Origin of the sequence: Bartonella sp. CL162QHHD, from assembly GCF_042195435.1 — a bacterium.
In the GTDB taxonomy this organism is placed as follows: Bacteria; Pseudomonadota; Alphaproteobacteria; order Rhizobiales; family Rhizobiaceae; genus Bartonella.
Genome location: NZ_JBHIOG010000046.1, coordinates 57,672 through 102,211 on the forward strand (window position 1 = coordinate 57,672; position 44,540 = coordinate 102,211).

Sequence of the window (44,540 nt, forward strand, 5' to 3'; positions counted from 1 at the left end):
ATTGTCCAACCAGATAAGGCTTTTTTTGGGGAAAAGGATTTTCAACAAATTTTAATTATTCGGCGTATGGTTGAAGATTTGGCTTTTCCTATTGAAATCGTTGGAGTTCCTATTCTACGGGAGTCAGATGGTGTAGCTTGTTCTTCACGCAATCAGCTTTTAACATTAGAAGATCGTAAAGCTGCCAAAATTATTCCTGAAAGTGGAAAAGCTGCTGAAAAGCTTTATCATGAAGGTGAACGGTCGGTTGATAAATTATGCAAAACTGTTCGTGATATTTTACAACAAGAAACGCGTGCAATCATTGAAGCGATAGATTTACGGGATATGGAAACTTTATGCGTGGTTAAAGGAACATTGAATAAACCGGCGGTTTTACTCCTTACTGTCCGCTTTGGTGAGGTAAGGCTGATTGATCAATATATATTGCAAGAGAAGAGTGGAAAATGAGTGTACATAAAACCGTAAAGCGTATAACATCTTCCGAAATACGTGCAAGAAAGGGACAACAGCCAATTGTTTCTTTAACAGCTTATCAAGCTTATACTGCGCGGATTGCTGATCCATATTGCGATATCCTTTTGGTTGGTGATAGCGTTGGGATGGTTGTGTATGGGTTTGAGACAACGCTTCCTGTTAATTTAGATATGATGATTTCACACGGGAAAGCCGTGGTGCGTGGATCTCAAAAAGCTCTTGTTGTTATTGATATGCCTTTTGGTTCTTATGAGGAAAGTCCAGAGCAAGCTTTTTTAAATGCATCGCGCATTCTTGCACAAACGGGGTGTGGTGCAGTTAAGCTTGAAGGGGGCGTTTATATAGCCGAAACAATAGATTTTTTGTGTAAACGTGGCATTCCAGTGATGGGGCATATCGGTCTTACACCCCAAGCAATGAATCGTTTTGGTGGTTTTAAAACACAAGGACGCAAGGAGAATGATTGGCAAAGAATTGAAGCAGATGGAGCAGCGATTGAAGAGGCAGGTGCTTTTGCTGTTGTTTTAGAAGCAATGGTCGAACCTTTAGCGGTGAAACTGACAGATAAGCTTTCTATCCCTACGATCGGTATAGGGGCGTCCAATCAATGTGATGGGCAAGTATTGGTTATGGAAGATATGTTGGGCTATGGTTCTCATGTGCCAAAATTTGTACGCCGTTATGGAGACCTTGAACAAGCCATGGAAACTGCAATAAAGAATTATGCAGAGGATGTCACATCTCGTTCTTTCCCAGCGGATAATGAAGTTTATAAACTAAAATAAACTTCAGTTTAAGATGAAAGGTTTGACAAGAGAACATTTGTTATTTTGATAATGAATGTGCATTTTTAATATATTTTGTATGCAATTTGAACTGTGATTTTTTCCATTTCTTTAATGAAGTCACGCCTCTCATGCAAAACAGAACGCCATTGGGTCGCTAATTCACGTGCTTTTTTAAAGAAAGCTTTCTTAAGGTACCCAATCCTATTTCGCGACGGCGTTCGTGAATAGTATAGTGGTAAGTCCCTTATGAAGTGTATAAAATTTATAGAGCACTCCCGTCTTTACGCTTCATAAGAGAGCAAGCCGGCATCATCACGCACTTTGCCAATTTTCAATGTTGCGACAGCGCTTAGCACTTGAGATGGTTCATAAGAAGCATTTTAATTCTTTCTTTAAAAAGTTTTATCTACACGCCAGCCCCACTTGTGGTGTGCAAGAGAATGATTTTGATTGATTCAATATAAACAGATTTGAAATGAGTGAAGCTTACGATATTAGGAGCTCTCATTCAAAATGAAAAAACAATGAATTATTATTATAAGTCAGTGTGATGATTCTGTAATGACAAGGAATCAACAATGCGAAGAGTCTATAATCTTTGGGCATCCAAGTCATTAAAGCGCGTTAAAAATGCGTTTTCAATGTGTTGTGTAGAATAGGGGGATAAATTAAGATCATCGGGTAGAATATTATTGGGAGAGCCAAAATAGCGAAGGGCTTCTTCTGTATTAAATCCAGCAAGCGTAATCGCTTCATAATAGGCAGCAATACGGTCGGCTTGTTTAATTTTTTTTAAAAGTTTTTGAGAAAGATCAACGGGAAGAGAAAAGCGCATGTGGATAGCATCTTGGATGCGTTTTTCAACGCGTTCATATTGTTTTCCTATGACAGCTTTAAAAGGGGAAATCATATCGCCGATGACATATTCTGGAGCATCATGAAGAAGGGCATAAAGACATTCGTTGCTTCCCGATTGTGGAAAAAGTTTTTGAAATATTTGTTCAACCAAAAGTGAATGTTGTGCAACAGAATAGGCATGCTCTCCTCGTGTTTGACCGTTCCAACGTGCCACGCGAGAAAGTCCATGGGCAATATCTTCAATTTCAACATCAAAAGGAGAAGGGTTGAGAAGATCAAGTCGCCTTCCAGAGAGCATTCTTTGCCAAGCGCGGGCTTCTCCATTTTTTAATAATTCAGCTTTAGCCATGAGTGTTTTCTATAGTATTTTCAGGAAAGGTAAAATTCATATTTTCAGCAATGCTTATAGTGACAGGAATGTTTTTTACAGTAAAGGGGATGTTATGATCCATAGCATCTTTGACGTGGTCAATACGCATTAAAGCAAGAGCCTCATTTTCTACACATGTTCCCAAGTAGCCAATTACTTTTGTTTCTGCTTCAATGCTAGATTGAGGGGTTAATTCACACTGGCCTTTTACAATAAAAATACGGCGACGTGCTGCACGGCGGTGGTGCATTCGTGAAACAATTTCTTGTCCAATATAACATCCTTTATTGAATGCAAGTCCATTGATTTGATCGTAATTAATATCATGAGGAAAGACTTTGCCAACTTCATAGTCTTGACCACTTTCCGCAATTGCATAACGGATACGCAATTGATTCCATGTGTCATGATATTCTGAAGTTAAAAAAGGTTTTTTGCTATAGATTCGTATTATTTTTTCTTGTTGTGGGAAGCGTTTATCAACAAAACTTGAATCAAAATTTAAAGAATCTGATTCATTATTCAAAGAAACTGTAACAAGCTCTTGGAATGGTTGTGTAATTTCTACTTTTTTGCGCAGCTTATAGAGCAACAGACGCTTATGGAGCGTATCAGCTAAAGGCATCCTGATATCAATCAGGTAACCATCTTCTTTTTTTCCGATAAGAAAATCAGCAAGAACCTTTCCTTGTGGGGATAAAAGGGCTCCAGGGAAAAGTTCCTGTGGACTGATTTTTTTTACATCTGTCGTGATCAGGGATTGTAGAAAATCTGTTGCTTCTTCGCCTGTAATTTGAATAAGCCCGCGGTTTTTTAAGCAAATGGCATTTTGTTTTTTAATCATGGTTCTTGCCTTTCTGCTCAAAGTTACATAATCGATAAGTGAGCAATATGTAAGGAGCGTGGTTATGTTTAAAACATTTGATACAATTTTTAAAGGTGCAACACTTGTGAATCATGATGGAAGAAGCAAGCGTGATATTGGTATTACAAATGGTCGTATTGCTGAAATAGGCGATCTTACATGTGCATCGGCTAGTGAGGTCATTGATTGTACGGGGCTTCATATTTTACCAGGAATTATTGATAGCCAAGTGCATTTTCGTGAACCAGGAAATGAATATAAGGAGGATTTGGAAAGTGGCTCGTATTCTGCTGTGTTAGGGGGGGTTACGGCAGTTTTTGAAATGCCTAATACCAGTCCATTGACAACATCAGAAGAAACATTAAGCGATAAGGTTCAACGCGCATTTCATCGAATGCATTGTGATTTTGCATTTTGGGTTGGAGGAACGCGTGAAAATGCTCATGAATTGTCTGAATTAGAAAGACTTCCTGGTGCGGCTGGAATTAAAGTCTTTATGGGGTCCTCTACCGGTGATCTTTTGGTTGATGATGATGAAAGTGTACGCCTTATTTTGAAGAATACACGCCGTCGTGCGGCTTTTCATTCTGAAGATGAGGCGAGGCTCAAAGAGCGTAAAATATTGCGTATTGAAGGTGATGCATCGTCACATCCGATTTGGCGTGATGAAGTTGCGGCATTAAAATGTACGCAGCGTTTGGTAAAAATTGCTCATGAGACGAAGGCTCGCATTCATGTGTTACATCTTTCGACAGAAGAAGAAATTGATTTTCTAAAAAAACATAAGGATGTTGCAACAATTGAAGTGACACAACATCATTTGACACTCACGGCTGATGATTATAAGAAGTTTGGTACATTAATTCAGATGAATCCGCCTATTCGTGAATTGCGCCACCGTGAAGCTCTTTGGTACGGTGTTCAACAAGGAATAATTGATGTCTTAGGCTCAGATCATGCGCCTCATACTCTTGAAGAAAAACTTCAACCTTATCCCTCTTCACCTTCAGGTATGACAGGCGTGCAAACAACAGCAGCAATTATGTTGACACATGTGAATGCAGGAAAAATATCTCTTGAACGTTTTGTTGATCTCACTTCACATGGCCCTAGTCGTATTTTTGGTATAAGCTGTAAAGGGCGCATTGCTGTTGGGTTTGATGCTGATTTAACCATTGTTGATCTTAAGAGAGAAGAAATTATTACGAATAGCTTAATTGGTTCTCGCGCCGGTTGGACACCTTATGATGGTCAAAAAGTTAAAGGTTGGCCTGTTGGGACTATTATCCGTGGTATGCGCGTTATGTGGGAAGGTGAAATTGTCACACCTTCACAAGGAGAGCCTGTTAAATTTATGGAAACTTTGGTGTAAACAGATTAAAATTATAAGTATGCCGTAAAATACCATCCTTTAGAGTGGTGATATAGGGTATGTCAGCCTCTTTGATACATAAGTGTTTTTTTAATGCGTGGTGAATATTCTTAGGCTTGTTTGTAGAAACTATGCAGCAAATTACATGCGTTAGAAGCCAAGAGGAACCTTGTTCAACAAGAACCTAGATTATTTACAGAGCAAATTTAGTTAAAAATCTTCGTCCTTTGAGGTGTGGGGAGGAAGCCAAAGAGCGATTTTGTATGGGGAAAAAGGCGCTCATACGAATAAAAGCGTATCGAGACATTATTCTTTAAACGTCTCTCTATTTTCAGAGCTGGTTTATTGCTCCCCGCATTTGTGAAAGGAGTATCATTGATACTGCTAAAATTGAGAGAGATACTTTTTGTATAGATTAATTATTTATAATGCATGAGGAGGTTTTCAGATAAAATTCTTCCTTCCTCAATGTATCTTTGATTGGCTTCAATGGCTTCTTGTGTACAATGATGATAATTTTCTGAGAAAGCACGATACGCTTCATTAAACGCTTCATAAAAATAAGCACGTCTTTGTGGAATGGGGTGTTCTGCTTCAATCAGTGCATTCATATAGTCATACCATTGGTTTGTTGGAGGCTCGCAAAGATTTTGGAGAGAATGCAATGATCCCAAAATTTCTGCTAGTCGGAGTAATTTTTTTTCATAAGGTGGAGATTGTTGTGCAAAGGTTGGCATTGAAATGACAAGAAATATTAAAATAATGATGTTCATCAATCTATTACGCATTATTTTTATTGCTTTCTTTGAATAAAACTCTGTAAGATAAAGTAATTTTGTCATGAGAACGGTGTAAAAAATAGAGTTAATTGCTACATTATTCTCAATTATTTATTATAAAATATAGGGCGTAAGAGGCAGTAAGGAACCCATTGTGGAATATTGAAAATACTGATGAAGCTTTGTGTAGTTTAAAATTTAAGATTTTCTTTCTGCAAACTATCTATTTTTCACATAGATTTATATTGTATTACCTATAGAATTTTTTCTAAGCTCGTTTTCTTTAAGGAGGGAAAGCATTTCTAATGATAGAACGCTTTTGTCCAATCAAATAAAATAGATTATTTTTATGATAAATGATGGATACAGCCGTGAATATAATGGGAAAATGGTAAGAAGAATTTACTATAAGATAAAAGTTTTTAGCCTAAACAGCGTAATACAATAATTTGAGATAAGATACATCTAAAAGGATCGGTGCATAATATCGTCCATGGAGTCAATAAATGAAAGAGTTGCGATTTTATAATACGCTGACACGTAAAAAAGAAAATTTTACACCAATAGATGCGACAAGAGTACGTCTTTATGTTTGTGGTCCGACAGTTTATGATTATGCGCATATAGGAAATGCACGCCCTGTCATTGTTTTTGATATTTTATTTCGTTTATTGCGTCATGTTTATGGTAATGAGCATGTTCTATATGCACGTAATATTACAGATGTTGATGATAAAATTAATGCACGCGCAGCTTGCGAATATCCAAACTTGTCATTGAATGATGCTATTCGTCAATTAACAGAACGTACATATTCTCAGTTTCAGCAAGATACAATAGCACTTGGTTGTCTTTTGCCAACCAGCCAGCCGCGCGCAACCGAGCATTTAGAGGAAATGCGCTCTTTAATTGAAAGATTGCTTGAAAAGGGGCACGCTTATAAAGCGGAAAACCATATATTGTTTTCTGTAAGTAGCATAAAAAATCCTCCCCATTATGGGGCATTTGCAAATCGTTCTTTAGATGAAATGAGGGCGGGGGCGCGTATCGATGTTGCTGCTTATAAAAGGGAAGAGATGGATTTTGTTTTATGGAAGCCTTCTGTGGAAGGAGAACCAGGTTGGGAATCACCGGGCGGAATTCCTGTTTTAGGTCGTCCAGGTTGGCATATTGAATGTTCTGCAATGTCAATGGCAAAGTTATTAGCGCCCTATGGCGGTGGTTTAACCTGTGATGATCCGACCGCCAATGTTTTTGATATCCATGGTGGTGGAATTGATTTAATTTTTCCTCATCATGAAAATGAGATTGCACAAAGTTGTTCAGCTTTTGGGACGGAGCGAATGGCTAATTTTTGGCTGCATAATGGTTTTTTACAAGTTGAAGGCAAAAAGATGTCGAAAAGCTTTGGCAATTTCATAACTATTCGTTCTGTTTTAGAGAATAATTTTTTGGAGTTTAATGGTATTTTAACCGATGAAATGAAGCAAAATTGGGCTGGTTTGTCTGCGCGTTTTTCGATGTTGCAAACGCATTATCGTGAACCACTAAATTGGACAGCGCAGCGTTTAATACAATCGAGCAGCGAACTGTATCGTTGGTATGAATGGCTTCGCAGCAAAAAGAGTGAGATGAAAAACAATGAAGCAATTGATGATACTTTGATAGATGCACTTAGTGATGATCTTAATACTCCAAAAGCACTGACTCTTTTGCGAAAATTTTATAAGGAAGGAAATGCTTTGGCTCTTGTAAATGGAATGAATTTATTAGGACTGTTAAGACAAGAATGGATTAAAGAAATAGATTGCCCATTATTTATAAGAAAAACTTTCCTTGATACAAAATTTATTGATCAGCGCATTGCCGAAAGACTAAGACTTATCCATAATAAAGAGTGGGAAGCTGCGGATACAATTCGTGATGAGCTTGCAGCCGAGGGGGTTCTTTTAAAAGACAGTAAGGATCCGCAGAGTGGTGAGCGCATAACTGTGTGGGAAATAAAGCGACACTAATGTCTCTATTCCAGCAGCTCCATAAAAAAGGAGAATATGATGGAATTTTTATATCATTATGGATATATCGCGCTTAAGCTGGCTGTAGGTCTTGTTGCCTTCTTATTTATTTTAAGAACGACGGGGCGGGGGAGTCTTAGTCAAATGACACCAGTTGATTTGGTCAGTAATTTTGTTATGGGAGGTATTATTGGAGGCGTTATTTATAATCAGAATATTAGTAGCATTCAATTATTGCTTGTTTTACTCATCTGGCAAACCCTGATTACATCTTTTAATTTTATTGCACGTTATTCAGTTTTTTTTCGTCGTCTTATTGCAGGGCGGAATGTCACATTAGTTTTAGATGGAGTTTTCCAAATGGATAAGATTAAGAACTTGGGGATCAATATTAATGATCTCATTACGATGTTACGTCTTAAAGGGTGTCACTTACATGAAGCTGCTTTTGTTCGTTTGGAAACCAATGGTGATTGCACTGTCATTAAAAAGGAAGAGGGAAAGAAATCGACGATTTTAATAGAAAATGGTGAAGTTATTGATGATGGACTTAAAGAGATTGGTAAAACACAAAAGTGGCTTCAGGCAGAATTGAAAAAAAACATGTAAAAGTTGAAAGTTTATTCGCAGCAGAGTGGTATGAAAATACAGATCAAAATAATAAATTGTATAGTGGATTATTTCTTGTTCCTTTTTCAAAAACAGTCTAACTTCAAAAAACGGGTAGGTATAGCTTATTGGAAGTATAATAAAGAGATAAATCTATAAATAACCACAGAGGGTATTTTGCCTGTTTGTGCGGATGATAGAGAAGTAAGGACTTTATGAAACGCAATGAAATGACAAAAACTGTATCATCAGATACAGGGAAGACTCTGCACACACTTTACAATTTATGGCCCTATATGTGGCCGGTAGGTCGGCGTGATCTAAAAATGCGTGTGCTATGGGCAATATTTTATCTTGTTTTGGCTAAGCTCGTTCTCATATCTGTACCGTATTTATTTAAATATTCTACGAATGTGCTTGATTCAAGCTTTCAGCTACCTGAATGGTTCCCATCCAGTTGGATTATTCCCATCATGCTCGTTTTGGCATACAATGTCGCGCGTATTATGCAGGCTGGATTAAATCAATTACGCGACTCCCTGTTTGCCACTGTTGGTCAATACGCTGTTCGTCAATTAGCTTATAAAACCTTTGTACATATGCATGAGTTATCCTTGCGATTTCATTTGGAACGCCGAACAGGTGGGCTTTCTCGTGTGATTGAGCGTGGAACAAAAGGAATTGAAGCGATTGTAAGATTTTCAATTCTTAGTACAGTACCGACAGTTTTAGAATTTATATTAACGGCACTGGTATTTTACATAAGTTATGGGTGGCATTATCTTCTCATCGTTGTTGCAACGGTTGGATTATATATCTTATTTACCATTAAGGCGAGTGATTGGCGTATTCGCATTCGACAAAAAATGAATACAGCGGATACTGAGGCGAATACTCGCGCTGTTGATTCTCTTTTGAATTTTGAAACGGTCAAATATTTTGGTAATGAAACTCTAGAAGCCGATCGATTTGATGCTTCTATGGTAGGTTATGAAAAAGCCGCAACGAAGATTTGGACATCGTTAAGCTGGCTTAATTTTGGTCAGACTCTTATCTTTGGTATTGGAATGACGATCATGATGCTGATGTCAGCTTATGAAGTTTTTTATAAGACACAAACTTTAGGAGATTTTGTTTTTATTAATGCGCTTTTAATGCAACTTTCTATTCCACTAAATTTTATTGGGTCAATGTATCGTGATATTCGACAAGGTTTAACGGATATTGAAGCAATGTTTGATCTTTTAGATGTTCAGAAGGAGATCGTTGATAAATCGGATGCTAAACCGTTAGAGATAAGTGATGGGACCATTTGTTTTCATCAGGTAAAGTTTTCCTACGATTCGAGACGTCAGATTCTCAGAGATATTGATTTTAAAGTTCCGGGAGGAAAAACAGTCGCCATTGTTGGTCCATCTGGTGCCGGTAAATCCACTATTTCTCGGTTGCTTTTTCGGTTTTATGATGTTGATGCGGGCTCTATCACAATTGACGGGCAGGATATTCGTGACGTAACACAAAAGAGTTTGCGTGAAGCGATTGGCATGGTCCCACAAGATACGGTGTTATTTAATGATACAATTGCCTATAATATTTGCTATGGGCGTCCAAGTGCTACAGATGAAGAGATGCGCAAAGCTGCTGAAATGGCACAAATATCAAAATTTATTGAAATTTTACCGGAAGGTTTTCAGTCTATGGTAGGAGAGCGAGGTCTCAAATTATCAGGTGGTGAAAAACAACGCGTGGCTATTGCCCGGACACTTTTAAAAGCTCCCCCACTTCTTATTCTAGATGAAGCAACGGCGGCTCTTGATACGGCGACGGAACAGGAAATTCAACAAGCATTAGATATTGTAAGCCGTGGACGTACAACATTGATTATTGCTCACCGTCTTTCTACTGTTATCAATGCTGATGAAATTTTAGTTCTTAAAAGTGGTCGTATTATTGAAAATGGGACGCATACAGAGCTTTTACGCAAGAAAGGTCTCTATGCTTCAATGTGGAATAAGCAGCTTGAAGCAACGAAAGCTGAAGAAAAGTTACGTAAAATGCGTGAAGAAGATGAGATGAGTGTTGTTAATCGTAAAAAATAAATAGAGCAAAATGTAATCTATATCTTTATATGGAGTGATTGATTAAATACATAAAAAGACACAAGAGGAACAAAAAGATTTGTTGCTTGTTTAAGTTTACGATGAATAGGAAATTATATGAGTATTCTGCAATCTTTCCATAATAGCTTTGTATCGGTTCATAAAGAAGGCTATCCTTTTATTGTAGCGTTTTTTGTTATTTCGCTCATTCTTGGTTGGATATGGAGTCCGTTGTTTTGGTTTGGTCTCATTCTCACGGTGTGGTGTGTATACTTTTTCCGTGATCCAGATCGTGTGATCCCTTTGAATTCAAATTGGGTTATGTCGCCTGCAGATGGGCGTATTTCATTTGTGGAATCATGTGTTCCACCTGAAGAATTAGGATTAGGGAAAGATGAAATGATCCGTATTTCCATTTTTATGGATGTTTTTTCATGCCATATTAATCGTATTCCTATCAGTGGTACAGTAGAGTCTATCGTTTATCAGCCAGGTCGATTTACTAATGCTGACTTTGATAAAGCTAGTCAGTTTAATGAGCGTAATGGGATGGTAATTGATAGCAAACATGGTAAAATCGGTATCGTACAAATAGCGGGAATGGTTGCACGCCGGATTGTTTGCTGGTCAAAAGAAAATGATGCCGTTATGACTGGTGAGCGATTTGGATTGATTCGTTTTGGTTCTCGCCTTGATATTTATATACCAACTGAAATGAAAGTGCGTGTTGCAGTTGGACAGACAGCAATTGCTGGAGAAACAGTTTTGGGTTCTTTTGATGATAAGAGTGCCACAACGGATTTCAGATACGATTAGGACTCACAATGAAAAATTTTTCGCCATTTTCTTCATTCAATCCTGAGGGGCAGCATGATGAAGGTGCAAATCGGCGGCGTTCACCTACATCGATGCGGTATGTCATTCCCAATATCATTACTATTTTAGCAATTTGTGCAGGGATGAGCAGTATTCGTTTGGCTTTTGAACATCGCTATGAAGCTGCTATTTTAATGGTGCTTTTGGCCGCAGTTTTAGATGGTGCTGATGGTCGCATTGCCCGTTTAATAGATGGTAGTTCATCTTTTGGGGCACAGATGGATTCTCTTGCTGATGTTATAAATTTTGGTGTTACCCCTGCACTCATTGTTTATTCTTTTATCTTGAATCAAGCAAATCACATTGGTTGGGTTGCTGCTCTTGTTTATTGTGTTGCTTGTTGTTTGCGATTAGCACGTTTTAATGTGATGTTAGATAACCCCAATATACCTAAGTGGCAGAAAAGTTATTTTGTTGGTGTTCCAGCACCAGCAGGAGCATTATTACTTTTATTGCCTACCTATTTAGGCACTCTTGGTTTGGTTCCCAATTGGGGGTGGGCATTATTTTTTAGTCTTTATACTGTAATTATTGCTTTTCTTTTGATTAGTCGTTTACCGGTATGGAATGCAAAAACAATTGATCAAAATTTAAGGCGCGATATCGTTATACCGTGCATGTTGGTCATTGTTATTTATGTCGGTTTTCTTGCGACTTACACATGGGAAACTTTATTGATTACAGCTGTTAGCTATATTATTTTTCTCCCCTGTAGTTTTATCGCTTATAATAAACGTGCTACTTTAGAAGAGAAAAAGGCTGATGCTAAAGCTATCCAAGAATCATAAAGTGCTTCATGCTTCTGTCGAAGAGCACAGAAAAAAGAGAGAGTCAAACGATTTACTTCTCATATGATGATCAATCAGGTATGTGATAATTTACAAACCGATTTTTATGGACATTAAAGAGTTTTCCAGTTTCCTTTAAATCAGGTGATAACAAATGTACGATCTTTTTTGCGACCTCTTGTGGTGAAGGCAGAGTTTGTGGATCTTCACCAGGCATAGCTTCAGCGCGCATGGCAGTGCGTGTGGCACCAGGGTTGACACAATTAATCTTAATAGGGGTTTGTTTGAGTTCTTCTGCCCAACAACGGGCAATCACCTCTAAAGCCGCTTTAGAGGCTGCATAAGCTCCCCAGAAAGGGCGCGCAGCATGCGCAACGCTTGAGGATAACAGGATGGCTCGTCCAGCATCAGATTCACGTAATAAAGGCTCAACGGCTTTCATTAAGCGCCATTGGCTGAAAAGATTTATTTGAAAAACATCTTCAAATACCGTGTTTTCTATATGCGCTATTGGTGAGAGTGTTCCAAGAATTCCTGCGTTTGCAACGATAATATCAAGTTTTTTCCAGCGTTTGGCAATTGAGATAGCAAGAGTATCGATGTTTTCCATATGATGCAAGTCAAGGGGAACAAGGGTTGCATGAGCTCCTTTTTCTCGGATTTGATTATCTAATTCAGTAAGTCCACTGACTGTTCGTGCAAGAGCAATAATATGAGCCCCGCGTGCAGCAAGCTCGAGTGCCAAATAATAGCCAATCCCTCTTGATGCGCCAGTAACAAGTGCCACACGCCCATGGAGACTAAAATCACATTTTGCCATCATTAATCTCTTGTTTTAAGAACAGATGATTGATGAATTTTGGAGAGATTTTCTTGATCAACCAGATGCGTAGGATAATATCCAGTAAAATAATGGTCAGTAAATTGTGGATCGGCGTTATTCCGTTTTTCCCCTGCTACAGCAAGATATAATCCATCCGTTGAAAGAAATTCTAATGAATCCGCTCCAATAAAATCACACATAGATTTTAAATCTGGATATTGATTTGCTAAAAGATTTTCAGCTTTAGGTGTATCAATACCATAAAAGTCAGGATAAAAAATCATAGGGCTAGAAATGCGCATATGAACTTCTTTTGCTCCTGCATCGCGAAGCATTCGTACAATTTTAAGGGATGTTGTTCCACGTACAATAGAGTCATCAACCAGAATAACACGTTTTCCTTCAATCACAGGACGGTTTGCCGAATGTTTTAACTTGACGCCAAAAGCACGAATTTGTTGTGTTGGTTCGATAAAAGTGCGGCCAACATAGTGATTACGAATAATACCAAGCTCGAAGGGAATTCCAATTTCTTGTGCATAGCCAATTGCGGCAGGCGTTCCTCCATCAGGAACAGGAACCACAACATCACCCTCACAAGGGGCTTCCTGTGCTAAATGGATTCCCATATTTTTGCGTGTTGTATAAACACTACGTCCTCCAACGATTGAGTCTGGGCGGGCAAAATAAACATATTCAAACAAGCAAAGTTTTTCTGGTTTTGTATTTTCTGGTTTTATAATTTTTTTCGTAATTTCCCCATTTTTTTGTATTTCACATATGATGATTTCTCCATTTTTAACATCACGGACATATTTTGCTCCAATAATATCAAGAGCACAAGTTTCAGAACAAAAGATAGGCTTACCATCAAGTTCCCCCATCACGAGAGGTCTAATTCCTGTTGGATCGCGTGCCGCAATAAGCTTTGTACGTGTGAGCGCTAACATAGCATACCCACCTTCTACTTGCCGAATCGCATCAACAAAACGATCAGAGGACGATTCATAACGTGAGCGGGCAATAAGATGGAGAAAAACTTCTGAATCTGACGTTGATTGACAGATAGCACCAGAAGCGATGAGTTCACGGCGTAATGTGAGACCATTGGTAAGATTACCATTATGTGCAATAGCAATACCTCCAACTTTCAATTCAGCAAAAAGGGGTTGAACATTGCGTAATGCCACTTCTCCAGTTGTTGAATAACGGGTATGTCCAATAGCACGATTTCCTGGTAAGCGCGCAAGTGTTGCAGGGTTTGTATAGTGATCACCAACAAGACCTAAATGCTTTTCTTGATGAAATATTTTATTGTGGTAAGAAACAATCCCAGCTGCTTCTTGCCCACGATGCTGAAGTGCGTGGAGTCCAAGAGCTGTTAATGTTGCGGCATCTTCATGCCCAAGAATACCAAAAACTCCACATTCTTCATGAAGGGTATCATCATCTAATGAAAATTCTTGACAGAAAACATCGCTTTTTATCATCATATTCTTTCAGTTGTGATATGGAGGAATCATTAATATCACATTTTACATCATTTAGTTCTCTTTCCTCATGAAAAACTATTCTCTATTTTTTAAAATTATCTTTTCATGAGAGTGTTGCTCATACGTATGTTTATTGCTGTCTTTAAACAAATTTTCAGCCTTTTCGAGAACAGATCCAATATCTTTTGGGAGTATTTCCCAAACTTTTTGTCCCAATGAATCTAAAATGGGTCTTGTTTTTGCATTTTTTAACCAATTCGCTTGAAGCTCGGGTTTAATCAGTGCATTAATCAGCAACATACCGATGACCATGATAAGTAAACCACGAAGTGCTCCAAAAATAAAACCAATAGCACGGTCAAGGATACCAATTCGACTATCAATAATAAAATCAGAGATCTTCATTGTAATAATTGAAGTAATAATGAGAACAATAATAAAAATTGTGACCAATGTTGTGATCAATGCAATCATTTTATTAGAGAGATATTGTTCAAAGAAAGGTAAGACAGGTTTGAATAAAAACAGTGTCGTAACAGCTGCAACTGCCCAAGAAATCAACGATAACACTTCACGTGAAAATCCTCGAAGCATAGCAAGAAAAGCGGACAACAGGATGATTACTACGACAATTCCATCAAGGATTGTTATGATCATTTGTTTGTTCCTTATACATAAAGTTGCGTTCTTTTAAGTCTGTGTGCAAATATATTTTTTGTTATGCCATTTTTTGTTCTTATAGCAAGGATCTTTTGTATGTTATAGAGTTTTTTCTATATTATCATATCTGTGGTGCAGATCATTTTTTACTTACGGTAAGAGTAGCAACGAGTTCGGGAAGGTCGGAGAAAGTTTTTTGTTTAAAGTTGAGCGACTTCATCATTTCGGTTGTTGTTGTGGGATGAAAGGCTCCTTGAAAGCCGAGTTTTTTGGCTTCATTTATGCGCTGTGCTGAATGTGCAACAGCGCGGGTAGCTCCTGAAAGACTGACTTCACCAAAATAGACATAATCCGTTGGCAATGCGATATTGGCAAGAGAAGATACCAAAGCAGCGGCTACAGCTAAATCAGCAGCGGGTTCTGATATGCGATAGCCACCTGCCACGTTCAGATAGACATCATGCTGTCCAAAACGAATGCCACAATGGGCTTCTAAAACGGCAAGAATCATAGAAAGACGATTTCCATCCCATCCGACAACCGCACGTCTTGGTGTCCCAAGGGAAGAAGGAGCAACAAGCGCTTGAATTTCTACGAGTATCGGGCGTGTTCCTTCCATACCGGCGAAAACAGCAGCGCCTGGGGCTTTTTCATTACGTTCTCCTAAAAACAATTCGGATGGATTTATCACTTCGCGTAATCCTTTATCAGACATTTCAAAGACACCAATTTCATCTGTTGGTCCGAAGCGATTTTTTACAGTTCTAAGAATGCGATAATGATGTCCTCCTTCACCCTCAAAATAGAGAACGCCATCAACCATATGTTCAACGACCCGAGGACCAGCAATTTGTCCATCTTTTGTAACATGCCCAACAAGAACAACGGCGGCTCCTGTTTTCTTGGCAAAGCGGATCATTGCCTGAGCACCGATACGTACTTGTGTGACAGTGCCAGGTGCTGAATCTGCTGTATCTGACCATAGGGTTTGAATCGAATCGATAATCACCATATCAAGGTTTTTATGTTCGCTTAAGGTTGCCAGAATATCTTCAACATTGGTTTCAGCAGCAAGTTTCACCTCTGTATTGTTAGCTTCAAGCCTTTGTGCGCGCAGACAAATTTGCGCAATAGCCTCTTCACCTGAAACATAGATGACATTATATCCTTTACGTGATAAAGCAGCAGCTGTTTGTGTCAGCAATGTTGATTTACCAATACCCGGATCACCTCCAACAAGGAGTGCCGATCCACGGACAAAGCCCCCACCGGTAACACGATCAAGTTCCGCAATACCAGAATAAATACGTGGAGCATCTTGGATATCTCCAGAAAGAGATGTAAGGGCAACGATGCGTCCTTTACGCGTATTCTGCTTAGGACCACTTCCTATGCCGCCATTTATATTTTCTTCGATAAGGGAATTCCATTCTCCACAAGCACTACATTTTCCTGCCCAACGAGAATGGACAGTTCCACAATTTTGACAGATAAATTGAATACGATTACGCACCATGTTGATTTAACCAATTTGCTCTGGAAGATAATCAATATCTTCTAGGTCACTGAATCGTGTGAAAGAAGACTGAAAGGCAAGGGGCACGATTCCTGTCGGTCCATGACGTTGTTTTGCAACAATAACATCAGCTTTTCCAAAAGCTTTGTCCATTATTTCTTGCCATTTTGTATGTTCCAAGCTACCTAATTTTGGTTCTTCATTTTTGAGGTAATATTCTTCACGATAGACAAATAAAACGATGTCGGCATCTTGCTCAATAGAACCAAATCCACCTAAATCTAAAAGTTTTGGGCGTTTATCTGTTCTGTTTTCAACTTGATGTGAAAGTTGTGAAAGAGCAATAATAGGGATATTTAATTCTTTAGCTAAGGCTTTTAATTCTGCAGTGATTTCTTGAATACGATATTCAGATGTGTATTTTAAATCACTTGTCATGAGTTGGATATAATCAATAATTAAGACGTCCAAACCATGTTTTTGCTTGAGACGCCGAGCACGGGCAGCCAGTTGTGAAACTGATATTCCTCCAGTTTGATCAATATAAAGGGGTGCCTTTTGGAGCTGATTTACCGTACGAATAATTTTTGAAAATTGTTCATCTGAAATATGACCACGTCGAATATCAGAAGAAGAGACTTCCGTTTGTTCAGAAATAATACGTGTTGCAAGCTGCTCTGAGGACATTTCAAGTGAGAAGAATCCTACAACACCGCCTTCATTTTCTTGGATATTACCATTATGATTATAAGCATTGGCAATATTAAAGGCAATATTGGTAGCAAGTGAAGTTTTACCCATACCAGGGCGCCCCGCAAGGATAATTAAGTCGGATGGTTGTAATCCTCCCATTTTTTCATCAAGTGTTTGAATATGAGTCGCTATCCCTGATATTTGCGAAGAGCGCTTTTTTGCAGCACTTGCTATATCAACAACTCTTTTGATAGCTTCATCAAGACTGTCAAATCTACTATCGCAGTCTTCTTTTTTTTCTAGCATAATTATACACTTTCCTTTTGTTAGATATCAGTTTTTATGCAATTTTATATCAAGAATATTTTGCATGTTGTAGAATTTTCTCTGTGCTGTAGTATTTAAAACACTGCTTGTTTTTTATATTGCAGTGATTAGGGTAATTTTTCAGATAGATTAGAAAATATTTTTGTTAAAAGGTTAGAAATTGTCCAATAAAGAGGAAATTTTCTGATATTCTACATAATAGTCGGCCTTGCACAACAGCAGCAATTACTTTTGGATTTAAAAACAAGAAAATGAGTATCTTGTGAGAAGGAGTTTTTTTAAAGAAGGAACAATATAGAAAGATTTAGATTAGCTATAGATTTTGGATATATGTATCCTACTTGCAACACTAAAAGATGTATTATCTTCTCATATTATTAAGATTAATATTGTTCAAGAGCTTTTTAGATAGCAAATAATGACGGCCAAAATCATCGAAAAATAACTTTTATAAAAAAATTCCATTCTTCACAGGCGCTACATTTCCCAGCCCAACGAGAATGGACAGTTCCACAATTTTTACAGATAAATTGAATACGATTACGCACCATATTGATTTAACCAATTTGCTCTGGAAGATAATTGCTATCAGCAAGATCACTGAATCGTGTGAAATCAGATTGAAAGGCAAGGGGCACGATTCCTGTCGGCCCATGGCGCTGTTTTGCAATAATAACATCAGCTTTTCCAAAAGCTTTGTCCATTATTTCTTGCCATTTTGTATGTTCCAAGCTACCTAACTTTGGTTCTTCATTTTTGAGATAATATTCTTCGCGATAGACAAAAAGAACGATGTCGGCATCTTGCTCAATTGAACCAGATTCACGTAAATCTGAGAGCTGTGGACGTTTATCTGTTCTATTTTCTACTTGACGTGAAAGTTGAGAGAGAGCGATAATAGGAATATTCAATTCTTTCGCTAATGCTTTTAATCCTGTGGTAATTTCTGTGATCTCTTGGACACGATTTTCTGATGAACGCTTTGAACTGCTTGTCATGAGTTGGATATAGTCAATAAACAAGATATCTAAACCATGTTGCCGCTTGAGACGCCGCGCACGAGCAGCTAATTGCGTAATTGATATTCCCCCAGTTTGATCAATATAAAGTGGTGCCTTTTGTAGTTGGTTCACCGCACGAATAATTTTTGAAAATTGTTCATCTGAAATATTACCACGCCGAATATCAGAAGAAGAGACTTCTGTTTGTTCAGAAATAATACGGGTTGCAAGCTGTTCGGATGACATCTCAAGTGAGAAGAATCCCACAATGCCGCCTTCATTTTCTTGGATATTGGCATTACGATTATAAGCATTAGCAATATTAAAGGCAATATTGGTAGCCAGTGAGGTTTTACCCATACCAGGGCGCCCCGCAAGGATAATTAAGTCAGATGCTTGTAATCCTCCCATTTTTTCATCAAGTGTTTTAATATGGGTGGCTATCCCTGATAATTGTGAAGAGCGCTTTTTCGCAGCACTTGCCATATCGATAGCTTTTTTAATAGCCTCATTAAAATTTTCAAATCCACCTCCATATTTCCCTTTTTCTGCTAGCTCAAATAACTGATTTTCAACAGTTTCAATTTGTTGGGTAGGCGTGAGTTCTACAGGAGCATCAAAGGCTGTATTGACAACTTGAGTTCCAAGGTTAATCAAAGACCGTCGGATAAAAAGATCGTAAATGACGCGTCCATAATCTTCAGCGTTAATAATAGTGACTGCCTCTGTGGCTAAGCGAACAACATATTGGTATACAGTAATATCTCCAATTTTTTCTTCCATTTGGATATAGGGCTTGATTGTAACTGGATCTACACGTTTTCCTGTTTTAATAAGGTGAGATAAAACATGATAAATTTTTTGATGCAATGGTTCAAAAAAATGTTCTGGTTTTAGAAAATCTGAAACGCGGTCAAGAGAATCATTGTTGATAAAGATGGCACCAAGCAATGCCTGTTCAGCTTCAATATTATGCGGAAGTTGCCGAAAAGAAGGAGAATCCTCTTTCTTTGAAGAGCTGACATTAACAACGTTAGTTTCTTCCATAATATTTTTCCACTAAAATTCTAAGTCTAGCTACTTTAGGCGATAAATTGAAAATCGTATAATTAAAAGAATAGAGCGACAAATCTTCATTTTAAGTTAAAATTATATAATTTTTTAAAACTCTCTTTTCGTTCCTCATTTATCATTTGTGTATTATTTATATAACGTCTATCTATTTTATTTTATAATATGTGATTTTAAAGTGGAAGTTTTGCTACTCTAAATTTAAGTATTTTTAAGTTACTTAACCTTAAAATTCCAATATCTGTGTAAGTAGAATTATTTTTTTATAACTGAAATTATTTCAGATCATGTGAGGATATAATCAACTTAACGCTCATACAAACTTTAGCCTTAAGGGTAGGACTTTAAATTATTTTTGCTTTATATGCTGGAAGACAAAAGACATTTCCTCTTAGTGATATTATCATTCTCGGCATATAATGCCTTTAAATAATATATTTCTAATTCTTTCATAAAAATTAGATTATTTATGTACGATAGCCATAAAATACTCACTTTTAAAGTGTGAGTATTTTATGAACAATATTTAAAATGGAATAAAAAATATAAAACACAAAGCAAAAACAGCAGTTAAGCTTCTTGATGAGAACTGTTTATATCGTTGTCATTAATTTCTTCTGCCAATAATTCTTCCTGACTTTCTTCTAATAATTCTTCTTGAATATTATATATTTCTTTAGCCGAAGTGAGAGTTTCACCTTCTGCTTGGCGTTGTGCTTCACTGGTAGAACGCGCAACGTTAATAATCACAGAAATTTGAACCTCTGGATGTAAGCTAAGAGTGATAGTGTGAAGACCGATCATTTTTATTGGATGATTAAGTTCGATTTGATTTCTTCCAATAGAAAAGCCTTCATCTGTTATGATTTCAGCAATATCACGTGTTGACACAGAACCATAAAGTTGTCCCGTTTCACCAGCAGAACGAACAACAATGAATGATTGTCCATCAAGTTTTTCAGCAATTTTTTGCGCTTCACTTTTGCGTTCAAGATTACGTGCTTCAAGTTGTGCACGTTGTACCTCAAAATGTTTTTTATTAGCTTCATTTGCGCGTAAAGCTTTACCTTGAGGCAAGAGAAAATTACGCGCATAACCATCTTTAACTGAGACAATATCACCCATCTGACCAAGACGAGGAATGCGCTCAAGTAAAATAATATCCATAGTTTTTCCTTTCGAACAAATAAATTTAGTGGAGTTTTTTGCGTGATTGAAAATTGTATTGAATAGCAGCCCAAATTCCCATCAAAAGCATCATGAAAACAATAGGTGGAGTAAAAACGATTGTAAAAATAGCAATATAAACAAGAGAAAGTATAATAATTCGACCGTTTACCCCTTTTGTAATATTGTGCAGATATGCTAGACCGCTAATTAATATGATGACAATGTATGCAGTGCTAAAGACACGGGTACTCAAGTTAAGAGAAGCGCTCAGCTCAATCATCGATGCTATGCAAACAATAATGAAAATAATAATTCCAGAAATTGGAAGGCGGAGAGTTTGGCTCCAATCATCACGGGGTCTTTTCAGCCATTTCATATGTTGTGCTGCTATCATGGAAAAGTAAAGGTTACCAATGAGAAAAACCAAACTATAAATAGTCAAAGAAAAAGCAGTAAAAGTTGCTGTATGCGTCATTAAAAGCTCACTAAAAGCGCGTATATCGGCTTCTTTTATTGACTGTGATTGTTGCAGAGTTTGTGCTATGTTTTCGGTGATTTTTTTTGCAATGACGGGTGTGGATGGACGGGTTTGAACATAGAGCCCAATGAAAGTTGCTATAAGAGCGATAAAATTAGTTAAATGAAAAATAACCGATGATAATGGATACCATATCAGTTCGTTTTCTTTTTGCGCTGGTCGTGCGAGCCCAAGAAGCCAAGAAGCATAGACAGCAGGAAGGAAAAATAAGAACATAGAGCCAAGAGCAATATAGGTATTAGTGGTTATGATAAGAACAACAGTGGCACTTATGAGGGCGATGAGACTGGCTAATGTTCCTTGACCGAACGCAACAATAAAAATTGGCAATGAAAGAAAGCAGCCAAGAAGAAGAGAAAAAAAGGGCGCGATATTTGCAACACTGATGATTGCCATTCCTATCACAACAGCAAATAATCCTGCCAAAATACCGGTTAATATCTCATAAGTACGATTTTTTTTCATTTATTGCTGTCCTGCTTTCTGCAGTTAGAGGCGTGTCAATACCCCAACTTTGACATTTAATAGCTTAACATAGGATACAACAAGCTATTTTTAACCATATAAGAAAAGCAACTGGAGAAACTCTCCAGTTGCATAACATATTGATCGCTTACTTTATAACGTACGGAAGTAAACCTAAAAAGCGAGCACGTTTGATAGCATTAGCTAATTCACGCTGTTTTTTCTGACTAACAGCAGTAATCCGTGAAGGAACAATTTTCCCACGTTCGGAAATATAACGTTGTAACAACTTGATGTCTTTATAATCAATTTTGGGAGCATTGGTCCCTGAAAAAGGACATGTTTTACGACGACGATGAAAGGGGCGACGTGCAGAGTTTTGATTAGTATCAGTCATCATTCTACCTCTTCTATAGCATTTTCACGTTGACGACGTGGAAAACGAGGACGCTCTTCATCGTGTCCAATGTGACTATTGCGATCAAGGTGTGAGAGCATAGCAGATTTTTCTTTTTCGTGTTTTTCTACGCGAATGGTCATATAACGCAAAATATCCTCATTGATGCGCATCTGACGCTCCACTTCAGCAATTGCTGAAGCTGGTGCATCAATATTGACCAAGACATAATAAGCTTTACGGTTTTTACGAATACGGTAAGCAAGAGGACGAAGTCCCCAATTTTCTATACGCCCAACTTTTCCACCATGCGCTTCAATGACACCTTTGTAGAGACTCAAAAGTTCATCAACTTGCTGCGGTGCGATGTCTTGTCGGGCAAGGAACATATGTTCATAAAGAGCCATTGTTTTGCCTTTCTTCAATTAAATTTCACCGGCTTTAGCGCAAAGCCTCTGCGACTTGTCTTTTTTGGAAATCCAAAGAAGAAAGGACGCGTTTACAATTCGAGACATCTCAGAGCGGAGACACGGGAGGCCGGAAACATTGTATTTCCTACTGATATTTTACAGCCCTCCGTTCAACCTCCAGCTAAAGTGCCGGCAACGAACATTTCACATTTACAGGTTATCTTTTAAAATAGCAAGTTTATGCACATAAAAAAATTGATTTGTTAAATCTTGATATATTTCCTTCTTCTACAAAAAGATAATACTGTAATATAAAGGTAAAGGAGGGAAAAATGGACTTTTTAAACCAGATTGATGTTACACTCTTTGAAATGTTTGTCGGCAATCATCACGCTTGGTCGATTGTAGTTTTGTTTAGTATTTTTTGTGCAAAGTTTTTAATTTATATTATTCCTCTCCATCTCTGTGCGTTGTGGTTTTGTGGTGGGGAGAGGGAACGATGTGTCGTGCTAAGCATTTGCATGAGTATTTGTGCGGCTCTTTTCATAGGTTATCTCATTTCTCTTTTTTATTTTCATCCTCGCCCATTCGTGGTAGGGCTGACGACACCGCTTATTCAACATCGTGCGACAGCTTCTTTTCCTAGTAATCATGCCTTGACCATTGCATCTTATGCAGCTAACTTTTATTTTTACCGATACAAAGTTGCTTTTAAATTTGCTTCGGTATTTTTGTGTTTGATCTGTTGGGCGCGCATCTTTGTGGGTGTACATTATCCCTTTGATATTTTAGCAGGTGCAATTTTAGGAAGTCTCATAAGTTTGGGTGTTATTCAGTTTATAGCACCCTATTTCCCTAAGTTTTTATATCAAATTCCGCCCTTAAAATATAATTTTAAGTGTGGTATTCGTTTTAAATAAAGGGCTTTATCTTGATTTGTGCGGATGAATAAGGTCAAAAGAAAATAATTTAATTGTACAGTTTTAGGAGTTGATAAATGGGTGCAGCTTTTATTTTTCCAGGGCAGGGGAGTCAACTTGTTGGTATGGGGAAGGCGCTTACAGAGCAATTTATTGCCGCACGGATGGTTTTCGAGGAAGTTGATGATGCTTTGGGCGAGAAATTATCAAAGATCATTTTTGAAGGACCAGCAGATGTTTTAACGTTAACAGCAAATGCACAACCGGCATTAATGGCTGTATCTATGGCTGTCATTCGTGTGATGAAACAATTAGGGCTTCGTATAGAAGAAAAGGTAAGATTTGTTGCTGGTCATTCTTTAGGCGAATACTCGGCTCTTTGTGCTGCTGGTACATTTACTCTCACAGATACGGCAAGACTTTTGCGTATTCGTGGCAATGCTATGCAGGCTGCTGTCGCGGTTGGTGAAGGTTCTATGGCAGCATTAATTGGTTTAGAAGAGCACATTGTGGAAGAAATTTGCGAAACTGTTTCTGGAGAAGGATTATGTCAGATTGCTAATGATAATGGTGGTGGGCAAATTGTTATTTCCGGTAAAGCAAAAGCAGTTGAGGCAGCGGTAGAGATTGCATCAACAAAAGGTGCAAAACGTGCACTTCTTCTTCCTGTTTCTGCACCTTTTCATTCATCTTTAATGCAACCTGCTGCTGATGCCATGAAGAAAGCACTTTTGACTGTTAACAAAATGTCCCCTATTGTTCCTTTGATTGCCAATGTTTCTGTTGCACCTGAGAGCAATCCAGAGCGTATTACTACTCTTCTTGTCCAACAAGTGACTGGGAGGGTGCGATGGCGTGAAACAATAGAATGGATCGCTGCTAATGGAGTTGATACGCTTTTTGAAGTTGGTTCTGGAAAAGTATTAACAGGTTTAACGCGTCGTATTAACAAAGATATAAAGGGGGTAACCATTGGAACAGTTGATGAAATAGAATCAGCGCTAGGTATGCTCGGCGTTTAATCTATAAGGAGTTAAAAGATGTTTAGATTAACAGGACGTAAAGCTCTTGTAACGGGGGCTTCGGGAGGAATTGGTGAGGCAATTGCACGCTGCTTTCATGCACAAGGAGCCATTGTTGGACTTCATGGAACACGCGAAGAAAAGCTTAGAGAAGTGGTGGCAGAATTAGGGCAGAATGTTTTTGTATTTCCCGCTAATCTTTCTGAACGCCAATCGATTAAACAATTGGCTGAAGTTGCAGAAAGAGAAATGGATGGCGTCGATATTTTGGTTAACAATGCGGGAATCACTAGGGATGGTCTTTTTGTGCGTATGCAAGATAAAGACTGGGATGATGTTTTAGAAGTTAACCTAACAGCTGCTTCTCTTTTGACGCGTGAATTAATACATTCTATGATGCGCCGCCGTTATGGAAGGATTATTAACATTACATCTGTTGTTGGTGTTGTGGGAAACCCTGGACAAACGAATTATTGTGCTGCAAAAGCAGGCTTGATAGGTTTTTCTAAAGCATTGGCACAAGAAATTGCTTCGCGAAACATCACTGTCAATTGTATTGCTCCAGGATTTATTAAATCCGCAATGACAGACAAGCTTAATGAAAAGCAAAAAGAAGCCATTATGGCTGCGATTCCGATGAAGCGTATGGGAAGTGGGCAAGAAATAGCCGCTGCTGCTGTTTATTTAGCAAGCGATGAAGCAGCCTATACGACAGGTCAAACACTCCATATCAATGGTGGAATGGCAATGATTTGAGTATTTATTTTATTCCACATTGATTTATGAGTTGTATTATTTTAGATAGTAACGATTGAAATGGATAGATGCATCTATTTCTTTAATATGGTCGTTGATCAATTGATGTCGGAATGTCAGATTGGTTCATTTTGTAGGGGATATCCACAGGATGTTTTAAATCATTACTAAAATCTTTTAAAGTAATGCATCTATTGCTTGATTAGATGAACCGATATAGTTAACCAAATTATAGGAAAATATAAATTCGAGGATTTCAACATGAGTGATACAGTAGAGCGCGTTAAGAAAATTATCGTGGAACATCTTGGGGTTAATGCTGATAAAGTTGTAGAAAATGCAAGCTTTATCGATGATCTAGGGGCTGATAGCCTTGATACGGTTGAACTCGTTATGGCTTTTGAAGAAGAGTTTGGGGTAGAAATTCCAGATGAAGCTGCTGAAACGATTTTCACAGTTGGCGATGCAGTCAAGTTCATTGATAAAGCTTCTGCGTGATTACTAAAGGGCAAAGGCATGAATTGCTTTTGCCTATATTCTTCGGAGCTCTTTTGAAAAGAGAGCTTTGAGAGGTGAAGTTTAGTTCAAGGTTAGAAGTTATGAGACGTGTTGTTGTTACTGGTTTAGGGTTGGTATCTCCATTAGCTGGTAATACTGAATATAGTTGGAAACGACTTCTTGAAGGAAGAAGTGGTGTCCGACGTATCACAGAGTTTGATGTGTCAGATTTGCCATGCCAGATTGCTGCGCGTATCCCCTTAGGGGATGGAACAGAGGGGACTTATAATGCTGATTTGTATATGGAACCTAAAGAGCAACGTAAAGTTGATGCATTTATTGTTTATGCAATGGCTGCTGCTAACCAAGCGCTTGCAGATGCCGAATGGTTTCCTAAGAGTGATGAAGATCAGATTTGTACAGGTGTGTTAATTGGTTCGGGAATTGGGGGAGTTGAGGGTATTGTTGAAGCTGGTTATACGCTTCGTGACAAGGGCCCACGTCGTGTTTCTCCTTTTTTTATTCCAGGTCGTTTGATTAATCTTGCTTCTGGTTATGTGTCTATTCAATATGGTTTACGGGGGCCTAATCATTCTGTTGTAACGGCTTGTTCAACAGGGGCGCATGCGATTGGTGATGCGGCACGTTTGATTATGTTTGGTGATGCAGATGTCATGGTGGCAGGGGGGGCTGAATCTCCGATAAATCGGATATCTCTTGCAGGTTTTGCAGCTTGTAGAGCTCTTTCTACTTGTCGCAATGATGATCCTGAACGGGCGTCACGTCCTTATGATACTGATCGTGATGGTTTTGTGATGGGGGAAGGAGCGGCAGTTGTTGTTTTAGAAGAGCTGGAACATGCCAAAAAACGAGGAGCGCGTATTTATGCTGAGGTTATTGGCTATGGTTTATCTGGTGACGCTTACCACATTACAGCGCCTTCAGAAAGTGGTGAAGGGGCTCAGCGTAGTATGATAGCTGCTCTTAAGCGTGCACAAGTGAATGTGAGTGAACTTGATTATATTAATGCTCATGGTACATCTACGATGGCTGATTCCATAGAGCTAGCGGCTGTTGAGCGTGTTTTAGGGAGTTATGCACCACAAGTTTCTATGTCATCAACGAAATCATCTATCGGGCATTTACTTGGTGCAGCCGGTGCTGCTGAGGCTATTTTTTCTATTTTAGCTATACGGGATAATATAGCCCCAGCGACACTTAATCTTGACAATCCATCGATTGAAACGAAAATCGATCTTGTACCACACAAACCGCGTGAACGAAAGATTGATACGATTCTTTCTAATTCTTTTGGATTTGGTGGGACAAATGCATCGTTGGTGATGCGACGTTTTAGGGGATAATAAGTATTTTTATTTAATTTTTGCTTTTGAGTTTTCTATTTTATTATAAGGTGAATGAGAAATTATAATATTATCCTTAATCGCTATTGAGGGGTTATGTCCGATGTGAAAAATGGAAATCATTAAAGGACGTAAGTGATTCCTCTTCGAATCATTTAGCAGATAGTTATGACATGTTAATACATAAAAAACGAAAGAAATCATCTATCGTCCGTAATCCGTTGGTCATTCTCGGTCATTTTTTTCTTATGCTGATTGTGATTATTCTTTTTGCCATAAGTATTCCTCTTTATATTGGAAAAAGTATTTTTGAAGAAAAGGGAAAAATTGAGGAAGAACAAATTGTTCTTATCCATCCTGGTACCGGAATTCGTGAAATTGCTTCATTGCTAGAAAAACGTGGTTTCATTCGATCATCAGATATTTTTGTTTATGGGGTTGGTTATCACCAAAAAACAACGCATCTGAAGGCTGGTGAATATTTAATTCCAGCTCATGCTTCGATGCAGGATATTATGGATATTCTTGTGAAAGGAAAATCTATAGAGTATACATTTACAGTACCTGAAGGTTTAACGGTTCAGCAAGTTTTCGATCGATTAGCTGCGAATGAAATTTTGATTGGAGACCTTCCAAAAATTTTGCCTCCAGAAGGTTATTTAATGACGGATACTGTTCGTTTTATTCGGGGAACAACGCGTAAAGAGATTGTAAACAGGTTGCGTGAAGGACAGACAAAATTAATTCATGCTATATGGGCTACGCGTTCACCTGATTTACCCATTAAATCAATTGATGAGTTTGTTATATTAGCCTCAATTGTTGAGAAAGAAACGGGAATTGCAGCAGAAAGACCAATGGTTGCTGCGGTATTTTATAACCGCCTTACAAAGCATATGCGTCTTCAATCGGATCCAACAGTAATTTATGGTCTCTTCGGAGGAAAAGGAAAACCATCCGGTCGTGCAATTTATCGTTCAGATCTTGAGAAGGAAACACCATATAATACTTATAAAATTAATGGTTTGCCCCCAACGGCTATTGCAAATCCAGGTCGGGATTCTTTAAAAGCGGTGGCACATCCACCAAGCAGTGATGCACTTTATTTTGTTGCTGATGGTTCAGGAGGGCATGTTTTTTCTCGAACTTTAGAGGAACATAATATGAATGTTCGCAAGTGGCGAGAATTAAAGGCAAAACATTGAATTTATAGTGATAACACATCTTTTTGCATCGTAAATGAGAATCCCAAATATAGTAAAATTTTTCTATTTAAACTTTTTATGAGAATGATAAAAAATCATTTTCTTGTCTGTCACAAGTGGGATTGGCGTATGGATAAAAATATTTAAGAAAGAAGTGAATATACTGCTAATACCTTATCTCAAAAAAGAGCAAAATAACATTGAGAATTGCTAAGAAAACACATTGATTAGGGGAGAGGTTGAGATAATGTATAATTCAAATTTTGGAGAAACATTTATGAACAAAGTAGAGTGATGTAATGACAGTCTTTGAAAGTAAATTGAGTGCTATAAAAATAAATCAACGCCGCGGTTTTTTATTTATTCTCTCTTCACCTTCAGGTGCTGGTAAATCAACAATTTCTCGATTACTTCTAAAAGATGGACAATTAGAGCTTTCCGTAAGTATGACCACAAGGAAAAGGCGTCCTAGTGAAGTAGATGGGCTACATTATCACTTTATTTCAAAGGAAGAGTTTGAATATAAGCGTGATAGAGATGAATTTATTGAATGGGCAGAAGTTCACGGAAATTATTATGGCACTTTGCGTGAAACTGTTGAAAACGCATTGAATGCTGGCCATGATATGTTATTTGATATTGATTATCAAGGTACCGAGCAGCTGCAAAAAAAGATGCTAGGAGACACTGTATCTGTTTTTATCCTTCCACCATCAATGAAAGAGCTTGTTTCGCGTTTACATCGTCGAGCAGAAGATAGTCAAGATATCATCAATTTGCGATTGGAAAATGCACGAACGGAGTTAAAGCATTGGCGTTCTTATGATTATGTTGTGATTAACAAAGATTTAGATCAGTCTTTATCTTTTATTAAATCAATTTATTTAGCTGAAACCGTAAAACGTGAGCGTTGTTCTTATCTTGGCTCTTTTGTTGATGGGCTTATTGCTGAAAAAATCGATAAATGTTGTGATTAAAAAAGGTTTCATAACACAAAGTGTATTTTTTAGAGCACTAGATGCGCTAGAGTTACAAATTCAGAAACCGAGAGCGTTTCAGCACGGCGCATTCCATCAATTCCAGCTTTTTCTAATAGCACTTCACCTCCAAGTGTTTTGAGATTTTGACGAAGCATTTTTCGTCTTTGCCCAAAGGCGGTTTTTGTGACGAGGCTTAGTTTTTGTGCAGAGCAGGCAAGAGGTTGTGTTCGTGGAATAATATGAACAACGGAAGATGTTACTTTAGGTATTGGTATGAAGGCTTGAGGGGGTACATCGAAAGCAATTTTAGCAGTAGTACGCCAGCCAGTTAAGACACTAAGACGCCCATAATGAGTAGATTGAGGTTTAGCTGTAATCCGTTTGGCAACTTCACGTTGAAACATCAATGTCATTGATTCATAAAAAGGAGGCCATGGTTCAGTCAAAAGCCAATTTAATAAGAGTTTTGTCCCAATATTATAGGGAAGATTTGCAATAATACGAGGTTTTTCTGGGCTTGTTTCAAAGAGTTTTGAGAAGTCTTGCTTTAGTGCATCATTACAAATAACTTTTAATTTTTTAGGATAGTGTTTTTCTATTTCTAAGAGAGCCGGTATGCAGCGCTCATCGCGTTCTATTGCTGTTACAATGGCACCCTTTGCTAGCAAGGCACGTGTGAGACCTCCAGGACCAGGACCAATTTCAAGAACAGGTTTTCCTTCTATATTGCCTGCTTGATGAGCAATTTTAGATGTTAAATTAAGATCAAAAAGAAAATTCTGCCCCAAAGATTTATGCGCTTGTAATCCATATATATCAATGACCTCACGCAGAGGAGGGAGATTATCTATTGGCATGGTATTAAACTATTTTTTGCAAGTTGATTTGCAAGTTTAAGAGCAGCAATAAAGCTTTCGGGAGAGGCTATCCCTTTATCAGCAATGTCAAAAGCAGTTCCGTGATCTGGAGACGTGCGAATAAAAGGTAGACCTAACGTGACATTAACAGTGCTGTCAAAGTCTAGTGTCTTAACAGGGATAAGGGCTTGATCATGATACATACAAATGGCAACGTCATATGCCTTTCTTGCACATTCATGGAACATTGTGTCGGCAGGTAGCGGGCCTGCAATATTGAGTCCTTTCTTTTTAAGATATTCAATAGCAGGAGTGATAACTTCAATATCTTCTTTGCCCATTGCACCTCCTTCTCCAGCATGAGGATTAAGACCAGCAACAGCTAGTCGGGGTGACGTTATTTTAAACCGTGTTTTTAAGTCACATTCAGTAATAAGTACCGTTTGAATAATTAAATCACGGGTAAGCTGTGAAGGAACATTTTTAAATGGAATATGAACAGTTATTGGTACTGTTTTTAATCGAGGTCCTGCTAACATCATAACTGGATGATAGTATTTATGAAAAGCTTTATGGGCTAAATCAGCTAAAAATTCTGTATGACCTGGAAATTGAAAACCGGCATCATAAAGATTCTTTTTTGCAATAGGACAAGTGATAAGTGCACATGCATGGCCATTTTGAATCAATTGAACACAGCGTTTAATTGCTTCAATAATTCCAGCGGCATTATTCGATGAAGGTATACCTAATTGATCACTTTGTTTGTTTTTTAACGGTATGATAGGAAGAGCGTTTTGAAAATTTTTTGCAGGATTATTGCTTAAAACAGATTGCACCTCAACATCAATCTGTAAAAAACGAGCGCGCGAACGAATAACATCTGGATCAGCAAGAAGTACAAAAGGTGGAATTTGGCGCGTAACACGCAAATTCCACGCTTTTAATACTATTTCAGGACCAATACCGGCAGGATCACCACCACTAACAATAAGAGCAGCCATTATGAATTTTGAATGCGTGCCACTCGCCGCAGTTCTCCTAAATATTTGTCGCTTAATTCTTCAAGTTTTTGCGGGCTTCTTTTTTTACTATCTTGAAGAGAAAATATCAGTCGAGCGACATAATCATCAGAAACTCTTTTTATTTTGCAGACAGCAATTGCTTCAATTCCATCAGATGTTTCTTGTAATTTTGTCATTTTTCCAGCAGGCGTTTCAAGAATAGCTTGTTCCCATGCATTAGGAAGTTGTGGCTCCAGAAACTTTCCTAAGTGGCGGATAGTAACGTCTAAAATACCTCTTGCTTGATTGTGAGCATTGGCACATCCACGGAAATGTGCGCGAAAATTACTTGCTTCTCTTTGACGTCTTTCAAAGATCTCTGAACGACGATGTGCAGGAATGACAAAAACAATTCGCTGTAATGTATATTCGTTGGTTGAAGGTTTTACACCACCATTTTTTAATATTCTGCGTACAGCTTCTTGTTCGCTAATCATACCTGTTTCAGCTTGATAGCGTGCGCTAACAAGACGCCCCCATCCTATTTGTCCACGGATGTAATCTTTAAAGTGTTGCACTGTGATCTCAGTTTGGATCAGAATCTGGTTGAGCTGATCAATCGTCATATTATTTTGTGTCGCAAAATTCTCAAAAGCTCTATCAACTTCATCATTGCTTACTTCAATATTAAGACGTTTTATTTCAATATTTTTTAGCTTTTCGTCAATAAGCTCTTTTTTAGCCTGTGCCACCAAATTGCCTTGCTTTTGTTGTAATCTGAGAAAAGCAAGGCGTCTTTGTATATCATAATTTGTGATGGGGTTGCCATTAACTGTAACAACAATAGAAGTCTGCGCAAAGACTGTCGGAATCAAAAATCCATTTATTAACAGGCTACTTACGCTCAAAGACGCAATATAAAATAAAGCAAGAAAACGCTTTTTCAATTTATTCATGTAAATAGGCTTTCGCATTGTTTATTAATTCTCATCAACAACTTAAAATACACGCTTTCTTTCATAAAAACAATGATAAGTTAAATGACTGATACATTCCCTTTATAAATTAATCTATCTTTTTTCCGATATCTGCAATCGTACGCAATGAAAGAGAGAAATTAAAGTTTTGCAAGGGTGCTTTCCTGCCTGGATTCGTTACCTGTTGATAACCGAATGTTAACCCGAAACATTCATCCATATAACTCAAGCTAATTCCTCGCTTTATAAATGTACCAGATACTAAATCATAACCGGCGTTGCTATTAATGGACCAATAATCTGCCAATTTAAGTCCTGTTTGAAAAGAAATTTCTTGGCGCTCTTGAGAATATTCATAATCTGGTTGCTTTGCGATATAGGCATATTGTAGAGCTGCCCAAAAATTTTGCCATTTTTGTGATGCTTCGATTTCACTACGGCGGATTTTTCCTGTTTTTTTGTCAAAGCGTCCACGCGTTTCTAAGGAAAAACCACTTTTATGGGTTGTACCAAACATTGCAACATAGTCTGAACGTTTTGCCTCTAAGCTAGAATGAGTACCGACATTGATAAAGTCCTTTTCTGCAAAAGAATTCTTTCCTGCTAGATGAAAGGATTGTCCAATGAGACCATAAAGAGACCAATTATCATTAAGGCTTCCAGAATATCTTATACCTATATTGGCTCTTGTACCACCTTCTACACGATCATAACCAGAAAATTTGTCTCGTTGAAAGAGAGTGGTTGCATCAAAGACAAAGCTTTGAGCATCTTCATTAGGAATTTGTCCAATATATTGTTCATTATTGCGTATAAAAATTTGTGCAGTTGGTTCTATAATATGTGTAGAATGATCAGCTGTAATGAGGAAGGGATAGCGTAGTTCCAACCCTGCTGTTGCCATGCCACGAATTGCTGAACCATGAATTGCGGATAAGGCATTGTTTTCTATAGAATCTGTGTGATTTTCTCTTGCATTGGTTGTAATGATATCAGCTCGTAGAGAGAGAAGAGGGGTTAAGATGAGTCCGTTGTGCGTGTTGAAGCGCTTTTTCCACTGAAGCTCGTTTGTTAAACGCAAACTATTTCCAGCCATACCAGAAAGTTTTACTGTGTTGAGAGGGTTTCCGTTCTGGTCGGGTGAACTGAAGTCAGCATGGCGACGATAAACTGATTGCATATTACTATGGAAGGTAAGCTCTCCATTATAAATGGGTTCATCTGGTGTGAAAAAATAATCGATGCGTGGTAAGACCCACGCTTGCCGAGAGTGACGTTCATAATGAGGATCATTCAATATTGAATCTTGAACTTTAAAATGATAAAAACGCATATCAAAATAATTTTTTCCTGCAAGACCATTCAGATAGATCTGAGAAAGTTGTGTAGGATTGTTATAGTTTTCAAGTTTATAGGCACGACTAAAATGCCGATCTGATTGTGCAAGAATATCCCATCCATAAGTCCAGTGTGAATTAATACGAAAATCCCCCTTTGTCGCCAGCATATAACGGTTTTTATGTTGGGCATCAATCGTATCATTATCAAATCTATGCGGTTTCATTTGATATATATGAGCAAAGCGAATGTTATAACGTCCCGTTTTTAAACGCTGACGCCATTCCCCTTCGGTTAAAAGCCCTTGTTGGGTATAAACCGTAGAAGAAAGGGTAAAATCATAATGGGGGGCGAGATTCCAGAAATAAGAATTCTTTATCCCCATACCGAGATAATCAGTATAAAAAAAATGAGGAGTAAGCAGACCGCTAGCACGCCTAACAGTTGGATCATAGATCTCAAAATTTGGAAATTTTATAATCGGTACACCAAAAACTTCAAAACTGCTATTTTCAAACCGAATTTTTTTGATGCTATTATTCCATATGATCTTTCTTGCTTTAATTTTCCATAGGACGTCTCGATCTGGTTTATAAGAGCAAGGTTCACAGGCTGTATAGGTTGCATTTTCAAAGACTGTTATGTGGTTGTGTTTGCGTGTAGCATTTTGGGCTGAAAAGTGAACATTGTTGGCTGTATCAATACGTAAGGCGTTTACAAAACCCTCGCCAAGATCTTTGGTCATATCAATTTGGTTGGAATAAATTTTATTACCATCCTTTTGAGTAATTTCAACGTTCCCTTGTGCTATAAGCCGTCCTGTTTTTTGATTGTAAATAATTTTTTGAGCGACAACTTTATTGCCATCATATTCGATTTGAACATTACCGTGTGCAGAAACAGTGTTTTCATCACGATTGTAGATGAGTTCATCCGCAGAGAGCAAAAGAGGAGGTTCCGGATTTTGAATGCGACTTTGAGAAGGAGATAGAAGGCTTTGAGCGTGCGCACAATAAGACAAAGCACTTCCTAAAATAACCCCTATAACACTTTTAAAAGCGAGAGCACTTAATTTTGTTAAAATAGTTTTTTTAAGTGTTAATGCTTTCACTTAGCCATCCTCTTTATGAAGTAAAAAAGAGATTCCTAAGAATAACGCAATAACAACGGGTGTCCAAGCTGCAATAATTGGTGGAATATATCCAGCATTACCAAAAGCTTGAACAAGTACGGAAATAACATAAAGCATAAACCCAGCTATTACGCCACCAAGAATCAACATTCTAGATTGCCCAAAACGTGTAAAATTTAAAGATACAGTTGCTGCAATGAGGGTCATTGCCACAAGCAATGCCGGTAATGCAATCAAAGATTGAAAATACATATCAAAATTATTAGCAGAATAGCCAAATGAACGTGCAATCATAATTTTTTTTGGCAATTGGTAAAATGGAATAGTTGCGGGATTCACTAAACGTTCCGTTAAAAATTCAGGTTTTAGATTGGTTTTTATTTGCAACACGGTAAATTTTTCAGGAGGATGCCCTATTTTATAGATTGTTCCATTTGTTAATAGCCAAAATCCATTAGTCAAGGTTGCTTTTGGGGCGTTAATCCAATTTTTGACGGTTGCGTTGTCATTGTATTGTACAAAGGTTGCATCGAGAAGAGAAAGTCCTTGATCGGTGATAGATTTGGCACCAATGGTTGTTCTGCCTAAATTTGTACGTTGTGTTAACCAGTGGATACTTGTATTGTGAAGAGGTGTTAGTACATTGTGATTGCGCCATTCAGTCATCTTTTTTTCTGCTTGAGAAAATCCCCATGCAGCAAGTGGATTAATGAGAAGAATTGAAAATAATCCCAAAAGAAAAGCTCCAAAACAAGCTGGCATAAGAAATTGCCATGCAGAAACACCGATTGAACGAGTCACTACAAGTTCAAGTTTTTTGTTGAGCGAGATAAGCGTTGCCATTGCAGAAAAGAGTGCAATGAAAGGGATAAGTTGTTGCATGATAAAAGGGATGCGTAAAGCAGAGAGGAAAAATGCATCTTTTGCTGTATAATGCGGAAGGGAAGATAGCCTACCGGAATTCTCTGTGAAATCGATTAAAAGAGCAAGAACAAAAATGCTTCCCCAGAAATAACAAGTTATTTTAAGATACCGTATAAAAAAATATCGTCCAAGTGTCCACCCAATCATGATATTTTATCCGAGGAATCTTGAGATTTTCGCTGTTCAAATTTGTTCATTATTTTTTGAAAAGCGATTTGAAGTATCTCATTAACTTTTGTGGGAAGCCCAATTTTATGATTCGTTAAAAGCATAAAAAAGACAAATGCACTTGTTCCTATGGGTATAATATAAAGGAGAGGAACGTATGCAAGATCGCTTTTTGATTTTTCTGCGAAAAAATATCCTATCCAATACACCAGAAAAGAAAGGGCAATTGCCGAGAGATTTGCGGAATGACGAGCTTGTCGATGGGAGCGTACATCCCCTGCCGCTGCTAATGCAATAAGTGAAAAAACAATAGGGTAGAGCCATTGTGTTAATCTGCGGTGAAATTCAGCTTTATATTGGAGTGGTTTTCGTTGATAGTAGGGATCTTTTGGGTCAGGGTTTTGTAAATAAGAAAGAGACCGATCTTTTGGATAAAGAGTAGGTGTTTTATCACTGGGGATAAACTCTCCTAGGCTAAAAGTATATGAGCTAAATTGCACGATTGAAACACTGTTATTTTGATGATTGACTCTTTCTATTTCACCGTTATTGAGAACCAGAAAACTGCCGTTTTTATTGCTCACAATGGATGCGTCTGTTGCATAATAAAAAAGATCAGTCTTAGGATCACGCTGGTCGGCAATGAAAAGGCGTTCAAGTGTTCCGTTTGGATTTCGTTCGCCAATTTCTATGTAAAGGTTATTGGCGAGTTTTTGAAAGCTCCCTTCACTAATGAATAGATTAATAAGATCAAAATGAGCGCTTGCTAGCATTTGTCGCATATGAAGTCGCGCTTGAGGAACAACAAAATTAGCTATAGAAAAGGAGATACAGGATGCAACAATAGCAAGAAGAAGGATAGGTTTCCAAACAGTACTTTTAGGAAAACCAGAGGCATTGATGACAGCAAATTCTGAGTCTTGATGCATTGCTGAGAGGATGGTTGTAACTGCGATCACTAATGCAAATGGAATGACAAGAAAAATAACAGAAGGAACCAATGAAAGTGAAAATTGTAAGACTGTGAGGAGTGTTTGTTTACTTGTTGTGAGAAAGTTTATCCGTGCAAGAATTTGTATAGTCCAACTAACGCCCACTGCTGCAATCATGACAGAACTAAACAAAACAAGGACACGTTTCAGGATGTAGAACTCAATAATACGCATAAATTGGGGAAAATCCTCAGTCTTTAATTCGATAGCAAATATTTTTACTGCTTTCGGTTAAAATGTAATAAAGTTTGAAAAAATATCCTTTCATGAATTGGATATTTTTACCAAATAAATAATATAAAATTGCCTATGAGGTCCTCTTTAAATTTTCCGTACATTATATTTTATTTTCAACTATAGTCTACAAAGAATCTAGAAAATAACTTAAAAAACTTTTTTATTAACGTTGAAAATAAAAATTATTGTCTTTTAAAGACACGTGCAAAAAGATGATGCATCTCCATCAAAAAAGAGGGTTTATATCTTGAACCGTTTCCTTTGTATTGGAGATATAGAAGTTTTTTTAAAAAGATGTTAGCTTTTTTATAAAGAATGATGAAGGCTTAAGAGATTGGATATTTTATTCTATCATTTGACGCAGTCAACGCTGAAGGATATTTTGCCGACGCTTGTGGAGCGTGCATTGGCTCGTTTTGGTAAAGCAACAATACAATGTGTGAGTAAAGAACAACGCGATTCTATAGATATACATTTATGGGTTTATGCTGATGAATCATTTATTGGACATGGAACGGAGTGTGATCAATATTCAAACTTTCAGCCTGTATTTCTGACGACAGGACAAGAAAATCCGAATGATTCAAAGGTTCGTTTTCTCATAGAGGGAGCTGTTTGTTCGGATATTGATGCTTATCAACGGCTTGTCGTGATATTTGATGGTAGAAGTGAAGAGCAGTTGAATCTCGTTCGTGCACAGTGGAAAAAATATAAAATGGAAAATCATAATTTAACGTATTGGCAACAGACTGAAGATCGTCGCTGGGAAAAACAGGTTTAATGCGTCTCGTATCTATTGCTCTGATTTTTATAGGATTGCTGGGAATAGTAAATCCAGCACTTTTTATTACGGAAGGTTCAGGGGGAGGGCGTTGGGTTTTTATTGTGATTTTTCTTTTAGGCATGCTAAAGATATGGCCTATAATTAAAAAAACGAAACGCCATGATGATGATTATTGATCGAATTTTGCTTATTTTATGGGCTGTGATGTTGTCCTTCTTTTGCGTGTCGTGGTTGGGGACAACGCATATCTTATCAAAAATGTTTGCTGTTGCTTATATGAGTAATATTGCAGATTTTTTATTTTTCTTTTTGAGTGCATTGTTTGCGGGAATATTGTGGTGGAAAATACCTCAACCCCTGTCTTTAAAAACAAAACTGGCAGCATTTTTGCCGCCAGTCCTTATTTTATTCTTCGTTATTATATTTTAGTTGGATATTTCATCATCTGTAAATCCGACGAAGCAAATCAGTGAAATAAAAGAAGCAAGAAGCAAATAATAACCGATATAAGATGTATCGAAATGTTGCACCAGATATTCTGCAATATAAGGCGCGAGAGATGCTCCTATGATAGCAGATAAATTGAAAGTGATAGAAGAACCGGTATATCGGATTGCTGTTGGGTATGGTGAAGCCAAAACAGCACCAAGAGGACTGTATATCATTCCCATGAGAGACAAACCGATGACAGACATTGCAAGGACTCCTATAACTCCAGAATTTAAGAAATAAGGAATTGCGAAAGAATAAATACCGGTGATGATCGTAATCCAAATCATCAAAGTTCTACGTCTAATACGGTCAGCGAGTTTTCCAGTGATGACAGTAAAAATCCCACAAAAAATAGCACCGACAATTTCGATTTGAAGAGCTTGATGAAATGGCAATTGCAGATGGTTTGTTGAATAGCTTAACAAATATGTAGTAACCAAGTAAAACAAAACAAAAGTTGCCATACCAGAAAATACTCCAAGAAATAGGATTCGTGGACATTTTAAAAAGACATCTATGATAGGAACTTTGACATGTTCTTTACTTTCAAGAGTTTTTTTGAATTGAACAGTTTCATTAATTGAAAGACGGACCCATAATCCTATAATCATAAAAACAACTGAAGCAATAAAAGGAATACGCCATCCCCAAGCTAAAAGTTCCGCACGATCAAGGAAATGCAACAGAGCTAAATAAACAGCAATAGATAAAAACAAACCTATTGAAACGCCTAATTGGGGGAACATCGCATACCAGCCGCGCTTTTCTGGAGGGGCATTTTCTGTTGCGAGTAAAACAGCGCCTCCCCATTCTCCTCCTAATCCCATTCCCTGTCCAATACGGCACAAGGTTAAGAGGAAAGGGGCAAACCACCCTGCTATTTCATAAGTAGGAAGAAAACCAATAATGACTGTTGAAAGACCCATTGTGAGAAGAGAAGCAATAAGTGTTGCTTTTCTTCCAATTTTATCCCCAAAATGTCCAAAAACAACTGATCCAAAAGGGCGGGCAAAAAAGGCTGCTCCAAATATGAGGAAAGATTGTAAAATGGCAGTCTGATCATTTTGTGTTGGAAAAAACACATGAGGAAATATAAGAGCTGCGGCAGTGCCAAAGACATAGAAATCGAAGAATTCAATTGTTGGTCCAATAAGGCTTGCAAATAAAATTCGACGAGGGGAGTTTCTGTTGCTTGTAGCTTTCATTTCTGAGTTTATAGACATGAATAGAATGTCCCTTTCAGTATATGACAAATCAAATAACGAGTTAACTGACTATAAGTATAGAAATTTCAAATCAGTGTCGAGTCAATATTATGACACTTCGTTATATATTAGAACAATGATTATGGACTGATGAGTATGAATAAGTGCTCTAGATATTATCCAAAATGAATAAAATAAAGACGCTGCTTTAAATGCTGTAGAAGATGGCAATAGGTGGCTATAAACGCAGCTCTCATTCACATTGCTGTTTCCTTTAAAGTTTAATGCCATTTTTATCTATTAAGGGATCAATCTTATTCGTAGATCAGTATTTAGTGTCTCAAAATATTAAAAATATTTTTTATGGATGCAATTGCAACACTTTTAAAGTGTATATAAAATAAATTAAATCTTTTAGTTGTGTATGTATTTTAAAACACAAGGTGTATATTTCGTCTATCAGAGCTTAATCCATCGTATGCTTTGCTATCTTAAAAGACATGAGGTTGAGCAATTACGTTGTGTTGTTTTTGTCTATGCACTTTTTTCTAAATGGGGGAATTTAAATTTGAAATTATGGAGTGTGAATAATGCACCGCAAAATGAAATTAAGTTTTTATGCATTAATGACCAGTGTTTTTTTTGTCAAGATTGCGAGTGCAGATGGAGTAGCTACACCAAGAGAAAAGTTATTAACACCAGTAAGTATCAGTGAACATCTAGAAGAGACAAGAAAGTTGTTATCGGAAGTAAGGGGATTAAAAGAAAAAAAGGGGGGATCAAAAAGGATAGAGAATAAACAGAGAGCAGAAGGAAGTAATCCTTCAGAAGAGGGGAGGAAGAGATTAGAAAACCTATTCTTTGAAGTACTCACAAATTCAATAATTTATGATGATATTGCCGTTTATATTACTGACCGTGATTCTGAGGACTCTGGTAAAAAAGTAAATAGCTTTAATTATGAAGACGCTGGATATTCTATCAATAATACGGTTCAGGAGGGTGGAAAACTTTACATTGATGCAGCAAGTGTTAGCAGGGATACGACAATTGAGCATGGTGGGATTGAGTTTGTCCAAAACTTGAGCATTTCAGAATATGCCGCTGTTAAAAAAGGGGGTAAACAAATTGTTGAGAGTGGTGCAAATGCAGAAGGTACTAAAATTTATGGTGGCGAGCAGATTATTTTTGGTAAGGGAAGTCTTGGATCTGGTTTGTTGCGTAAAGATAAGGCAAGTAGTGCTTATAACACCGAAATTTATGCTGAAGATGGAATACTAGGACTACAAAGTGTCTATAGTGGGGGGATGGCTGTTGACACAAAGATTATGAGAGGCGGTGTCCAGAATCTTGATGGTGAAGAGAATTTTCATAACGGCTTCTCAGAAGATGCTGATACAGCCGATACAGAAGATGAAGATTTTACAATTAATGAGGGGGCTTTTGCACTGAGTAGCGAACTTTTTAAAAATGGTATGCAGAATATCTTTGCAGGAGGGAATGCGAGTGAAGTTACTTTATACGATAGAGCTATTCAGAATATATATGATTCTGGATATGCGGATAATCTAACTATTAATCATCAAGCAAGGTCATGGGGTTTTGCTGGTGCGATATTAGGTGAAAATACAAATGTTCATGATTTTGGTAGTCTTTATCTTTATGCTGGGAATGGTGAAGCTGTTACGGAAGTAGAAAATCTTAATTTAAATGGAGAAGATAGCAAACTATACATTATTGCGTCTGAAGATAACGGCAAAAAACCTGAGATTAATGTTAAGAATTTAAAAGGAAGTGGCAGAGTTATTTTTACGTCTTTAGGGACGAATAAGCTCTATTCTCAACTTAATATTGATGATCTTTCAGGTTCTTTACATTTCGATTTTAATGTCAATTTTGCCAAGCAGCTTAGTGATTATCTTGTGATTAAAAAAAGGGGCTCTGGTTCTCACACAATAAGTGTGGCTGATTCTGGGCGTGAAATTACAAATTCTTCTTACAAAAAGCTTAAATTAATTACTGATCGCAGCGGAAATGCCCATTTTACTCTGACAAACACTTTTGGTGAAAAAATCGGAACTATTGATGCCGGAACCTATCGGTACAGTTTGAAACATAGAAACAATAAGGGTACTGGTAAAGTTTGGTACTTAGATGCAAACCACACCATTGATGAGACAACTTCTCAAGTTTTTGATAGTGTATTGAAACCATATACTGGTTCATCAAGTGATTTACTTACAGAACTCACAATTGATCAAGGAACAACTGTTTCTATTGCAGATCCTAGCTTTGACACGAGTAGCAAGGAAGTTGATAGCAATGGAGAAACTTCAATTAGTAATACAGTTAAAGATGGTGGAAAGCTTTCCGTTTATAGCGGTGGTTTTAGCTTGTATACGACAATTCAAAGAGGTGGCACTGAGCTTATTAAAACACAGGGTCTTTCACAGGATACTATTGTTCATAAAGGTGGGCAACAAAAGGTTGAAGATGGGGGAAAAGCTGAAGGGGCTAAAATTTACGGTGGTGAGCAGTTTGTTTCAGGAAAGTCTGATATCAAAGGTGAGATGGTAAGAAGCAGTGCCTATGACACTATCGTTTCTGGTAAAAATGGAGTGCTAGGATACCAGAATGTGTACGATGATGGAGAGGTTTTTAACACAAAGATCATGGAAGGAGGGATACAAAATCTTTATGTAGAAGAGGATCTAAACGATTATAGCAGTTTTGCATTTGATACGAAGGTCTTTTCTGGTGGAGAGCAACACATTTTAGCGGGGGGAATCGCGATTGGCGTTCTTTTACAAGGGAATGCTTTCCAAGCAATAGATTTAGGAGGCTATGTAAAGGATTTAATAATTAGAGATCAAGCACAATCGTGGTTACATTTTGGTGCAACATTAGAAGGAAGCACTATGATTCATGATTCTGGACGGATTTATCTTTATGCTGGTGCTGAGCGATCTCGTACTGAAGTAGAAAAAATTGTCTTAAATGGCAGAGATACAAAATTGTACGCGATTGCCTCTAATATAGATGGTGAAAGTTCTTTGATTGAGAATCTGAGTGGGAATGGTCGTGTTATTTTTACTTCTACCGTGTTTAATCCACATTACTCTAAACTTGAGATCAATGATCTTTCAGGGAGTTTACATTTTAGGTTGCATACTAATTTTGCAGAACAGCGCGGTGATTATCTTCTGATAAAACAAGGATCAGGTAATCACACCATAAGTGTTATCGATTCTGGTGTTGAAATGACCAATTCTCCTCTACAAGATCAGAATTTAGTTTTGGAGCTTGATTTAATTCATGTTCAAAGCGGAAATGCGCATTTTACTCTGACAGATTTTTCTGGTGAAGAGACGAGTACGATTGATGGTGGAGCCTACATATATGGCTTAAAGACAAAAGATGATAATGGGGGAAAGACTTGGTCTTTGGCTACATCACAAATAACTTCTGCTCCTGTAATTCCTTCACCTCATGTGGAGTCGCCTATAGATAAGCTTCCTGAAAAAGAAGAAAATATGACATCGTCAAAAGATTTTAGTATCTCTGATGTAATTCATTACAGCATTGGGGAAGGAGGAGGAATTCTACAAAGCTCTTTGCTCGGTGATGATAACGTAGTTTATGTCTCTGATGATGGAGAGCAAGGTGTTCTTAAGAAGTCTATTAATAATACAATTCAGGGATCAGGAAGACTTTATGTTGAAGCTGGTGGTTTCAGTAAAAATACAACAATTGAAAATGGTGGTTCAGAGATTGTAGGGGAACAGGGGATCTCAGAATTTACGATTATTTACGAGGGTGGAAAACAAAGAGTGGAGGGAGGAGGAACCGCATTGAGAGCTGAAATTTATGGTGGGGAGCAGCTTGTTTTCGGAAATGGTTATGTAAATGGTGGAATTGTGGGGAGCAGTGCTTATAACACGACACTTTATGGTCAAGGTGATACGCCGGGACAGCAGAATGTATATGATGATGGGATGGCTGTGGGAACAAAAGTGATGAGTGGAGGAGTACAAACTCTTGCTAAGTGGTTTCCTAATGATGATAACTTTGCAGAAAAAGCCGGCGGTTTAGCTGTAAATGCTGAAATCTTTTCAGAGGGTGTGCAGCGTGTTTTAGCAGGAGGTGAAGCAAATACAGTCATTTTACGCACTGGTGGTGTTCAAGAAGTCTATGCAGGTGGAATTGTAAAGAATCTAACGATTGAAGGTAATGCTAATTCATGGATTTCTCCTGGTGCAATATTAGGAGGAGAAATAAAAGTTCAGGATTTTGGTGGGCTCCATCTTGATGCTGGAGACGATGGTCAACAAACTATAGTAGAAAACATTGAATTAAATGGAGAAGACGCTCAATTATACTCCGTTGCTCGTGGGTTTGACGACAAAAGTACACGCATTCAGCAGTTAAGCGGTGTAGGAAAAGTCATTTTTACCTCTTTTGAAGATGATTTATATTACTCTCAGCTTTACATTGATAATCTAGCAGGGAGTCTACATTTTAACTTTAATGTTAGCCTTGCAGAAGAAAAAGGTGATTACCTCTTTATTGAGAATGGGAGTGGTTTTCATACAATAAGTGTCGTAGATTCTGGTATTGAAATTGTTGATCCTTCTTCAGCAGGACTTGATTTAATTTTTGATCAAAGTGGTGGCGCACATTTTACCCTGAGAAGCTTTTCTGGTGCAAATGTTAAAACTATTGATGGCGGAACCTATACGTATGGTTTAAAACAGAGAATTGATGAGGATGGGGGTGAAAAAGTTTGGTATTTATCTGCAGTATTTATTGATAATGTTTCATTTCTCAACAGTTTACCACGTAGTAGAAGCAGATCTGTGCGGCATTTAAATCAAAATCAATCAGTTTCTTCTCTTTCAACGATTGCAGCATCACAAGAGCATGCTATTAAATTGCCACGTCGAAGAAAAAACCGCCAAAACTTGAGTCAAAGATCTCCAGCTTTTGTTTCTCCAACTGTTTCCTCTCTTGGAAGTCACGTTATTGAAGTCTCAGGTCCAGCGAGTTCTCATCCTCTTTCTGCTGAAGAGCAACAAACTGCTATTTCAGAATCTTCTCACTCTTTAGCCGATCAGATGATTGTGCGTCCAGTTCATAAAGAACAACCTTCTCCACAATTGAGTGAGACGCTTTCAGTTTCTCACTTTTTGACCACGCCCTCTACAGATGCGGTATTGTCTATGTCT

Annotated in this window: 36 protein-coding genes and 5 pseudogenes (1 of these 41 only partly in view); 19 read left to right on the forward strand and 22 right to left on the reverse strand. The window is 37.7% G+C overall.

The window, feature by feature from the left end; genetic code table 11:
* Positions 1-450: the 3' portion of a pantoate--beta-alanine ligase gene (panC, locus tag ACFILD_RS04190; protein WP_375611217.1), read on the forward strand. 411 nt of this gene lie to the left of the window's left edge; 450 of the gene's 861 nt are visible here — the last part of the coding sequence; the start codon falls outside the window, past its left edge; the stop codon is at positions 448-450.
* Positions 447-1,262, forward strand: a complete 816-nt coding sequence (gene panB, locus ACFILD_RS04195; protein WP_273791095.1) for a 3-methyl-2-oxobutanoate hydroxymethyltransferase — start codon at positions 447-449, stop codon at positions 1,260-1,262. Before panC ends, panB begins: the two co-directional genes overlap by 4 nt.
* Positions 1,263-1,360: 98 nt before the next feature.
* On the opposite strand, the pseudogene ACFILD_RS04200 reads toward panB, so the two are convergent.
* The 3 genes and pseudogenes from ACFILD_RS04200 to ACFILD_RS04210 all read right to left on the reverse strand — a co-directional run.
* A pseudogene (locus tag ACFILD_RS04200) lies at positions 1,361-1,503 on the reverse strand (integrase); the annotation flags it as partial.
* A 351-nt stretch (positions 1,504-1,854) separates the two neighbouring features.
* Positions 1,855-2,472 carry a YfbR-like 5'-deoxynucleotidase gene (locus ACFILD_RS04205; RefSeq protein ID WP_375630780.1) on the reverse strand — a complete coding sequence of 206 codons (618 nt, stop codon included), beginning with the start codon at positions 2,470-2,472 and terminating at the stop codon, positions 1,855-1,857.
* Complete coding sequence (locus ACFILD_RS04210; RefSeq protein ID WP_375664810.1) at positions 2,465-3,337, reverse strand: YgfZ/GcvT domain-containing protein; 873 nt, start codon at positions 3,335-3,337, stop codon at positions 2,465-2,467. Before ACFILD_RS04210 ends, ACFILD_RS04205 begins: the two co-directional genes overlap by 8 nt.
* 64 nt (positions 3,338-3,401) lie before the next feature.
* Between ACFILD_RS04210 and ACFILD_RS04215 the strand changes: the two genes are divergently transcribed.
* The gene (locus ACFILD_RS04215) at positions 3,402-4,730 is read left to right on the forward strand and encodes a dihydroorotase (protein WP_375659940.1); all 1,329 of its coding nucleotides are present in this window, start codon (positions 3,402-3,404) and stop codon (positions 4,728-4,730) included.
* Positions 4,731-5,149: 419 nt separating this feature from the next.
* On the opposite strand, the gene ACFILD_RS04220 is transcribed toward ACFILD_RS04215, so the two are convergent.
* Positions 5,150-5,518: a TIGR02301 family protein gene (locus ACFILD_RS04220; RefSeq protein ID WP_375630774.1), complete on the reverse strand. Its 369-nt coding sequence runs from the start codon at positions 5,516-5,518 to the stop codon at positions 5,150-5,152.
* Positions 5,519-6,015: 497 nt separating this feature from the next.
* Here ACFILD_RS04220 and cysS point away from each other — a divergent pair, with 497 nt between their 5' ends.
* The 5 genes and pseudogenes from cysS (at position 6,016) to pssA (ending at position 11,896) form a co-directional block, all read left to right on the forward strand.
* Complete coding sequence (cysS, locus tag ACFILD_RS04225) at positions 6,016-7,524, forward strand: cysteine--tRNA ligase (RefSeq protein WP_375643100.1); 1,509 nt, start codon at positions 6,016-6,018, stop codon at positions 7,522-7,524.
* A gap of 39 nt (positions 7,525-7,563) precedes the next feature.
* Positions 7,564-8,234: pseudogene (locus ACFILD_RS04230) on the forward strand (DUF421 domain-containing protein).
* A 114-nt stretch (positions 8,235-8,348) separates the two neighbouring features.
* The gene (locus ACFILD_RS04235; RefSeq protein WP_273791088.1) at positions 8,349-10,232 is read left to right on the forward strand and encodes an ABC transporter ATP-binding protein/permease; all 1,884 of its coding nucleotides are present in this window, start codon (positions 8,349-8,351) and stop codon (positions 10,230-10,232) included.
* Between the two features lie 117 nt (positions 10,233-10,349).
* Positions 10,350-11,048 carry a phosphatidylserine decarboxylase gene (locus tag ACFILD_RS04240; protein ID WP_273791087.1) on the forward strand — a complete coding sequence of 233 codons (699 nt, stop codon included), beginning with the start codon at positions 10,350-10,352 and terminating at the stop codon, positions 11,046-11,048.
* A gap of 8 nt (positions 11,049-11,056) precedes the next feature.
* On the forward strand, positions 11,057-11,896 hold the full coding sequence (gene pssA, locus ACFILD_RS04245; protein ID WP_375657719.1) for a CDP-diacylglycerol--serine O-phosphatidyltransferase: 840 nt from the start codon (positions 11,057-11,059) through the stop codon (positions 11,894-11,896).
* 70 nt (positions 11,897-11,966) lie between these two features.
* On the opposite strand, the gene ACFILD_RS04250 is transcribed toward pssA, so the two are convergent.
* From ACFILD_RS04250 to rpsF, 11 genes and pseudogenes are all read right to left on the reverse strand, one after another.
* Positions 11,967-12,716: an SDR family NAD(P)-dependent oxidoreductase gene (locus ACFILD_RS04250; protein WP_273791085.1), complete on the reverse strand. Its 750-nt coding sequence runs from the start codon at positions 12,714-12,716 to the stop codon at positions 11,967-11,969.
* Positions 12,717-12,718: 2 nt separating this feature from the next.
* Positions 12,719-14,212, reverse strand: a complete 1,494-nt coding sequence (gene purF, locus ACFILD_RS04255; protein WP_375630765.1) for an amidophosphoribosyltransferase — start codon at positions 14,210-14,212, stop codon at positions 12,719-12,721.
* Positions 14,213-14,287: 75 nt separating this feature from the next.
* Complete coding sequence (locus ACFILD_RS04260) at positions 14,288-14,869, reverse strand: CvpA family protein (RefSeq protein ID WP_273791083.1); 582 nt, start codon at positions 14,867-14,869, stop codon at positions 14,288-14,290.
* Between the two features lie 142 nt (positions 14,870-15,011).
* Complete coding sequence (gene radA / locus ACFILD_RS04265; protein ID WP_375630763.1) at positions 15,012-16,388, reverse strand: DNA repair protein RadA; 1,377 nt, start codon at positions 16,386-16,388, stop codon at positions 15,012-15,014.
* A gap of 6 nt (positions 16,389-16,394) precedes the next feature.
* A pseudogene (locus tag ACFILD_RS04270) lies at positions 16,395-17,339 on the reverse strand (DnaB-like helicase C-terminal domain-containing protein); the annotation flags it as partial.
* 515 nt (positions 17,340-17,854) lie between these two features.
* Positions 17,855-17,959, reverse strand: a pseudogene (locus tag ACFILD_RS04275) (hypothetical protein); the annotation flags it as partial.
* 6 nt (positions 17,960-17,965) lie between these two features.
* Positions 17,966-19,456, reverse strand: a complete 1,491-nt coding sequence (locus tag ACFILD_RS04280) for a replicative DNA helicase (RefSeq protein WP_273791081.1) — start codon at positions 19,454-19,456, stop codon at positions 17,966-17,968.
* A gap of 594 nt (positions 19,457-20,050) precedes the next feature.
* Entirely contained in the window at positions 20,051-20,647 is a 597-nt protein-coding gene (gene rplI / locus ACFILD_RS04285; RefSeq protein WP_273791080.1) for a 50S ribosomal protein L9, read from the reverse strand.
* Between the two features lie 25 nt (positions 20,648-20,672).
* Positions 20,673-21,653 carry a hypothetical protein gene (locus ACFILD_RS04290; protein ID WP_375630761.1) on the reverse strand — a complete coding sequence of 327 codons (981 nt, stop codon included), beginning with the start codon at positions 21,651-21,653 and terminating at the stop codon, positions 20,673-20,675.
* Positions 21,654-21,801: 148 nt separating this feature from the next.
* Complete coding sequence (gene rpsR / locus ACFILD_RS04295; protein ID WP_012754957.1) at positions 21,802-22,050, reverse strand: 30S ribosomal protein S18; 249 nt, start codon at positions 22,048-22,050, stop codon at positions 21,802-21,804.
* A complete protein-coding gene (gene rpsF, locus ACFILD_RS04300; RefSeq protein ID WP_273791078.1) occupies positions 22,050-22,457 on the reverse strand; it encodes a 30S ribosomal protein S6 in 408 nt (135 codons plus the stop codon). The genes rpsR and rpsF overlap by 1 nt, the downstream gene beginning before the upstream one ends.
* A gap of 335 nt (positions 22,458-22,792) precedes the next feature.
* Between rpsF and ACFILD_RS04305 the strand changes: the two genes are divergently transcribed.
* From ACFILD_RS04305 to gmk, 7 genes and pseudogenes are all read left to right on the forward strand, one after another.
* Positions 22,793-23,380 carry an undecaprenyl-diphosphatase gene (locus ACFILD_RS04305; RefSeq protein ID WP_273791077.1) on the forward strand — a complete coding sequence of 196 codons (588 nt, stop codon included), beginning with the start codon at positions 22,793-22,795 and terminating at the stop codon, positions 23,378-23,380.
* A 77-nt stretch (positions 23,381-23,457) separates the two neighbouring features.
* Entirely contained in the window at positions 23,458-24,402 is a 945-nt protein-coding gene (gene fabD, locus ACFILD_RS04310) for an ACP S-malonyltransferase (protein WP_273791076.1), read from the forward strand.
* Positions 24,403-24,420: 18 nt separating this feature from the next.
* Positions 24,421-25,158, forward strand: coding sequence for a 3-oxoacyl-[acyl-carrier-protein] reductase (fabG, locus tag ACFILD_RS04315; RefSeq protein ID WP_375637389.1), 738 nt, complete (start codon positions 24,421-24,423; stop codon positions 25,156-25,158).
* Positions 25,159-25,419: 261 nt separating this feature from the next.
* On the forward strand, positions 25,420-25,656 hold the full coding sequence (locus ACFILD_RS04320; protein ID WP_004860281.1) for an acyl carrier protein: 237 nt from the start codon (positions 25,420-25,422) through the stop codon (positions 25,654-25,656).
* Positions 25,657-25,757: 101 nt separating this feature from the next.
* Positions 25,758-27,020, forward strand: a complete 1,263-nt coding sequence (gene fabF / locus ACFILD_RS04325; RefSeq protein WP_375637388.1) for a beta-ketoacyl-ACP synthase II — start codon at positions 25,758-25,760, stop codon at positions 27,018-27,020.
* A gap of 96 nt (positions 27,021-27,116) precedes the next feature.
* Positions 27,117-28,225: pseudogene (gene mltG / locus ACFILD_RS04330) on the forward strand (endolytic transglycosylase MltG).
* 299 nt (positions 28,226-28,524) lie between these two features.
* Positions 28,525-29,202 (forward strand): guanylate kinase, encoded by a 678-nt coding sequence (gene gmk, locus ACFILD_RS04335; protein WP_375657717.1) that lies wholly within the window; start codon positions 28,525-28,527, stop codon positions 29,200-29,202.
* Between the two features lie 29 nt (positions 29,203-29,231).
* On the opposite strand, the gene rsmA is transcribed toward gmk, so the two are convergent.
* The 6 genes from rsmA to lptF all read right to left on the reverse strand — a co-directional run bounded on the left by rsmA (position 29,232) and on the right by lptF (position 36,771).
* Positions 29,232-30,062: a 16S rRNA (adenine(1518)-N(6)/adenine(1519)-N(6))-dimethyltransferase RsmA gene (gene rsmA, locus ACFILD_RS04340; protein WP_375630755.1), complete on the reverse strand. Its 831-nt coding sequence runs from the start codon at positions 30,060-30,062 to the stop codon at positions 29,232-29,234.
* The gene (gene pdxA, locus ACFILD_RS04345) at positions 30,053-31,066 is read right to left on the reverse strand and encodes a 4-hydroxythreonine-4-phosphate dehydrogenase PdxA (protein WP_273791070.1); all 1,014 of its coding nucleotides are present in this window, start codon (positions 31,064-31,066) and stop codon (positions 30,053-30,055) included. The genes rsmA and pdxA overlap by 10 nt, the downstream gene beginning before the upstream one ends.
* The gene (locus tag ACFILD_RS04350; RefSeq protein ID WP_375612927.1) at positions 31,066-32,022 is read right to left on the reverse strand and encodes a SurA N-terminal domain-containing protein; all 957 of its coding nucleotides are present in this window, start codon (positions 32,020-32,022) and stop codon (positions 31,066-31,068) included. Before ACFILD_RS04350 ends, pdxA begins: the two co-directional genes overlap by 1 nt.
* A gap of 109 nt (positions 32,023-32,131) precedes the next feature.
* Positions 32,132-34,492 carry an LPS-assembly protein LptD gene (locus ACFILD_RS04355; RefSeq protein WP_375630751.1) on the reverse strand — a complete coding sequence of 787 codons (2,361 nt, stop codon included), beginning with the start codon at positions 34,490-34,492 and terminating at the stop codon, positions 32,132-32,134.
* Entirely contained in the window at positions 34,493-35,584 is a 1,092-nt protein-coding gene (gene lptG / locus ACFILD_RS04360; RefSeq protein WP_375612925.1) for an LPS export ABC transporter permease LptG, read from the reverse strand.
* Positions 35,581-36,771 (reverse strand): LPS export ABC transporter permease LptF, encoded by a 1,191-nt coding sequence (lptF, locus tag ACFILD_RS04365; protein WP_273791066.1) that lies wholly within the window; start codon positions 36,769-36,771, stop codon positions 35,581-35,583. The genes lptG and lptF overlap by 4 nt, the downstream gene beginning before the upstream one ends.
* 397 nt (positions 36,772-37,168) lie before the next feature.
* Between lptF and ACFILD_RS04370 the strand changes: the two genes are divergently transcribed.
* The 3 genes from ACFILD_RS04370 to ACFILD_RS04380 are packed head-to-tail and all read left to right on the forward strand — an operon-like array spanning position 37,169 to position 38,047.
* Positions 37,169-37,615, forward strand: coding sequence for a DNA polymerase III subunit chi (locus ACFILD_RS04370; protein ID WP_375664811.1), 447 nt, complete (start codon positions 37,169-37,171; stop codon positions 37,613-37,615).
* On the forward strand, positions 37,615-37,794 hold the full coding sequence (locus ACFILD_RS04375; RefSeq protein WP_375630745.1) for a hypothetical protein: 180 nt from the start codon (positions 37,615-37,617) through the stop codon (positions 37,792-37,794). The genes ACFILD_RS04370 and ACFILD_RS04375 overlap by 1 nt, the downstream gene beginning before the upstream one ends.
* Complete coding sequence (locus ACFILD_RS04380) at positions 37,784-38,047, forward strand: hypothetical protein (RefSeq protein ID WP_273791119.1); 264 nt, start codon at positions 37,784-37,786, stop codon at positions 38,045-38,047. Before ACFILD_RS04375 ends, ACFILD_RS04380 begins: the two co-directional genes overlap by 11 nt.
* Here the strand turns inward: ACFILD_RS04380 and ACFILD_RS04385 are convergent.
* Positions 38,044-39,333 carry an MFS transporter gene (locus ACFILD_RS04385; RefSeq protein ID WP_273791063.1) on the reverse strand — a complete coding sequence of 430 codons (1,290 nt, stop codon included), beginning with the start codon at positions 39,331-39,333 and terminating at the stop codon, positions 38,044-38,046. The two genes, ACFILD_RS04380 and ACFILD_RS04385, sit on opposite strands and share 4 nt — an antisense overlap.
* 572 nt (positions 39,334-39,905) lie before the next feature.
* Here ACFILD_RS04385 and ACFILD_RS04390 point away from each other — a divergent pair.
* Positions 39,906-44,540 (forward strand): pertactin-like passenger domain-containing protein (locus ACFILD_RS04390; RefSeq protein WP_375664812.1); only part of this gene is annotated, 4,635 nt, incomplete at its 3' end.

What these genes read in the sequence shown, in the direction of transcription:
- panB (WP_273791095.1), top strand. Translation starts at nt 447, where the DNA reads ATGAGTGTACATAAAACCGTAAAGCGTATAACATCTTCCGAAATACGT.
- ACFILD_RS04205 (WP_375630780.1), bottom strand. Translation starts at nt 2,472, where the DNA reads ATGGCTAAAGCTGAATTATTAAAAAATGGAGAAGCCCGCGCTTGGCAA.
- ACFILD_RS04210 (WP_375664810.1), bottom strand. Translation starts at nt 3,337, where the DNA reads ATGATTAAAAAACAAAATGCCATTTGCTTAAAAAACCGCGGGCTTATT.
- ACFILD_RS04215 (WP_375659940.1), top strand. Translation starts at nt 3,402, where the DNA reads ATGTTTAAAACATTTGATACAATTTTTAAAGGTGCAACACTTGTGAAT.
- ACFILD_RS04220 (WP_375630774.1), bottom strand. Translation starts at nt 5,518, where the DNA reads ATGCGTAATAGATTGATGAACATCATTATTTTAATATTTCTTGTCATT.
- cysS (WP_375643100.1), top strand. Translation starts at nt 6,016, where the DNA reads ATGAAAGAGTTGCGATTTTATAATACGCTGACACGTAAAAAAGAAAAT.
- ACFILD_RS04235 (WP_273791088.1), top strand. Translation starts at nt 8,349, where the DNA reads ATGAAACGCAATGAAATGACAAAAACTGTATCATCAGATACAGGGAAG.
- ACFILD_RS04240 (WP_273791087.1), top strand. Translation starts at nt 10,350, where the DNA reads ATGAGTATTCTGCAATCTTTCCATAATAGCTTTGTATCGGTTCATAAA.
- pssA (WP_375657719.1), top strand. Translation starts at nt 11,057, where the DNA reads ATGAAAAATTTTTCGCCATTTTCTTCATTCAATCCTGAGGGGCAGCAT.
- ACFILD_RS04250 (WP_273791085.1), bottom strand. Translation starts at nt 12,716, where the DNA reads ATGGCAAAATGTGATTTTAGTCTCCATGGGCGTGTGGCACTTGTTACT.
- purF (WP_375630765.1), bottom strand. Translation starts at nt 14,212, where the DNA reads ATGATGATAAAAAGCGATGTTTTCTGTCAAGAATTTTCATTAGATGAT.
- ACFILD_RS04260 (WP_273791083.1), bottom strand. Translation starts at nt 14,869, where the DNA reads ATGATCATAACAATCCTTGATGGAATTGTCGTAGTAATCATCCTGTTG.
- radA (WP_375630763.1), bottom strand. Translation starts at nt 16,388, where the DNA reads ATGGTGCGTAATCGTATTCAATTTATCTGTCAAAATTGTGGAACTGTC.
- ACFILD_RS04280 (WP_273791081.1), bottom strand. Translation starts at nt 19,456, where the DNA reads ATGGAAGAAACTAACGTTGTTAATGTCAGCTCTTCAAAGAAAGAGGAT.
- rplI (WP_273791080.1), bottom strand. Translation starts at nt 20,647, where the DNA reads ATGGATATTATTTTACTTGAGCGCATTCCTCGTCTTGGTCAGATGGGT.
- ACFILD_RS04290 (WP_375630761.1), bottom strand. Translation starts at nt 21,653, where the DNA reads ATGAAAAAAAATCGTACTTATGAGATATTAACCGGTATTTTGGCAGGA.
- rpsR (WP_012754957.1), bottom strand. Translation starts at nt 22,050, where the DNA reads ATGACTGATACTAATCAAAACTCTGCACGTCGCCCCTTTCATCGTCGT.
- rpsF (WP_273791078.1), bottom strand. Translation starts at nt 22,457, where the DNA reads ATGGCTCTTTATGAACATATGTTCCTTGCCCGACAAGACATCGCACCG.
- ACFILD_RS04305 (WP_273791077.1), top strand. Translation starts at nt 22,793, where the DNA reads ATGGACTTTTTAAACCAGATTGATGTTACACTCTTTGAAATGTTTGTC.
- fabD (WP_273791076.1), top strand. Translation starts at nt 23,458, where the DNA reads ATGGGTGCAGCTTTTATTTTTCCAGGGCAGGGGAGTCAACTTGTTGGT.
- fabG (WP_375637389.1), top strand. Translation starts at nt 24,421, where the DNA reads ATGTTTAGATTAACAGGACGTAAAGCTCTTGTAACGGGGGCTTCGGGA.
- ACFILD_RS04320 (WP_004860281.1), top strand. Translation starts at nt 25,420, where the DNA reads ATGAGTGATACAGTAGAGCGCGTTAAGAAAATTATCGTGGAACATCTT.
- fabF (WP_375637388.1), top strand. Translation starts at nt 25,758, where the DNA reads ATGAGACGTGTTGTTGTTACTGGTTTAGGGTTGGTATCTCCATTAGCT.
- gmk (WP_375657717.1), top strand. Translation starts at nt 28,525, where the DNA reads ATGACAGTCTTTGAAAGTAAATTGAGTGCTATAAAAATAAATCAACGC.
- rsmA (WP_375630755.1), bottom strand. Translation starts at nt 30,062, where the DNA reads ATGCCAATAGATAATCTCCCTCCTCTGCGTGAGGTCATTGATATATAT.
- pdxA (WP_273791070.1), bottom strand. Translation starts at nt 31,066, where the DNA reads ATGGCTGCTCTTATTGTTAGTGGTGGTGATCCTGCCGGTATTGGTCCT.
- ACFILD_RS04350 (WP_375612927.1), bottom strand. Translation starts at nt 32,022, where the DNA reads ATGAATAAATTGAAAAAGCGTTTTCTTGCTTTATTTTATATTGCGTCT.
- lptG (WP_375612925.1), bottom strand. Translation starts at nt 35,584, where the DNA reads ATGATTGGGTGGACACTTGGACGATATTTTTTTATACGGTATCTTAAA.
- lptF (WP_273791066.1), bottom strand. Translation starts at nt 36,771, where the DNA reads ATGCGTATTATTGAGTTCTACATCCTGAAACGTGTCCTTGTTTTGTTT.
- ACFILD_RS04375 (WP_375630745.1), top strand. Translation starts at nt 37,615, where the DNA reads ATGCGTCTCGTATCTATTGCTCTGATTTTTATAGGATTGCTGGGAATA.
- ACFILD_RS04380 (WP_273791119.1), top strand. Translation starts at nt 37,784, where the DNA reads ATGATTATTGATCGAATTTTGCTTATTTTATGGGCTGTGATGTTGTCC.
- ACFILD_RS04385 (WP_273791063.1), bottom strand. Translation starts at nt 39,333, where the DNA reads ATGTCTATAAACTCAGAAATGAAAGCTACAAGCAACAGAAACTCCCCT.